This window comes from Bradyrhizobium sp. UFLA01-814, from assembly GCF_046718885.1.
Classification (GTDB): domain Bacteria; phylum Pseudomonadota; class Alphaproteobacteria; order Rhizobiales; family Xanthobacteraceae; genus Bradyrhizobium; species Bradyrhizobium elkanii.
Window position 1 is genome coordinate 1 of sequence record NZ_JAQOSR010000003.1, and the last position, 57,671, is coordinate 57,671.

The 57,671-nt window shown below is 58.9% G+C and carries 56 protein-coding genes; 10 read left to right on the plus strand and 46 right to left on the minus strand.

What is annotated here, in order from left to right; translation table 11 throughout:
* Positions 1–420: 420 nt before the first annotated feature.
* The 7 genes from PMN64_RS01345 to nifH form a co-directional block, all read right to left on the minus strand.
* Positions 421–720 carry a ferredoxin family protein gene (locus PMN64_RS01345; protein WP_411779346.1) on the minus strand — a complete coding sequence of 100 codons (300 nt, stop codon included), beginning with the start codon at positions 718–720 and terminating at the stop codon, positions 421–423.
* A gap of 50 nt (positions 721–770) precedes the next feature.
* Positions 771–2,078, minus strand: a complete 1,308-nt coding sequence (locus tag PMN64_RS01350; protein WP_411779347.1) for an FAD-binding protein — start codon at positions 2,076–2,078, stop codon at positions 771–773.
* A 9-nt stretch (positions 2,079–2,087) separates the two neighbouring features.
* Positions 2,088–3,197 (minus strand): electron transfer flavoprotein subunit alpha/FixB family protein, encoded by a 1,110-nt coding sequence (locus PMN64_RS01355; protein ID WP_411779348.1) that lies wholly within the window; start codon positions 3,195–3,197, stop codon positions 2,088–2,090.
* Positions 3,198–4,240: 1,043 nt separating this feature from the next.
* Positions 4,241–4,597, minus strand: a complete 357-nt coding sequence (gene nifW, locus PMN64_RS01360) for a nitrogenase stabilizing/protective protein NifW (protein WP_411779349.1) — start codon at positions 4,595–4,597, stop codon at positions 4,241–4,243.
* 223 nt (positions 4,598–4,820) lie between these two features.
* Entirely contained in the window at positions 4,821–6,011 is a 1,191-nt protein-coding gene (gene nifV, locus PMN64_RS01365) for a homocitrate synthase (protein ID WP_411779473.1), read from the minus strand.
* Positions 6,012–6,344: 333 nt separating this feature from the next.
* Positions 6,345–7,109 (minus strand): nitrogen fixation protein NifQ, encoded by a 765-nt coding sequence (locus PMN64_RS01370; RefSeq protein WP_411779350.1) that lies wholly within the window; start codon positions 7,107–7,109, stop codon positions 6,345–6,347.
* Positions 7,110–7,260: 151 nt separating this feature from the next.
* Complete coding sequence (nifH, locus tag PMN64_RS01375) at positions 7,261–8,145, minus strand: nitrogenase iron protein (protein WP_411779351.1); 885 nt, start codon at positions 8,143–8,145, stop codon at positions 7,261–7,263.
* 436 nt (positions 8,146–8,581) lie between these two features.
* Between nifH and PMN64_RS01380 the strand changes: the two genes are divergently transcribed.
* The 3 genes from PMN64_RS01380 (at position 8,582) to PMN64_RS01390 (ending at position 10,533) form a co-directional block, all read left to right on the plus strand.
* Positions 8,582–9,001 (plus strand): hypothetical protein, encoded by a 420-nt coding sequence (locus PMN64_RS01380; RefSeq protein ID WP_411779352.1) that lies wholly within the window; start codon positions 8,582–8,584, stop codon positions 8,999–9,001.
* Between the two features lie 7 nt (positions 9,002–9,008).
* Positions 9,009–9,422: an arsenate reductase family protein gene (locus tag PMN64_RS01385; protein ID WP_411779353.1), complete on the plus strand. Its 414-nt coding sequence runs from the start codon at positions 9,009–9,011 to the stop codon at positions 9,420–9,422.
* A 391-nt stretch (positions 9,423–9,813) separates the two neighbouring features.
* Entirely contained in the window at positions 9,814–10,533 is a 720-nt protein-coding gene (locus tag PMN64_RS01390; protein WP_411779354.1) for an OmpW/AlkL family protein, read from the plus strand.
* A gap of 125 nt (positions 10,534–10,658) precedes the next feature.
* On the opposite strand, the gene PMN64_RS01395 is transcribed toward PMN64_RS01390, so the two are convergent.
* The 13 genes from PMN64_RS01395 to PMN64_RS01455 form a co-directional block, all read right to left on the minus strand.
* Entirely contained in the window at positions 10,659–10,880 is a 222-nt protein-coding gene (locus PMN64_RS01395) for a hypothetical protein (protein WP_074124718.1), read from the minus strand.
* A gap of 357 nt (positions 10,881–11,237) precedes the next feature.
* A complete protein-coding gene (locus tag PMN64_RS01400; RefSeq protein ID WP_411779475.1) occupies positions 11,238–12,392 on the minus strand; it encodes a DegT/DnrJ/EryC1/StrS family aminotransferase in 1,155 nt (384 codons plus the stop codon).
* A gap of 44 nt (positions 12,393–12,436) precedes the next feature.
* Complete coding sequence (locus PMN64_RS01405; RefSeq protein WP_074124719.1) at positions 12,437–12,706, minus strand: DUF6129 family protein; 270 nt, start codon at positions 12,704–12,706, stop codon at positions 12,437–12,439.
* Positions 12,707–12,737: 31 nt separating this feature from the next.
* Entirely contained in the window at positions 12,738–13,097 is a 360-nt protein-coding gene (locus PMN64_RS01410) for a DUF3024 domain-containing protein (protein WP_411779355.1), read from the minus strand.
* Between the two features lie 15 nt (positions 13,098–13,112).
* Positions 13,113–13,352 carry a nitrogen fixation protein NifZ gene (locus PMN64_RS01415; RefSeq protein WP_411779356.1) on the minus strand — a complete coding sequence of 80 codons (240 nt, stop codon included), beginning with the start codon at positions 13,350–13,352 and terminating at the stop codon, positions 13,113–13,115.
* Complete coding sequence (locus PMN64_RS01420) at positions 13,349–13,672, minus strand: nitrogen fixation protein NifZ (protein WP_411779357.1); 324 nt, start codon at positions 13,670–13,672, stop codon at positions 13,349–13,351. The genes PMN64_RS01415 and PMN64_RS01420 overlap by 4 nt, the downstream gene beginning before the upstream one ends.
* Before the next feature lie 428 nt (positions 13,673–14,100).
* Entirely contained in the window at positions 14,101–14,325 is a 225-nt protein-coding gene (locus PMN64_RS01425) for a 4Fe-4S binding protein (protein WP_074124723.1), read from the minus strand.
* A gap of 11 nt (positions 14,326–14,336) precedes the next feature.
* On the minus strand, positions 14,337–15,884 hold the full coding sequence (gene nifB, locus PMN64_RS01430) for a nitrogenase cofactor biosynthesis protein NifB (protein ID WP_411779358.1): 1,548 nt from the start codon (positions 15,882–15,884) through the stop codon (positions 14,337–14,339).
* Positions 15,885–16,231: 347 nt separating this feature from the next.
* A complete protein-coding gene (locus PMN64_RS01435) occupies positions 16,232–17,095 on the minus strand; it encodes an SIR2 family NAD-dependent protein deacylase (RefSeq protein ID WP_411779360.1) in 864 nt (287 codons plus the stop codon).
* On the minus strand, positions 17,092–17,316 hold the full coding sequence (gene nifT / locus PMN64_RS01440) for a putative nitrogen fixation protein NifT (protein ID WP_411779361.1): 225 nt from the start codon (positions 17,314–17,316) through the stop codon (positions 17,092–17,094). The genes PMN64_RS01435 and nifT overlap by 4 nt, the downstream gene beginning before the upstream one ends.
* Positions 17,313–18,506, minus strand: a complete 1,194-nt coding sequence (gene nifS / locus PMN64_RS01445; protein WP_411779362.1) for a cysteine desulfurase NifS — start codon at positions 18,504–18,506, stop codon at positions 17,313–17,315. The genes nifT and nifS overlap by 4 nt, the downstream gene beginning before the upstream one ends.
* Positions 18,507–18,518: 12 nt before the next feature.
* On the minus strand, positions 18,519–18,737 hold the full coding sequence (locus tag PMN64_RS01450; protein ID WP_411779363.1) for a hypothetical protein: 219 nt from the start codon (positions 18,735–18,737) through the stop codon (positions 18,519–18,521).
* A gap of 86 nt (positions 18,738–18,823) precedes the next feature.
* The gene (locus tag PMN64_RS01455) at positions 18,824–19,144 is read right to left on the minus strand and encodes a HesB/IscA family protein (protein ID WP_411779477.1); all 321 of its coding nucleotides are present in this window, start codon (positions 19,142–19,144) and stop codon (positions 18,824–18,826) included.
* Positions 19,145–19,417: 273 nt separating this feature from the next.
* Between PMN64_RS01455 and PMN64_RS01460 the strand changes: the two genes are divergently transcribed.
* Both PMN64_RS01460 and PMN64_RS01465 read left to right on the plus strand, forming a co-directional pair.
* On the plus strand, positions 19,418–21,148 hold the full coding sequence (locus PMN64_RS01460; RefSeq protein ID WP_411779364.1) for an ATP-dependent Clp protease adaptor ClpS: 1,731 nt from the start codon (positions 19,418–19,420) through the stop codon (positions 21,146–21,148).
* 397 nt (positions 21,149–21,545) lie between these two features.
* Positions 21,546–22,136, plus strand: coding sequence for a hypothetical protein (locus PMN64_RS01465; protein WP_411779365.1), 591 nt, complete (start codon positions 21,546–21,548; stop codon positions 22,134–22,136).
* A gap of 10 nt (positions 22,137–22,146) precedes the next feature.
* Here PMN64_RS01465 and PMN64_RS01470 read toward each other — a convergent pair whose 3' ends face one another.
* The 15 genes from PMN64_RS01470 to PMN64_RS01540 form a co-directional block, all read right to left on the minus strand.
* On the minus strand, positions 22,147–22,563 hold the full coding sequence (locus PMN64_RS01470) for a Rieske (2Fe-2S) protein (RefSeq protein ID WP_411779366.1): 417 nt from the start codon (positions 22,561–22,563) through the stop codon (positions 22,147–22,149).
* 447 nt (positions 22,564–23,010) lie between these two features.
* Positions 23,011–24,711, minus strand: coding sequence for a carbon-nitrogen hydrolase family protein (locus PMN64_RS01475; RefSeq protein WP_411779368.1), 1,701 nt, complete (start codon positions 24,709–24,711; stop codon positions 23,011–23,013).
* 385 nt (positions 24,712–25,096) lie between these two features.
* Positions 25,097–25,423, minus strand: a complete 327-nt coding sequence (gene fdxB, locus PMN64_RS01480) for a ferredoxin III, nif-specific (protein WP_411779369.1) — start codon at positions 25,421–25,423, stop codon at positions 25,097–25,099.
* 15 nt (positions 25,424–25,438) lie between these two features.
* A complete protein-coding gene (locus PMN64_RS01485; protein WP_411779370.1) occupies positions 25,439–25,639 on the minus strand; it encodes a CCE_0567 family metalloprotein in 201 nt (66 codons plus the stop codon).
* A 9-nt stretch (positions 25,640–25,648) separates the two neighbouring features.
* Positions 25,649–26,119 carry a NifX-associated nitrogen fixation protein gene (locus tag PMN64_RS01490; protein WP_411779371.1) on the minus strand — a complete coding sequence of 157 codons (471 nt, stop codon included), beginning with the start codon at positions 26,117–26,119 and terminating at the stop codon, positions 25,649–25,651.
* A gap of 7 nt (positions 26,120–26,126) precedes the next feature.
* Entirely contained in the window at positions 26,127–26,522 is a 396-nt protein-coding gene (gene nifX, locus PMN64_RS01495; RefSeq protein WP_411779372.1) for a nitrogen fixation protein NifX, read from the minus strand.
* Entirely contained in the window at positions 26,519–27,925 is a 1,407-nt protein-coding gene (gene nifN, locus PMN64_RS01500) for a nitrogenase iron-molybdenum cofactor biosynthesis protein NifN (protein WP_411779373.1), read from the minus strand. Before nifN ends, nifX begins: the two co-directional genes overlap by 4 nt.
* A 9-nt stretch (positions 27,926–27,934) precedes the next feature.
* Positions 27,935–29,608: a nitrogenase iron-molybdenum cofactor biosynthesis protein NifE gene (nifE, locus tag PMN64_RS01505; RefSeq protein ID WP_411779374.1), complete on the minus strand. Its 1,674-nt coding sequence runs from the start codon at positions 29,606–29,608 to the stop codon at positions 27,935–27,937.
* Positions 29,609–29,703: 95 nt separating this feature from the next.
* Positions 29,704–31,260, minus strand: a complete 1,557-nt coding sequence (gene nifK / locus PMN64_RS01510; protein WP_411779375.1) for a nitrogenase molybdenum-iron protein subunit beta — start codon at positions 31,258–31,260, stop codon at positions 29,704–29,706.
* Positions 31,261–31,328: 68 nt separating this feature from the next.
* On the minus strand, positions 31,329–32,831 hold the full coding sequence (gene nifD, locus PMN64_RS01515; protein ID WP_411779376.1) for a nitrogenase molybdenum-iron protein alpha chain: 1,503 nt from the start codon (positions 32,829–32,831) through the stop codon (positions 31,329–31,331).
* 464 nt (positions 32,832–33,295) lie between these two features.
* Positions 33,296–34,543 carry a cysteine desulfurase gene (locus tag PMN64_RS01520; RefSeq protein WP_411779377.1) on the minus strand — a complete coding sequence of 416 codons (1,248 nt, stop codon included), beginning with the start codon at positions 34,541–34,543 and terminating at the stop codon, positions 33,296–33,298.
* A complete protein-coding gene (gene sufD, locus PMN64_RS01525; protein WP_411779378.1) occupies positions 34,540–35,877 on the minus strand; it encodes a Fe-S cluster assembly protein SufD in 1,338 nt (445 codons plus the stop codon). The genes PMN64_RS01520 and sufD overlap by 4 nt, the downstream gene beginning before the upstream one ends.
* A gap of 18 nt (positions 35,878–35,895) precedes the next feature.
* Positions 35,896–36,648, minus strand: a complete 753-nt coding sequence (sufC, locus tag PMN64_RS01530) for a Fe-S cluster assembly ATPase SufC (RefSeq protein WP_411779379.1) — start codon at positions 36,646–36,648, stop codon at positions 35,896–35,898.
* 66 nt (positions 36,649–36,714) lie between these two features.
* Positions 36,715–38,211, minus strand: coding sequence for a Fe-S cluster assembly protein SufB (gene sufB / locus PMN64_RS01535; RefSeq protein WP_411779380.1), 1,497 nt, complete (start codon positions 38,209–38,211; stop codon positions 36,715–36,717).
* Positions 38,212–38,413: 202 nt separating this feature from the next.
* Positions 38,414–38,608 (minus strand): 4Fe-4S dicluster domain-containing protein, encoded by a 195-nt coding sequence (locus PMN64_RS01540; protein ID WP_411779381.1) that lies wholly within the window; start codon positions 38,606–38,608, stop codon positions 38,414–38,416.
* Between the two features lie 485 nt (positions 38,609–39,093).
* Between PMN64_RS01540 and PMN64_RS01545 the strand changes: the two genes are divergently transcribed.
* Entirely contained in the window at positions 39,094–39,390 is a 297-nt protein-coding gene (locus tag PMN64_RS01545) for a hypothetical protein (protein WP_411779479.1), read from the plus strand.
* A 179-nt stretch (positions 39,391–39,569) separates the two neighbouring features.
* On the opposite strand, the gene PMN64_RS01550 is transcribed toward PMN64_RS01545, so the two are convergent.
* The 5 genes from PMN64_RS01550 to PMN64_RS01570 all read right to left on the minus strand — a co-directional run bounded on the left by PMN64_RS01550 (position 39,570) and on the right by PMN64_RS01570 (position 45,480).
* Positions 39,570–40,859, minus strand: coding sequence for a DNA methyltransferase (locus PMN64_RS01550; RefSeq protein WP_411779481.1), 1,290 nt, complete (start codon positions 40,857–40,859; stop codon positions 39,570–39,572).
* Positions 40,860–41,313: 454 nt separating this feature from the next.
* The gene (locus PMN64_RS01555) at positions 41,314–42,471 is read right to left on the minus strand and encodes a DNA methyltransferase (RefSeq protein ID WP_411779382.1); all 1,158 of its coding nucleotides are present in this window, start codon (positions 42,469–42,471) and stop codon (positions 41,314–41,316) included.
* Positions 42,459–43,721: an HD domain-containing protein gene (locus PMN64_RS01560; protein WP_411779384.1), complete on the minus strand. Its 1,263-nt coding sequence runs from the start codon at positions 43,719–43,721 to the stop codon at positions 42,459–42,461. The genes PMN64_RS01555 and PMN64_RS01560 overlap by 13 nt, the downstream gene beginning before the upstream one ends.
* Entirely contained in the window at positions 43,718–44,824 is a 1,107-nt protein-coding gene (locus PMN64_RS01565; RefSeq protein WP_411779385.1) for a hypothetical protein, read from the minus strand. The genes PMN64_RS01560 and PMN64_RS01565 overlap by 4 nt, the downstream gene beginning before the upstream one ends.
* On the minus strand, positions 44,821–45,480 hold the full coding sequence (locus PMN64_RS01570; protein WP_411779386.1) for a hypothetical protein: 660 nt from the start codon (positions 45,478–45,480) through the stop codon (positions 44,821–44,823). Before PMN64_RS01570 ends, PMN64_RS01565 begins: the two co-directional genes overlap by 4 nt.
* 294 nt (positions 45,481–45,774) lie before the next feature.
* Between PMN64_RS01570 and PMN64_RS01575 the strand changes: the two genes are divergently transcribed.
* Together PMN64_RS01575 and PMN64_RS01580 are read left to right on the plus strand one after the other, a co-directional pair.
* Complete coding sequence (locus PMN64_RS01575) at positions 45,775–46,104, plus strand: hypothetical protein (RefSeq protein ID WP_411779387.1); 330 nt, start codon at positions 45,775–45,777, stop codon at positions 46,102–46,104.
* On the plus strand, positions 46,074–46,481 hold the full coding sequence (locus tag PMN64_RS01580; RefSeq protein ID WP_411779388.1) for a hypothetical protein: 408 nt from the start codon (positions 46,074–46,076) through the stop codon (positions 46,479–46,481). Before PMN64_RS01575 ends, PMN64_RS01580 begins: the two co-directional genes overlap by 31 nt.
* A gap of 238 nt (positions 46,482–46,719) precedes the next feature.
* Here PMN64_RS01580 and PMN64_RS01585 read toward each other — a convergent pair whose 3' ends face one another.
* The 5 genes from PMN64_RS01585 to ald all read right to left on the minus strand — a co-directional run bounded on the left by PMN64_RS01585 (position 46,720) and on the right by ald (position 54,116).
* Positions 46,720–49,629 carry an SNF2-related protein gene (locus PMN64_RS01585; protein ID WP_411779483.1) on the minus strand — a complete coding sequence of 970 codons (2,910 nt, stop codon included), beginning with the start codon at positions 49,627–49,629 and terminating at the stop codon, positions 46,720–46,722.
* 5 nt (positions 49,630–49,634) lie between these two features.
* Positions 49,635–50,963 carry a hypothetical protein gene (locus PMN64_RS01590; RefSeq protein WP_411779390.1) on the minus strand — a complete coding sequence of 443 codons (1,329 nt, stop codon included), beginning with the start codon at positions 50,961–50,963 and terminating at the stop codon, positions 49,635–49,637.
* 51 nt (positions 50,964–51,014) lie between these two features.
* Positions 51,015–51,785, minus strand: a complete 771-nt coding sequence (locus PMN64_RS01595; RefSeq protein WP_411779391.1) for a hypothetical protein — start codon at positions 51,783–51,785, stop codon at positions 51,015–51,017.
* Positions 51,782–52,726, minus strand: a complete 945-nt coding sequence (locus tag PMN64_RS01600) for a hypothetical protein (RefSeq protein WP_411779392.1) — start codon at positions 52,724–52,726, stop codon at positions 51,782–51,784. The genes PMN64_RS01595 and PMN64_RS01600 overlap by 4 nt, the downstream gene beginning before the upstream one ends.
* 277 nt (positions 52,727–53,003) lie before the next feature.
* Positions 53,004–54,116, minus strand: coding sequence for an alanine dehydrogenase (ald, locus tag PMN64_RS01605; protein ID WP_411779394.1), 1,113 nt, complete (start codon positions 54,114–54,116; stop codon positions 53,004–53,006).
* Positions 54,117–54,502: 386 nt separating this feature from the next.
* Here ald and PMN64_RS01610 point away from each other — a divergent pair, with 386 nt between their 5' ends.
* Positions 54,503–54,667 carry an XRE family transcriptional regulator gene (locus PMN64_RS01610; protein WP_411779395.1) on the plus strand — a complete coding sequence of 55 codons (165 nt, stop codon included), beginning with the start codon at positions 54,503–54,505 and terminating at the stop codon, positions 54,665–54,667.
* Positions 54,668–54,690: 23 nt separating this feature from the next.
* Positions 54,691–56,004, plus strand: a complete 1,314-nt coding sequence (locus PMN64_RS01615; RefSeq protein WP_411779396.1) for a DUF2130 domain-containing protein — start codon at positions 54,691–54,693, stop codon at positions 56,002–56,004.
* 180 nt (positions 56,005–56,184) lie between these two features.
* On the opposite strand, the gene PMN64_RS01620 is transcribed toward PMN64_RS01615, so the two are convergent.
* Positions 56,185–57,327, minus strand: coding sequence for an MFS transporter (locus PMN64_RS01620; RefSeq protein WP_411779397.1), 1,143 nt, complete (start codon positions 57,325–57,327; stop codon positions 56,185–56,187).
* Between the last annotated feature and the right edge of the window lie 344 nt (positions 57,328–57,671).

Below are 57,671 nucleotides of genomic sequence, written 5' to 3' on the forward strand. Positions count from 1 at the left end.
GCGTGTAACGTTTCTTTAGAATCGTTGTTGAGGAGGTGGACCATCGAAACCGCGCGATGACCACAGATGGATATGGCAGATCACGAGGTTGTCCGCCGCTCTGCGCACCCGAAAACTTTTTATGTCTTGGGATATTGATCAAGAATGCCAGTTCGTTGGTAACCGCTAGGTTTAGGCGACTTTCGTACGGCCCGCGGAAACATTGTTCTGTCCAGCTCGTCTGTGGCCATTGCGGGTCCGAACAGATGAGCGCGCAAGCTCGCGCTGAGAAAATGGCGCTGCCACGCTTTTGCCGTGCCTGATCTTGCAGATTTCGACCTGGAGAAACTATGCCCGGTACCGGCCCCAAGCCAGGGAGAACCGTGTTGGAACCGTGGCGGGATCGTCTCGCTCATTGGCGTCACCCGCGATCATTCAGCCTCACCCAAACTTGAATAGCACGCCATATCCACCTCGCGGATAGCTCCACTCGATGTCGCCGGTTGGCCCGGCAATGATGCGGCAGGTACCACACTCTATGCAACCGTCGACAGTGACCTCGACCTGCCCCTTCTCGTTCAACTCATAGCAGCGAGCGGGGCAGGCTTTCAAAAGTGCAAGGAGCTGCGGCGAAGGCGTCGCGTGCGCGCGAACCTTGACGTGGGGCCGGCCGACGTCGACAAGATAGCGATTGTAGTACAGTTTGTCCTCGACGCGCATTGAGGGCAGCTCGGCATTCATGGGTTAGCCTCCTTTGTTCGGATCGACTTTGTTTGTTCGACTGACTTTGGTCAGCGCCATGCGCGAGCGAAGCGGAATGCATCACCGAACAGACCTGTCCACGACCGCGCTTTTACAAAGGATTTCAATGTCATCTTCTCCTTCTCGGCCTTCGGCATACCATCGACACGCACGAAGTTCTGCATCGCCCTTGAGAACAGTTGCGGATAGGTGAGGAAATAGTTTTGCGAATTGGTGTGCATCAGCGTTGGCAAATCCTTGTATTTCTTCAGATCCTTGATGACGAAGGAATCATCCAGCATCCTCTTGTAAAGCGACAGATTCTTTGCGGTCATGCGATCGCCGCGCGATTTCAGCTGGAAGATTGCTTCGGCGGCGATGCGGCCTGAGGTCATCGCAAGATTAGAACCTTCGCGATGGACGGCGTTGTTGAGCTGCGCCGCGTCGCCTGCCACCACCCAGCCCTCGCCATAGAGCTGCGGGATCGCCTTGTAGCCGCCCTCGGGAATGAGATGTGCGGAGTATTCCTTGACCTCGGAGCCTGCGATCAGTGGCGCCACGGATGGATGCCTCTTGAAGTGATCGAGCAACCCGTAAGGCGTCTCGCCGGTGCGCTGGAAATCGGCAACAAGGCAACCGATACCGAGCGAAATGCACTCCTTGTTGGCATAGATGAAACCCATTCCCGTCATGCCGCGGGATATGGTACCTGCGGCTTCAATCACGAGCCCCTCGTCGCCCTCGAGATTGAAGCGAGCCTCGATGGTCTCGCGCGGCAAGAAGTGCATTTCCTTCACCGCCAATGCCACCTTGTCGGGCTCGGGCCGGGGCCGCAGGCCGGCACGCGTCCCAAGCAGGCCAATAACCCCTTCGGCCAGCACCACGACGTCAGCGTGTATCTCGCCGTCGCGCCGATCTGTACGAACGCCAATCACTTTACCATGGTCGTCTCGTGCCAGATCGGTGACTGTCGTCTCGCATAATACGGTCGCGCCAGCCTCCCGCACTTTTGACGAGAACCATTTATCGAACTGCGCGCGAATGATGGTATAGCGGTTCGGCCGCTCCTCGTTGAAGTCGTCGGAGCGATACTGCATGCCAAGGTGGGAACGATCGTCCATTATCCAGAACCGCTGCTCGACCAGATGACGTTCGAGCGGTGCCTCCTCGCGGAAGTCCGGTATCAGCTTTTCCATCATGTCGGCATAGAGGATCGCACCCTGCACATTCTTCGAGCCGGCATATTCGCCGCGCTCGAGCTGCAGGACTTTCAAACCGCGCTTGGCCATGGTCAGTGTCGCCGCGTTGCCTGCCATCCCGGCGCCGACGACGATTGCGTCGAACCTCTCATCGATCATGACAATCTCCTAGCTCGCGATCTGGGCGCGCGAATGCGGCAAAAGCCGCGCTCGAAATGCGGCCGTCAACGCCGGCAACAACTGCAGGGCGTCGTTGACAATGGCGATATGAGCGAAATCGAATATCGGCGCATTCTTGTCGGTATTGATTGCGACAATCAGATCGGCACCTTCCACGCCAACCCGGTGCTGAATCGCGCCGGATATGCCAGCTGCAATATAAAGCTTTGGCCGAATGGTCTTGCCGGTCTGGCCAATTTGCCGGTCAGTCGAAACCCAGCCCTTCTGCACCAGAGGACGCGAGCAACCATATTCGGCGCCGAGGGCCGTTGCGAGCTCGCGCACCAGGTGGAAGTTGTCCTGCGATCCCAGCCCCAAGCCGCCGGCGACCACGACATCGGCATAGGCAAGATTGGACGTTTCGGAATCGCGGTCCGGAATGAACGACAGCACCTTGGTGACGATATCGTCCTCAACGAGACCAAGCGGGTGGATAATGATCCGGGACGCATCGCGCTCGACACGCTCGGGCATCGGCATGACGCGCGGGCGGACGGTTGCCATCTGCGGCCGGTAATTCAAGGTGTAGATCGTGCAGAGCAGCGAGCCGCCAAAGGTCGGACGTGTGGCCGCAAGCGAACCATCAGCGTCGACATCGAGCTCAGTGCAGTCGGCCGTCAGACCTGTCAGAAGCGTCGTCGCGACGGATCCGGCCAGGTCGCGACCGAGCGTGGTGGCGCCGAGCAGCAGGATCTCTGGCTTGTAGGCATTGACAAGCTCCGTCAGGGCCTTGGTATATGATTCATTGCGATACTCCGACAGAATGTTGTCGGGCACGAGATAGCTCAGATCAGCGCCATAGCAGAACGATTCAAGCGCGGCATTGCGCGTAGCCTCCCCCTCCGGACCGATTACGATTGCGGCGAGATCAACCTTCAGCTTGTCGGCAAGCCTGCGGCCCGCGCCCATCAGCTCCCAGGAAACGGGATGTACCTGCCCGCGCTCCTGCTCGACGAAGACCCAGACGTGCTTGTAGGCCTTGAAGTGCTCCGGCAATTCTCTTTTGGCTGCGGCACGGCCGCCCACGGCCGGCGTGGCAGCTTTGGTGACGTTGCTCATACCATGAATCCCCTCAGAACCAGCGCGCCCGCGCCACAGGATCGCGCTCTAGCTTCGATTGCCCCTTGAAGATGGACTGATCAGTGCCGGAGCGGCTTCGCGGCTGCCGCCGCCGGCTTCGCCTTCCCGGCGCGGCCCCAGCGCAAAAATGAGCGCTCGGCGATGGCCGGTTGCCGCACAGGTCACGTTTCGACAGGTCTGGTTTGAAGATGTCCTTGGCTCCAGCATTCTCCGCGCCCCATATCGCGGCCGGCGCCCGCGGCAGCCTCACCGCGTCGGCCGTACCGGCGCAGCCAGCCCGGCTTATCGCTTCCGGCACCGTTGACCAGGCAGCTCCGATTTGTGCGCAACACTCGCGCGCGGCCTTCGACGTGGCGCTAGGCGCTGATTCTGGCGAGCGCGGTAATCTTGTCGCTGAACCCGTCATGTAATTCGTACGCGTCTTCCAGCGCAAAGAAATCCGACACCAGCATGATGATATGTCCTCCTGACACATGAGGCCGCCGGTCATGGGGTGTTGGAAGATCAGCGCGAACTCGTTGACCTGCTTGATGCAGACGTCAGTATGCATGCCTTCTCCAGATGCTCGCGTGGATGCTTGGGTTAGCTTCGGATCGCCATCTCCGGTCAATCCCTGACCTCAATTGCATCGAACGCGATTTCCGAACGTAGCCCGCGTAAGCATGAGCCATGAAATGATCGCGGCACTGGGAATGAGCAGCAAAGGCAACGTCATTGTTCTTCCTCCAAATCTCATCTGGAACAAGGGCCGGCAGGGACGTCGTCAATGACAGACGTGGCAGCAGAACAGCAAGTGTCGTACCAGTCCCGGTGTCACCGAAATTCGGATGTCAAAGCAATGGCTTGGTGTGATTTGGTGGAGATACGTTTCAACACACGACGACTCCTGACATGGTCGCGAATCCAACAATGCCGCTTTGCGCAATGAGCGCAGCGAGTTGAGCTTAATGAAGACGAAGACCGCGCCTGGCGCCGTAATAACAATGTGGCGCGGAACAAGCCGCACCGAGGCGGCGACGCGGCTACTTCATCAGGACAGTCAATGGCACGAAGGCGGCGGGTCTCCTGGGCTCCGTGTTCTTGGGCTCTGCGACCGCATCCTTCAAAACCTTGAATACTCTCTGGTCGATTGGCGACGACACCACAAAATCGTCATAGGCCTGCTCCAGAATTGCCTTGCACCGTGCCTTAACCTCTGGTTCCGAAACGCCGACGAATTGTTCCTTGGCGAGGTGTTGCCCCATGCGCCCCAAGATATGCAGGCGTGCGACGTGGAGAATCTTGGAGTCGTAGTCGACGCCAAGAAGCGAGAAAAACTCCTCTGCTGAGGCGGCCGCGTTGAGCCGCTCCAAGATGCCTGTCGCCGGTGTGTCGCTCATCGAAAACTCTCCCTTCGTTTAACCCCCGGCGTGCAGCCGGGAACTGGTACAGCCGCACAATCCCGCCAGCACCTTTGCCGCGCAGAACCCAACGTATCGCCCAACCAAGGCTTCAGAAAACGCGGGGCGGTCGAGCAGCACCGCATCGCCTCCTCGAGGCGCCGCGCGCGGTCGGCCACTTGGACGCTGGCAATGGCCGGCGGGGACAATACTGAACATGACCTCACGTGCGATGGCTCAATGAGCGTTCACAGACGTCGCGCCAAATCGCAACCAATGTCTCACGCCCAACCGGCAGTTTGTTCTCAACGGCATATTTCCGCACCCTCGACAGAATCTGTCTTGCCTCATCGGCGCTGGCGGCAAGCTGCAATTCGTCGAGCAGCGTTGTGATCGCCGAAAGTCCAGAATGTTTGCCGATCACAAAACGGTTGGATCTGCCTAGCAAATGCGGGTCAAGCCACTGATAGGTGCGTTGATCCTTCAACAGACCGTCGACATGAATCCCGGATTCGTGGGTGAATACATGCTCGCCGACAATCGCCTTGTTCAGAGGAATCGCACGGGCTGCCGCGGCCGCGACCACCGCAGCGACGTTCTCGAGCTGCGGCAGTATGATGCTGGTCTGCCGTCCGTAGAGCTGTTTTAGCGCGACTGCGACCTCCTCCAGCGGCGCGTTTCCTGCACGCTCGCCGAGCCCAATGACCGTCACCGAGGCATGGCTCGCACCGGCTTTGATGGCAGCGAGCGTGTTGGCGGTCGCGAGCCCGAGATCGTCATGGCCGTGAAACTCGAGCTCGAGATCAGTGGCCGCTCGCAAATGTCCAACCAGCGCGCAAGTTGAATCTGGATCAAGCACGCTGAGCGTATCGGCAATGCGAAAGCGCCGCGCACCTGCCTCTTTTGCGGCTGCGACCAGCGTGATGAGAAACTCGATATCAGCGCGGGAGGAGTCCTCGCCGCCGACAGCGACCTTGAGCCCTCGCTCACAGGCGTAGCCAACCACTCGCTTCATTCGCTCCAGCGCCAATTCGCGGTTGCCGCCAATCTTGGCCGCGATCTGCACGTCGGAGGCGGGGATCGACATGTTGACCATGGATACCTTGGCCTCGATCGCCGCATCGACATCGGCCTCTCGCATCCGGCACCAGCCAATGGTGATGAGCGGGAGACCCGCTTCGACGATGCCGCGGATGGCAGCGATCTCCTCACTGCCCATGGCGGGCGTCCCGGCCTCGACTTCGGTGACCCCCGCCCTCGCCAGCGCCCGTGCTATCGCCAGCTTTTCGTCGGCGGTGAACGCGACGCCGGGAGCCTGTTCGCCGTCGCGCAATGTCGTGTCGTTGAGCACGATCGGTTTGGCCGTTGCCAATTCGGGCCACGACGCTTCGGCGACAGTTGCGGCGGCAGCGATCACGCGAATCTCCTTGCTGAGTTTGACCACGGAGTGCTCCAGCAACCGGCATGCCACGCCGGCAATGACACCAGCCGATTGGTAGATAGTTTTTTGTCCGGATTGGATTGTCGCAAACGCGACGAGGGTGCAGAGCGGACGCGTCAACTTGAATTCCGCCTCGCCGAGCTCTCGTTCATCTCGGCTTGCATTACAAATGGACAGCGATATCTCCGCGGAACACATGGTGGCTTGCCAGCCTGCGCTCGCGTAACAACCTTGCAGCCTATCTGCGACAAAGCCCGTCAGGACAAAGCCCATCAGAATTAAGACGAATTCGGCCGGCTCGCCCGCTCATCGTGAAGCCTCTGGAAAGCTAGCCGACAGACGTCCGGCGCCCGCGTCAGATTGGCCAGTCACCGGCGACGATCTGGCTCTCGCCTGCAACAGAACGTCGCGCCGGCGCTCGGCCATCCGGCTCTCGCCGCTTTCATCGCCAAAGCAGACGTCGAAATCGTTACATTGGGTGCACACCGGCGTTGTACACATCACGAGGCCCTCGTCCTCGCATAGCGTGCGGTAGAAGAACCGCTTCCATCGCATATTGTTGATATTGCACGCCGCGAGCGGCGCGAAATGACGACTTAGAAGCCGAGAGAGTTCGTCTCGGTTACGCAATCCGAGGTCTTCCCATAGGTGATCCGGCTCGATGGCGCGTCGCGCGATCATTGCAGCCAGCCAGCGGCCAATATCCCCTTCCGTCGATCGTCGCGAGAGCAAGAGATCACGCACCATTGCGACCTCGTCGGACACATTGGCCTCAAAACACGCGGCCGACTGTTCGGTTTTGATCTCAATCGACGGGAAGTACTGTTCCAACAGCGCCGCCAGTTCATGGGCTGCCAGGCCGGCTTTCTCGGGAAGTGGACCACCGTCCATCGAGGACGCTGCCAGAATAGCTGCCAGCACGTGGCGATCGAAGTCGCTGTCGGCAACTATCTCGGCATCTGCGGGGGACGCTCCAGTGAGCAGGTGGTAGGTTGCAATACCTTTGTGCACGTTTTCGCGCGCGGCGGTCGCACCACCAATTAATGGCGGAAGCAACTTCGCTTCAAACATGTGGTCCTTTCCACCGCGGGTCCAAGTATGCTGCGCCGCATCCCATCCTGGTGAGGTGTCTTTCGTCGGAATGCCGGTCTCCCGGGATGGGGGGAAATTGGGGAGACCGGCACCCGCTCGCGCGCCCTTACGAGGCCACGAGTCGCCACCTTTACGAGGCAGCGAGCTCGGCGGCGGTCTTGCCGACAATGGATTCGTCAACCGCCTTCATGATGCCGTGCTCCATCAGCATGTCCTCGAGTTCGTCCATGGAGATCGGCGTCGGGATGACGCCTTTGCCGCCGTTGTTGTGGACCTTGGTCGCGAGATTGCGATAGTGATCGGCCTGCTGAGACTCCGGCGCATACTCCAGCACCGTCATCCGGCGCAATTCCGCATGCTGGACGATGTTGTCGCGCGGCACGAAATAGATCAGCGTGGTTCCGAGCTTCTTCGCCAGCGCCTCGGCCAGTTCCAGCTCCTTATCGGTCTGTCGCTCGTTGCAGACCAGGCCGCCCAGCCGCACGCCGCCGGAGTTGGCGTATTTCAGAATGCCCTTGGAGATGTTGTTGGCGGCGTACATCGCCATCATCTCGCCGGACATCACGATATAGATCTCCTGCGCCTTGTTCTCGCGGATTGGCATCGCAAAGCCGCCACAGACAACGTCGCCGAGCACGTCATAAGAGACATAGTCAATGCCCTCGTAAGCGCCATTCTCCTCCAGGAAATTGATCGAGGTGATGACGCCGCGCCCTGCACAGCCGACACCCGGCTCGGGCCCGCCCGATTCCACGCAGCGGATGTCCTTGTAGCCGATCTTCATCACGTCCTCGAGTTCGAGGTCCTCGACGCTGCCGGCGTTCGCCGCCAGACTTAGGATCGTGTCCTGCGCCTTGGCATGCAGGATCAGGCGGGTCGAGTCCGCCTTTGGATCACAGCCCACAATCAGGATCTTTTGACCCATCTCGGCGAGCGCTGCCAGCGTGTTCTGCGAGGTGGTCGATTTGCCGATGCCACCCTTGCCGTAAAATGCGATTTGCCTCAGTGAAGACATGTTGCTCTCCATCAACCGATTTGCCAAACATTGCGCGCTACTCTGCGCGCGATCGTTTCTTCTCAGAAACGGGGTCCACGGGTTCAAGGGAAGGAGCGCATCGCTCGTCTTGTGCGTCTGCGTGCACTCAGCCCTCACTCAGTGTTGCGTCACCCCTATAGCAACAGCCGTGCCAGCACTTGTCCGCGCTCGCTTATGCGTCTGAATACGTTTTGCAAACTCACGCACCCACGGAGGATCCCTGCTTGTCGGGCTGGAGATTCATGCTGTTTTCTACCTGACAAGACTTGAGCCCGCCTGTCGGAAACCGAACAAGCCTCGCAAATGTCAGATGGGTCAAGGCCGTGCTTGCCGCGGGCTCTTTCGATGCGTTCAAGCGTGGAACGGGAATTGCCAATCGACCTTTGCGGTGGACCGTTGGCGGAGGAACGCGACAATGCAGGTCGGGAGTGAAACGTCAAAGGGAATTGCCGAGCGGCCGATGTGCCTGATCGATGACAACATCGCCCACGCGGCCTTGCGACGCATCTCCCATGATGGGATCGAGACGCACCAGCTTGCAACGCGGGAAAAGGTTGTTGCCGCGAGCGTCGATTGGCCGATAGGGGATGTGGTGCCGTTCGGCCGCTGGGAACAGCCGGCGCTGATCAGCGAAATGGCGGCCCAATGTCCTGGCGCTGGAATCCAGATCGTCTGCGACGCATCAGACAGGGCAACGATGGTCGGCCGCATTACGGCTGGCGCCCCTGCCGCGCACGGCAGGCCACCGACCTTGGCAACAGTTCGCAAAAATGTCGATGCCGTTCTCGACTGCGGCGGCGTCGCACCGATCGTTCAGCCAGGCGCGCTCGAATAGGTGCACCATGGCAACGATCATCTTCTATCAAAAGCCCGGTTGCGCCACCAACGCCCGACAAATCAACGCACTGACGACCGCGGGACATCACGTGATTGCCAAGGACATCTCAAAAGAGCCGTGGCGCACGGAGGAACTGCGCTCGTTCTTCGGACAAACGCCGGTCGTGTCCTGGTTCAACCCCTCCGCGCCGCGCATCAAGTCGGGCGAAGTCAATCCCGGCGCGATCGATGGGGCGGGCGCACTTGCGCTGATGCTCCGCGATCGACTCTTGATCCGGCGGCCCCTGATCGACGCCGACGGCGCAAGATGCGCGGGATTTGATCGTGAGCCCGTGCGGTCGCTGCTTGGTCGGATCGCACAAGATGATCTCGACGGATGCTCGCGCGAGGGAACGCTCATGGACTGTCCGTCCGAGTGAGAAGTTGCACAAGCTAAGGCCATGCTGGAGACAAGCCGACGCTCCCTCTCTTCGTTCTTTTCGGGCGCGCGCGACGAGCAACGCCCGCGCTGAGAATAAGATGAGAGGTCTATCAACCGCTGCAGGTCGGTAGAGGCCCCTCGGGGTGGCTCTTTCCGTCGCGCAAAAGCGCACTTTCCGCGCATGCGGCAGGACATGGCAGGAGCGATGCAATCTTGAGAAACTTCAACCGCGCATTACCGATGTGACTTAGCGACTTAATTACGTCGATGACCAACCCGATTTGATCCGCATCAAATCCATCGCCATCCCAATCATGTGACAGAGGGTTCGCGTGACTATCCACGCGAACTTTGGAATGGAGACTTTGATGAGAGCAAGAGCAATTCTGATGAACGCATCCCTGCTCGTACTTGCGGCAATGTTCGACGGAGCTGCCATGACGTCGGTACAGGCTGCGGACCTCGTACCGGCGCGGGTCTACGCTAGACCTCCACTGGTCGAACCATTCAATCCCTGGCTGATCCGCCTGCGCGTGCTCGGCGTATTGCCGGATTCCGAAGGCAGCTCGGTCAATGTCGGCGCCGTACCGCCTCTGTCATCACCGAATTCCGGCCTCTCGATCAGCGATCGGGTCGTACCGGAGCTCGACATCACCTATTTTTTCACTCCCAATATCTCCGCTGAACTCATTCTTGCCGTGACCAGACATCAGATCAGCGGCACTGGGACGCTGAGTGGGCTTGATATCGGCAAAACCTCGCTGTTGCCGCCGACCCTGACCCTTCAATACCACTTCACCGACTTCGGCCCGTTCAAGCCATATATCGGCGCCGGCATCAACTACACCGCGTTCTTCCACCAATCCTCGGCCAAGACGCCGTTTGCCGGCCTGGCGGTGACGGATTTGCATGTCAACAACACAGTTAGCCCCGCGGTTCAATTCGGCTTCGACTACATGCTCGATCGTCATTGGGGCCTGAACTTTGACGTGAAGAAACTGTGGCTGCGGCCGGATTATTCGGCGACCGTAAACGGCGCGATCCCCGTCACGGGCCGCGCTAATATCGACCCATGGCTGGTCAGCGGCGGCGTCACGTATAAGTTCTGACGAACGAGCACGCCCCGAAAATGTAAAGGCCGGCTTGCCAAGGCGAGGTGTCGAGCGAGGTGACACCTCGGGTAAAGGTCATCACACCCAGTGCCGGGAGCCGGGCCCGGCGCCGCATCCATTGACTATCGTGCCGTCACCGCTTCCTGCCTGAAGGCATTAACCGCTGCCCGGGTCAGCCGAAATACGCCACGGCCACCGGCCAGCGGACGATAGGCATGGCCGGCACGCGCATTGAGGACATCAAACCACTGGTGCGGCGTGAGCTTCGCCGGCCGCGCGCTGATCTGGACCACGGTCCCGTTCGGAGCGAACCGGACGTGGATGATGACCTGCTGCGAGTCCATTCAGTTTCCCTTTTTTAAGTTTCAGAATCCGCGCCGAGGCCGAGGAGCTCGATCGTCACGTGCTCGGTTTCGAGCACGTTGGCTTTTGGTGTCAAGCCGCGACGAGGCGCGGTCGTCTACCCTGGTCGCGCGTTTGATTGTCTCCGCTAGCGACTTACGATAGTCGTTTGCGGCTTCCCAAGACGAATAGCTGGCAGACGCTTTTTAGGGTCTGTCCCCGCGTTCAAAACAGTGCTCTTTTCGCCACAGCACCGAGGCAAGCGATGTGCCATCTGGTGACCGCAATCGTCTTGCGCAACAGCAGGCAATCACTATGGCCATTCAATCTTCCCTTTGGGCGCATGGGACGCTGAATGTTCAATAGATCGCGGCGCCAGCGCCAACGTTGATCGACGCATCCTTGATCGTCTCCACGATGAACTCGATCTGGTTGCTCGTGAGATGGGCGTGAAACGGCAGCGCCACGGCGCGATCGGCGATCTTCTCCGTAACCAGGAACTCGCCACGGCGATAGCCGAGATCAAAATAATGGCGCTGCAAATGCAATGGATGGCAATAAGCCGCGGCTTCGATCTGCTCGACGCGCAAATCATCGACAATGGCGTCACGGCTGGATCGCGTGAAGCGGGTCCCGAGATGGACGAGATAGAGGAACCAGTTCACCTCGGTCACATCGGGGCCGATATAGGGCGGCTTGATGCCCTCAAATGATTGCATATGCGCATTGTACAGCTGCTCAATCAGCCGGCGCCGCTCCAAGATGTCATCGAGGCGCTTTAGTTGCGCAAGTCCCAACGCTGCTGTGAGATCGCTCATGCCGGCTTGGTAAGGTGCTGCGCTGCCGACGACAACGGACGAGCGCTCATCCAGCCGGTGCGCGCGATGCCGACGCAAGGTAACGGCCACCTCGATATCGTCGCTCACCACCATGCCGCCTTCGCCACAACTTAAGGCCAGCGGCTGGGCAAAGTCGAACACCGCGATATCGCCAAAGCGGCCGACGAGTTCGCCCTTGTATCTCGATCCGATCGCCTCGGTGGAATCCTCCAAAAGCGGCAGCTGGTGGCGCTGAGCGATCGCGCGCAGTTCCGACCATGGCGCCGGGTGGCCGTTGGGATTGCCGGCGATAATCGCTCCTGTGCTGGAGGTGATACGCTCTTCCACCTTCGCCGGAGCCAAGGCGCCCGACCAATAGTCGACGTCGGCAAATACCGCCCGTGCACCCGCAAGACGGATGGCATGGACTGTTTCACGCATCGAATAGGACGATGCGATCACCTCCTGTCCGGGCCCGATGCCCAGTGCCTTCAAGGCAAGCAGAAGCCCCAGCGTGCCGCTCGGGACGGCAACGGCATATTTGCGGCCAAGATAGCTGGCGAAAGCCTGCTCGAATGCCTCGGTGACCGGCCCATTGGAAATTCGCGGCGAACACAAAAGCGTTTCCACGGCAGAGAGTTCCGCGTAGGTGATATCAGGGTCGGAGAGCGAGATGAAGGATTGATCCGCCTCCACCAAGCGCGTGGCCGCGTCGTGATCCGTTGCTAGTCCAACGCCCGTCACCGTCCAGCATTCCTTTTGGCCAGCACTATGCCGATTGCCCGCGCCGGGTCGGCCGTAATCTGCATGCAGTGGTCGGATCCATCGACCAGATGCAGGTCAAAACTCGGAAAACGGCGAAACGGCTGCTCCGTCACGTCGGACGCATCACAGCGTACGCAGGCGAGCTGCGGAAAGCGGCGCCGCAGTTCAACGACCGGGCCTGTATCGGCCTCAGCCGCCGCAATTAGCCGTTCGATTTCGATCAGTTCGTCGGGGCCGAGCGCCATTATGGCTCCTATAACAGGTCCGAAACGGGCATCATTGCCAGAACAGCCGCTCAGGATCCGCGTTCAATTCGTCGAGTGCTGAGGACAGCCGGTGGTAAATGCTGTAAAATTCCCAGATTCCCTGCGCATGATTTTTGAAGAAAGTCTTCCAGGCCCCGCTCGCGACATCGTAAAGGATCAGCGCGACATCGATCAGGCCACTGTCCCTATCGATATTGCCCGAGCAGCAGGGACTCTCGATGAGATAGCCCCCTCTTACCGGCGTCACATTCGGCGAGACAAAATGATAGCGCGTGCGCGAGCTCAGGGCGCGCTCGATCCGCTTGCGATCGAGCTCGTTCGGGTGTGGAATCGGCCCGGTCACTACCTTTCTCATTACCGCGGCATTCATCGCCAACGCCTCCCTTCAAAGCGCTTTGATTTCGTCCTCAAAACAGCCGATAATCAGCTGCTCACCAAAATCCACGAGGTAGATCGGCACGTTCGCTTCCGTATGCATGCGGACCCGGATGATCTCCCCAATCCGTCCGGCGCGGACTAGGACCCCACCTGGCGGAACGGTGGGAAACGAGTCGTCATTGATGACGTCGACCGCGGTTTTGATGCGCTGGCCTGATCGATAGTTCGGAACGCCCGGCTCAATCATGACACGGCCTCTTCCTCCGGAAACGGCGGATCATCAACTTCTTCGCCTGGGTCAAGCGTATCGAGTTCCTTGCGCTTCATGCCGACGCGATAGCCGCTTTCCAGAAATGCTACGCCGTAGATATAGAATTGCTGCAGGAAGGTGCCGATCGAGACGACGTAGCCAACCTCGCCTTTTCTGACCAGGATCTCGCCGATCTCCTTGCCGGGATAGGTACCATCATTGCGGATCGAGCGGTTGGCGCGCACCTTTTCACCAAAGCTGAAGCAAGGAGGCCCGCTTAGCTCGACCACGTCACTGTCGCGGACGATGTTGCTCATGCAGCCATCCCTTGCGGACTTCTAAGGACGAGCTGCCAGGCGAGCGCAAGCCAAGCGATTGCCCGCTGCGCGAGCTTCATCGGCAGCTTTCCTTTTCTAATGGGCGACTTGTGCGATTGTCGGACACAATGCCTGGTTCAGGGAAAGGCAGGTCGATTACGGGGAGCAGCGCCGGCCAAATCCATGGGGACACCGCCGCGCAGCAAGCAGCGTTCAGCATTGAGAAGTAACGTTCGGCCATTGCGCTCGGCGACTTGCTCGCCGGGCTTGGGGTACCTGCGTAACGTCGATATCGGCGAACAATCCGGAGCGAGCGCCTTCTATGACGGCGAACGAAATTTGGTATTTGGGTGCCAGCAAGGCGCAGCAGCCAACTCGTAAGCTTTTCGGCGCCGGATCCAACCGTGACGTTCATGGGGCTCTCCCATTTAGGCCGACGCCTGGCGGCGCGGCCAAGAGGTGTCGACGACGCAGGTGTCGTCGACCGGACAAACCGCAACACATTGCGGCTCGTCGAAATAGCCGACGCATTCGGTACATTTTTTCGGATCGATCGAAAACGTCCCGCCCTTCTCAGAGATTGCAACATTCGGACATAAGGGCTCGCAGGCTGAGCAGCCCGTACATTGCGAAGCGATGATCTTGAACGGCATTCGCTATCTCCTCACGCCGCCGAGGTCAGTGCTTTCCGGCAGATTGCCGCATCATCGCGCTTGACGTGCAAGATCTCACCGCTTTGCAGCTTGTCGAGATAGCAGCGGAACCAGGCAATCGCCGACTTCTCGATGAACTCATGCGCGTATCGGTCGACCGGCTCGATGCCGGCCTTAAGCAGATTTCTCCTCGGGCAGTCGCCGATCTTGGCTACGAACACAGCATGGCAATCCTTGATGGCGCCGATGATGTTTGAAAGCCTGTCCTCCTCCCCGTGTCCGCCCTGGCAGTAGACCTCGGCTCTGCGGTGGCCGACGAATTTTGCGCCGGAGGTCGAGAGTTCGTAGACTTGGAACTCCTTGGCATGGCCAAAGTGCTCATTGATCAGGCCCGAGCCCTTGGTCGCGACCGCAACCAGAAGCGTGATCTCGCTCTTCTGGCCAGCGAGTTCCGCAAGCTCCTCCCGCCTGGCCGCGATCTTGGCCGCGCGCTCATCCTCGACCTTGGCCTGATAGGCCCGGCGCATTTCAGCGTCATAATTAACGTCCATGGCCATGATCCTTTCGGTAGTGAAGTCCGCGCGGCGATCCTCTCCAAGCAGGCCGACCGCGTCGGCGCGACACTGGCGGCAATGCCGCATCACCCTCGTCTCGCCTTCACAAGCATCTTGCAGCGCTTTCAATTCCTGCGCCGTCGGACCCCGCTGACCGCTCAGGCCGAATACCGTGCCATGCTCGGACGCGGAGATCAGCGGCATGATGTTGTGCAGGAAGGCCCCCCGTGACTTCACCGCTTTGTTGACCTCGACCAGGTGCAGGTCGTTGATTTCAGGAATCATCACCGAATTGACCTTGCACAGGATGCCCCGCTCTGTGAGCATCTGAAGGCCTTGCAACTGGCGATCAATGAGTATGCTGGCGGCTTCGATTCCGGTGTGCCGCTTGTGGTTGAAGAATATCCACGGATAGATCTTGGCGCCGATTTCGGGATCGATCGTGTTAATGGTGATGGTGACATGATCGACATTGGCGCGAGCGATGCTATCGACGTAATCTGGAAGTGCCAGTCCGTTGGTCGATAGACAGAGCTTGAGGTCCGGCGCCGCCTTGGCGACCAGTTCGAACGTCTCGAAGGTCTTTTCCGGGTTGGCCAGGGGATCGCCTGGGCCGGCGATTCCGAGCACGGTCAGCTGCGGAATGCTGGTGGCAACCGCAAGCACTTTCCTCACGGCCTGTTCGGGAGTGAGCTTCTCGCTCACCACGCCCGGACGCGATTCATTGGCACAGTCGTATTTGCGGTTGCAGTAATTGCACTGGACGTTGCAGGCCGGCGCCACGGCGACATGCATGCGCGCGTAGTGATGATGCGCCTCCTCGCTGTAGCAGGGATGGTTCTTCACCTTTTCCCAGATTGTCTGCGGTAGATCACCTTGGCCCGCCTGCGATCCGCAGTTCGTGCTGGGGCCGCCATGCGAGGTGCGGCAACCCTTATGCTCGGCGATCTCACCGATATATTCCGCAATTCCGCTACGTCTGCCGCGCCCCGCGACCGCGTCCATAATCAGTTCTCCCTGTACGACAAATAAGCTTCTCAGGACGAGCCCTGAGCGAACCACAAGGAAAGGAGTTAGCAACCTCCGTGCCATCGCGGCGGACGATGCCATTTCTGAACAGCGCCAATGGCTTGGCGCACGCGATCCGCATCGTTGCGGGTACCGCAATGATGTTGCCACATGTAGGAAAAGCGACACATATCACTGGCCGCGAGAGATGCCATTGACGCGCACCTATTCATTCACGGCCTGACGGCGCGCAGAAACCACTCTCACCCGCCGCCGCATTTGCTGACCATCTTTGTTCACTAACCAGTCGGCGCCGTCGGCCTGAATTTGGCAGCGCCACTACACTAGCTGGCGAGCAATAGCTCCACCGCGCGCGGGAGCTCAATTGCGAGCGGCATCAAGCCTTGCTCGACGAGAAAGCATAGTTCGTTTCGCGAAAGCACTTGCGGATCGACAATCACGTAATGGACGTCGGACGAGCGCTTGGTGATCTGTCGCGCATAGGTGCGCAGCAGTTGGTCATTGAAGCGACAGCCGATGAACAGAAAGCTCCGCCGCGTCCGTCTTTCCTTGATGATGTCGGGAATCGGCGTTTGGATGTCGATCTCCGTCAGCACCTCGACATAATCGGCGTCAGAGATCAGGAAGTTCTTTGCCGGCTCTACGCTGCCATGCGGCTTGTACAGCACTGTCGCCCAATTGCGAGCCGCGGCGCCGTCGACCTCTTGGCCTGCCGAATCATAGAAGCGATAAAAGTGGTCAGTATAGAGGCCGGCGCGGCTGACACCCTGCACCTCGCCCCATCCATCGCGCTCGCCGAGCGCCGCACGCATGGCGCTATCGTACCAGGTGTCGACGATCATCGGTGGCGATAGAGACGCAAGATGATGATGCAGCGCCGTCGGCTCGACCGGTACAGCAAAGGCCTGAGCCATTAACCTCGTCAGGGTGAGACGATGTTTGTTACTCTCGATATACTGCGCCGACGCCCACGCATTGCCCTTGGCCCGTCGCGGCAGTGCAACCTTGGTGGCAAAGAAGGCGGCCAATGTCTCAGGTGTCGTCGGCACATCCGGCCGGGACAATTCGGCAAGGCCAGGTCCGAGGTAGGGAATAACGCTGCCCGCACTCAGTCTGGCCGCGAGTTCAGTGAGAATCGCCTCCGTATCGGCTGGACTGGCAAAATCGATGCGCGGAGGCGCCTTCATCGCTCGCCGCCGCCTTCGCCGCGCTTCCTGGCGTTGATCGTGATTGGCAAGGGAGTGTCGCTTGCCATCTCGGGCAGGTCGAGTACCCAGCCATTGGCGATCCTGATCCAACCGCCCCAAAGCGTCTCATACTCGGACTCCACGATCGGCTCTTCGAGATCCTTCTTCGGCACGTAAATCGACAAACCCGCGTCCGGAGAGCGGCGTATCATGATTTTCATGACGTCAACTCCCTGGACTGCGACGCGTCGCGGGGTGAACTGGAATACTCCCGCGACATGGCGCGCAGCTGAGCCACGATGCCAGACAGTACGTGCGCGACCCGAGCGACCTCTTCGACCGTGGTTTCACGCGACAGAGAGAATCGCACCGCCCCGCGCATGCTGCTTGCCGGCACGTCCATGGCGCGCAGAACATGAGATGGCTCCAATGAGCCGGAGCTACAGGCCGAAGCGACGGAAGCGGCAATGCCGGCACGATTGAGATGATGCACAATGGCTTCGCCCTCGAGATGGTCGAAGGCGACGTTTGTCGTGTTCGGCAGCCGGCTACTGAGATCGCCGAGCACCGAGCAACCGCCATTATGCAAGATGGCCTGTTCCAGGCGATCGCGCAAGGAACCAATGCGAGCGCGCTCCGGCTCGAGCCGTTCCGCCGCAAGTTCTGCAGCTTTGCCGAGACCGACGATGCCGGGGATATTCTCAGTTCCCGCACGGCGCCCTCGCTCCTGAGATCCGCCCCAGATCAGCGGTCTGAATTTTGTGTCTTTGCGCAAATAGAGCGCACCGACGCCTTTGGGGCCGTGCAGCTTGTGAGCGGACAGCGACAGCATGTCGATAGCACTGTCACTCAGGTCGATGGCCAGCTTGCCTATGGCCTGCACCGCGTCGGTGTGAAACAGGGCGCCTGCCGCGCGCGTCAACCCGGCAAGGAACTCGACCGGGAAAATCGTGCCGGTCTCGTTGTTGGCCCACATGACCGACGCAATCGCCGTGCGTGGTCCAAGGGCCCTGCGGAACGCCTCGATGTCGAGCCGGCCCCGCGAATCCACGCCGATCACATGCGTCGTGACGCCGTTTGTCGCCAATTGCTCGACCAGGGCAAGAATAGCCGAATGCTCGACGGAGGTCGTGACGATCTCGTCGCGCCCGTCCTGCGTTGCAAGCGCAGAGAGGATGGCAGCGTTATTTGCCTCGGTTCCGCCGGAGGTGAAAACGATCTCGTGATCGTAGGCACTGCCTAACAATCCCTGCAAGCTGCGGCGCGCCTGTTTCACGGCCTTCGCGACCTCACTGCCAAACGCGTGAGCAGATGATGCATTACCGAATTGCTCGGTCAAGAACGGCAACATGGCTTGCACGACGGCGGGATCCGCTCGCGTGGTGGCATTGTTATCGAGATAAATCGGCATTCAGGGCCTCGCTCAAACCCGTGCCTTGGCTGCGGCGGCAAGTGGGATCAGGCCGACGAATTTGCTGATCCTTTCGATCAGCCGCGCCTGAATGCGTTCGAACGTCCGACCGGACAGCTTGCGGAGCACGGAGGCGCCAGTCGGCTCGACGATGCTCCTTCCGCGGCCAGTCTCGACGAAGCGGCCATTGGTGCCATCGCATCGCAGATGGGGCCTGGTCTTCTCGATCACGGCGCGAATGAGTTGCTCCCGATCCTTTTCGGTAAACAGCGGGTACTTCAGTGGCTCGGGGACAAGCACGCTTTGGTTCCTTGTCATCAGCCGAACGATTTGCCGCAGGAACAAATCGAGCCGGCATTCGGATTATCGAAGATAAATCCCGAGCCCTCCAGCTTCACCACGAAGTCGATCGTCGTGCCGGCGAGATGATCACGACTCATGTCGTCGACAAAGACCTTGATACCGTCGCGCTCGATCACGGTCTCGTTGGGGTTCGCCTGCTCAGCCAGGTCCATTGCATATTTGAACCCGGCACATCCACCGGTTTCAACCATGATCCGCAGGCCGCGCGCCGGCTGCGCCGACTTTCCGAGTACGCTCTTGACCGCATTCAACGCGCTGTCTGTCAGATTGATCATCACTCACCCTCCACTTAACTGAGCTGAGCTTGCGAATGGCAATTCGCATGCCAGCGACACCCGCCTTTGACAATATTGGCCTTTTCGGACCGCGCTGTTTGCTTTGCATCACATGTCGGCTTCCAGACAAAGGGTATGGACGGCGCGGCGACGAGCCTGCTGATTCCTGATGTATTGCGCTGCTCCCGCATGAGGCGCGTCACGGCAACGAATTTGCATCACGCCTTGTGCCGGCGGCCCCGCCCGGCGACCCGTTCGACGAGGACGACTAGCATGCAACATATGCCCGAAGAACCAGAATGCTCACCGCGGGCTTTGATGGACCCGGTCTGCATCGACGCTGAATTCATTCAGCTCGTTTTTCATAATGACGACGACACGCCTGTCGGTTTCGTCGTGCGCCTGCTGCGCGAGGTATTCGGAAAGCAGCAGCGGGATGCTGTTGCACTTGCCGAGTTCGTCTGGCAGCAGGGCAAGGCCGTCTGCGGCCCCTACCCACCCTCAGTTGCGAAAGCGCTGCTCGAGGAAGCACAGAAGCGCATTCGCGCCGCAGGATTTCCCTTGCTGATCACGAGTGAAGCCGCTAGCAAGGCGGATACAGCCGACCTGTCCGATGTGCAATTCGAATATGCCTGTGATGCGCTGGACTGGCATTTTGCAAATTTCTTGCCGGGAGAACTCGCCACCACGGCGCGGCATTTGCCGGCCTACATGCGCGCCGATGTCCAGGTCGCGATCGACAATCTGTTTGCTGACCCAATCCGCTTCTTCGGCGCGTATGAACGGCATTGGGACGAGGCGCTTTCATTCGCTCGAATGAAACGCCGTGGATCTGATGCGATTTCACTGGTGCCGCCGCAATTTGATGAGATCGATACCGGCGAGCTGGCGCCAGCCAAATGTTTGCGTAACGGCTTGTGGCTTTGCCAAGCGAGCGAATTCCCATACGCCGTCGTGCTCTCGCATGATCGCGAATTTGGCCGCGAGACCCGGATCCGCATTGAAATCATCGTTCCTGCGCGCGATACCGGCGACAGCTTCGTGCAATGCTGCCTTGATGAACTGGAAAAGACCATCCACTCTGCATGCTCATATCGCGGCAAGATCATCTCGCTCGTCGAAGGTGCGGATTGCGCCGGCGGCATCAGCGGTGTGACGCTACATCGGCTGCCGAAGGTCAAACGTGAGGACGTCATCTTGCCCGAACGGGCACTCAAGTTGCTCGATCGCAGCGTGTTGGGCTTCGTCGATGCCCGCGATGAACTCCGCCGGCTCCGCCAGTCGACCCGCAAGGGCATTCTGCTCTATGGCCCGCCCGGCACTGGCAAGACCCACACGATCCATTATCTCGCCACTAACCTGCCGGGATACACCACGCTGATCATCACCGCCGAACAGCTCGAGCTGCTCGGCAGCTATATGGCACTGGCACGCCTGCTGCAACCAACAATGGTCGTGATCGACGATGTCGATCGGACCGCCAGCAACAGCAGCATTTTGACAGCATGCGAGGTATCCTTGCTGAGCAAGCTGCTGAGTGAAATAGACGGCTTGAAGGAGGATGCCGATATCCTCTTCGTGCTCACCACCAACCGGCCCGACCAATTCGAGGTCACCCTGGCCGATTGCCACGGCCGCATCGACCAAGCGATCGAAATACCGCTGCCGGACGCAGCCAGCCGCGGCAAGCTGATCAGGCTCCACAGCGGAGGCTTGTCACTTGAGGGGGAGATCATTGCCGAAGCCGTCCGCAGTACCGAAGGGGTCAGTGCCACGTTTATCAAGGAGCTGATGCGGCGCGTCACACAATCAAGCATTGCGCGTGACGGCGGGCATTCCGTGATCACAGCCGATGTCCACGAAGCGCTCGATGATATGTTGTTCGCCAGCGGTCGGCTCAACGCGAAGCTGCTCGGCGGATCCCAGGCGATAGCCGCGGGGGCACGAAGCGGAGCGACTGGCGCAATCGAATCCCCTCGAAAGTCAAGGAGAGCGCGGCATTAAAGCGAGTGTCTATTGGCACCCCCGCAAACTCGAAAGAGGAGGACACCGAGCGCTGTCGCCAGGACTGGATAGGGCTCGCGCTCCGGAGGGCCGTTGACGGACCAAACCACAAAGTGTTGCAATTAGAAAACGACCAGCGTCACGACCGAACCGAACAAAAAAGCAGATCCATTTACGCCGTAGCCCACGCGGTCCGACAATGCTTACATTTTCGAAGCACTGATGCGGCAACGCGCGTCGCGTTTCTGACGCGCTTGTTCGGCGATCACAGCCTCCTTGCGCATTTCTCCAGGAATACCCCGATGAACCGCTGCGCTTGCAACGGCAAGACCTTTGCATTGATGGTCTCGCCGGCCAAAAAGTGTCCGGCAATCAGCTCAGATTGAGGACGATCTTCATGACTGCAATCGAGAACACCCCGCTCGGCCGCCTGGAGAAGGAGGGGCGCCTGCTCAACGCCGTACTCAAAGGCGGGACCACCAGGCCGGGCCGGTTTGGCTTTCGCGGCGATATCGCACTGAAGTTCCAGGTGCAGGTCGCGGACGAGAAGCGGCCGCCGGATTATTCGATCGAGCAGGTTCTGACGGTCGCGCAGGAAGGGGAACGCGCTATTCCGGTGCTGGCCGGCTATCTGCATTCCCTCGCTTATCTTGCTGACGTCGCAAACGTGCTGGACGGCGTGCTCGGCCCGGAGGGTCGCTATTTTATATTCTGCAACAACATTGACCTGTTGGCGAAATACCGAATCAAGCTGGGCAATGTCACCTTCCACGTGCTGCCATGCGATGAATCCACAGTCTGGAAGGAGATGATGGACCTGGTCGGGGTCAACAAGGATGACATCAAAAAGCTGGACGCGGGCGGCAAGCTCGACTACCTGCTCGAAGCGGCAAAGGAGCTCGATGCGTCCTACGATGAGATTTCTTACGAAGACGCACTGAAGAGAATGGCGCCTGCGAAGAACCGCAACGAGAACCGGCCGGTCTGAGCGCGCCGCTTCAGCTCTCGCCGGCGCGATCCTCCTCGACAAGTCGCACGCCGATGACGCATATATCGCCGTCCAGAACCGTCAACGCGACCGGCGTGAGCTCTCTGCCCTTACAAGGGCCGTCGACACAGCGGCCAGTGCCAAGCTCGAAGGTTGAGCCATGCTTGCCGCACATCAGCCGGATTCCGGACGGATCGAGGAATTCATTGCGCTCCCAATCCAGATTGACGTCGTTGTGTGGGCATTTGTTGAGATAACCGAGCACCTTTTTGCCCCAGCGCACCACAATGATGGACCACGGCCTGTGCTTACCGTCGTCTCCAACGATCATGAGATGGAAGCCCATGGCTCGGCGGCTTGGAATGTCATTGAAGCCGCAAATGACGTAGGTGGTATTGGGCTCAACCCCTTGCTTGGTCATAATCATCCGCCTTTCAATGACTACCCTGCGTCAGGCCCGCAACAATCATGGCGGTATCGGATCGCCCACCTTTCTGAGGAGCCCGACTCCCGCAAGTGACGTCCGAAACCAATTGGGGACGGACAACGATCGACGAATCTACGCAACCATTCGAGGCTCTGTAGCGCGCCACAGACGCATCTCAGCGGTTACTGAAATAGTCTTTCTCTTGGCCAGTCGACTGCTCCAACTCCGTGGCTGGGCGAGCTAAATCAGTACTTCGGCATCCAAATACGGTCTTCAATGTTACTGCAAACCAGAGGCGCGTGACTGTCATTTCTCTCCTGCAAGAATGCCTTTCAACTCGTAGATGGGTTGGGGAAGTCAGTAGGGATCAGTGTTGTCGCCGACCAACAATGGGCGGCTCGATGGGCCAGGATGTACGCGACGGCCCTTTCATGCAATCAACGCTGTCTATTGAGTATCGACGCTTGGAAAGGGCTTGTTGACCAATGCGTTGTATGTCCAGGGTCGGCGGTTCGCGAACATGTGCACGTTTACCATAAGGTTCTTTTGCCGTGCACTGCTGATCTCCACGAAGTCGAAAACGACCTTGTGCATATCAGGATAGTTCGGTGTAGCGACGTCGACATCCCAAACTGGGAACTGAGCAGGATGAACGACCAAGCTGCCGCCGCCGAACGGCGCGTCGACGCGATTGGCCATGATGAGGGCACAACGGTTATCCACCGCCCGCGGCACTGCGAGCAATGTACGCTCCTTACGATCCTGTAGGCGGGCCGGCCACAAGATCACATCGGCACCATTTGTCCCGAGGCAGCGCGCTGCTTCGGGAAACATTCCGTCATAACCCATCATGATTCCGATTCGCCCGAACGGCGTATCGCTCACTGGATACTCGAAGCCAGCAGTGGCCCAAGAACGTTCGTCGACGAAAAGGTGGACCTTGCGATAGGAGAACAGCACCTTGCCTTCGGGGCCGACAAGGAATGACGTTGGATAAAGACGACCATCCACCTCCTCGACATTAGGCACCAATATCGCGCACCCGTTGGCCTGGCACAGCAAGCCAAATCTCTCGATAAGCTCTTCATTTTGAGCAGACAGACGTTTAGCCTCAGCGGCATCGACCCGCCAGTTCGATGAAGCGAAGTATTCCGGCAACACCATAAGCTGAATTCCGAAACGCGCAGCATGGCCGACTTGCTCAATGACCCGGTTGAGCGAAGTGACATGCGCCTCGGACACGTGGCTCTGCACGGCCGCCATGTTGAATGCCATCTCGCCAGGGATGATCGATCGTTTGCTGACCTCGGCGACTGCGGTCTCGTCATAGGGTAAAGTCAAAACCTGATAGGTTTCAGGACGGCGATCTGCGAATTTGTCCGAACCGAGCGGGTGCCGCTTGTTGTCGGCAAGGGTCGGATCAATGTCGCTGACGGCCATGCCATGAGTATCGTAAGCAACCTTCGCCCGGAGATTACCGGCAGGATCGACAATCATGCTTCCGCCTGGATAGTAAATCGAGCGTTCCTGGCCGGACTTGGTGGCCGCACAAATCCAGACGCCGTTCTCAAACGCCCGGGCCGGGCGCCACATGTCGGCCTGATCGATCAGGAAGAAGTTGGCCATATCCACAATCACTTGCGCCCCGACGAGCGCCGTGCAACGTGGTATCTCGGGAATGCGTCCATCGAAACAAATCATCAGGCCGATGCGACCAAGTTCGGTCTCCGCGACGGGAAAGCCACGTTCGCCAAACGCGAACCAGTTCTGATCGTGCGTCGTAAGAAACTGCTTATGATAGTGCACGACGAGGTCTCCCCTCCTGTCGAGAAGGACGCCTGCATTGAAGACTTTCTCCGCCGTTGGATCCCACTCCGTCATGCCGCTGGCGATAAACATGTCATACTCACGCGCAAGCTTTGCGAGAGCATTCACGAACCGTCCATTAGCCGGCTCGGCCACTTGCCGCGCATGAGGGATCGAGTCGTACAGGTATCCAACATTCATGCACTCGGGAAACACGATCAATCGCGTCCCCCGAAGTGCCGCCAGCTTGGTGTAGTGGGCGCAAATCTCAAGATTCGCTTCCACATTTTCAAGCACCGCGAGGGTCTGCACGACGGCGGCGCGATATTGATAGGATTTCATACGACGCTCCATCGTGCATCGACAACGACCGTACGGCCGCCTGAATGTTGTATTCTTTTGGTGCCGGAGAACGTAAGTCAGCCGCCCCCACCTAATTTGGCTCGCTGTCTTTAGGTGCGTACTTGAGGGCGCGGCGCGAACAGATAGATGGCTCGATTGGACCAGCCAACCCATGGCAGCATCCAGGCCGTTTGTCGTGTTGCGATCTTCGCGAACGCCCCATTGCAATTATTAAGGGTTGGTCTTGCCGATAAAGCGATTCGACGTGCAAACGCTCCATCGGCCTGCTCCGTTATTCGGCAAATAGGTGAGCTCCATTCGAGCGCGCTGGCCTAGTCTGTGCTAATCACTCCGGCTCCAAAGTTGCGTAGTCCATTCATCTGGTTCACGATGGGCCTAAGAATGGAGAGGCGGACATATGCGCTCCAGCCGCGTTTGCGGAAACGTGGGTCTGACAATTGGTCGGACAAACCCTGGCGCAGGCGCCGCAGCCGATGCAGGCGCCCCGATCATTCATGACCATGATTTTCTTCTCGACCTCATCATCGTCGTCAAGGTCGACAAGTTCGCCCTCCTCATTGATCCCCTTCAATGTCATGACATCACGACCGCAGACCTTAAAGCAGCGGCCACAGCCGATGCACTTCTTGGCATCGATCACGCTCAAGTAATCCGGCGTCCAGTCGCGGCCATCGCGCGTTGCAAATGACATGACAGGGATCCCTCTCTACGCCTTTTCCATTAACTTCAGGTCCCGGCTCCTGCGCTCGAGTTCGGCGTAGGCATCGTGCGCCTTCTGGGCCACCGCCATGATCGAAGTCCAGTTGAGGGGCAATTCTTCCGAAAGGTCGTGCAGATCCATTTTGGCCTGCAGTGCTTTTGACGACAACTTCTTCAATTCTGCTATCAGCATCTCGCGATCGCTCATGCGCGGCCCTCAATAGTTCGCAACTTCGGGGAATTTCCTGATCATCTTGATTCCATCCCGGACATACTTGTTACCTTCACTGGCAAGCTTTGCGAGATTTTCGAATCCGAAGCGATGCACATCCCGAAGCTGCTTGTTCACCGCGATCAATCGCCCCGCGATCAGCACCATGCGACCAAAGCCCTCATGGTGCATCTTCAGCATCGGCTGGATCATCACGTCGGTCGCCTTCTCGATCGAAAGGGCGACGGCGTTGAAGAACAGCTCGAGCCGCCAGACCGTATCCGGATCGGGATCGCCGATGACCGGCAGTGCGCGTCGCTTCTCCTTGTCCAGGATATATGGCTCGAGGAGCTCGAGATCGCTCCTGCCGGCCCAGGCCCCGCTCATGTCCTCAGCCCTCCAAATCCTGACCAGCTCTTTGACGAACGGTGCGTCGAACCCGCCAGCGGATTGCATTACATCTGCAGCCTCGGTCATGTGATCCTCATCCGTCTAAATCGAATGTACGCTTATTGCCCTTGGCCAAGGCTTTTCGCAGCCATGGCGGGGGCGTGCCCTGCAGCACGCGCTCGAGCTTTTCGAGCAGCACCTCGATACTCTCTGGCTTGTTGACCCTGATGGGATGGATGTTTCTGGCCACCACTCGCGCAGCGCCGGAGCCGCCGATGGCACCGACATAGAGGATGGCGCAATCCTTGATCGCTTCGATCTTGGGCGCCAGCTTGTCCTCGTCGCCGTCTTCCTTAAGTTCGCCGTCGAACTGAACCGCTTTCAGAAATACGTGCCCGCCTGGCCCGACATCGTAGACGGCGATATTCTTCGCCCAGCCAAAATGTGCATCGACACGTCTGAGATCTTGGGTAGCGAATGCAACTTTCATGCAATCGACCTCTCTGTTGAGTCGATAGGACTTCGTCGGCCGGGTCCTAACGGCAGCGCCGAGCCCCGCCAGCTATCGGGCGTCGGGGCATGATTTTCCTCGTGGTCGGCGATCACCAAATTGGCGATATCGAAGATTAGTTCGCGCGTGCCCCGATAGCCGACGGATAGCTGGTGTCCTGCCCCGAGCCGGTCGAACCTCGGAAAACCCGCCCGATGGAATGGAATCTTAAGGCGCGTCGCGGCTTGCCGACCATGCGAATGCGTGATCAGCAGATCGCAATTCCTGGTCCTGGCAAGCTCTTCCAGGTCCTCCAGATCGCCGATCTGCACCTCTTCGGTCTTGATCTGCTCCAGCACCGTCGACTGCGTGGTCGTCACGGCCGCCGTTACACGGGCGCCCATCTCGTGCAGCATGCTGGATAGGTCAAGCAACAGGTCAGGTTCCGCGCCGATCGCAAGTCTGCGGCCGCCGATCTGGAAATGCGCGTCCAGCATCGCATCGACGAGCTGCCCGCGCTGGCGCCGATACCTTGCTGGAACAGGGCGGCCACTGATCTCGCTCAAAAAAGCCATGAAGTCATCATTGGGAACCAGGCCGCACAGCCGCTCAAACAGCCGAAAAGGCACCCCGGTCTTCTCTTGCATGGCCTCTGCCGCCCGCCGCATTTGCGCACCGATCGCAATTGTCCAGCCGGCTCGGCCCATGCGCGCGACTTCATCGATCCCAATGCCGCCGGTCGTCGTCGGCGTGAAGCGATCGGGAATATGCCCATCCAGCGAACCCGCCAGGTTGGGCAGGAACGATGGCTGCAGGCCGAAATCCTCAAAGATGATCCTCAGTTCGTCGAGATCACCTGGCGTGAGGTGACATCCGGGAAGCACATTTACCCGCACAGGATTGCGCTCGGCCCCGCTCGCCGGCGCCTCGACCAGCACCTCGACCATACGCACGACCGCTTTCCCCCAGCCGTCCTGAAATGCATCCTTGAAATCGGGCGTCGAGACATAGACCAGAGGAAGCTTGTCGAGCTGCGGATGCTTCTCCCGGATCAGCTTGATGTAGGCGTCGACATCGTCGCCGTTGGTTTCGGTCACGCCGGTCGAACAGATCCCGATGATCTCCGGCTCGGCGCGCTTGTGGATATTGAGTATCGCCTGCTCGACATTTTCATAGCCGCCGAGCACCGTCGTCACCTCGCTCATCGCTGTTGTCTGCAGCGGAACCGGCTCCTTGAAATGCCGCACAAACAGTGTGAGCCCAAAGGACGTGCATCCCTGTGGGCCGTGCAGAAGCGGCATCGCTCCGCGAAGCCCCATGAAGGCGAATGCTGCGCCGATCGGCTGGCTCATCTTGAGTGGGTTGACCGCACAGGCCTTCTTTGACGCGGTGACAAGGACCATGACGCCACCCTATCCCGTGGCCTGCAGCGTGGCCGGCCACCAAGAGATCGGCCTGCCCGCCAGGATGTCCTCGATCCGCCGTCTGCAACAGCCACCGACCGCGGGGGTATGCTGTGTGACCGCTTCGACGCTGGTCAGGTTATGCGAGCGAATCGCATCTTCGATCGTGCCGAGGTCGACCGTATTGCAGAAGCAAATCCTTCTCGCGCGCGGGGTCTTCTGCGGCAGTGCCCGGTCGGCGACAATCTCAATCGGCTGCACGTCGAGCTGCGCCATCACTCGGGTCTGCCTATCGTCGGCCACACGGTCCCACGGCGCCGGTCGACGCAATTGCTCCCACATCGGGTTGAACAGCGCTTTGTCGATCTCCTCGACCAGCTTGACGATGCCGACATAGCCCATATAGGCATGGCAGCGCTCCTGGTTGATATCGAGCCATGGCATCGCCGCTTTCAGCGCGACGAACTGCGATTTGCCGCCCGAGAGCATGATGTCCGCTTTCGCGTCCTTCAGCATCTTGTACATTTCGCGCGGAGTCATGTCCTCGATCATATGGGCGTCCTGCCCCATCAAATGCTTGATTCGCTCCTTGTCCTCTTTTGTGGATTTCTTCACGCTGGTTCCGACCAGTTCGAGCCCGGCTTCCTGCAGCGCGGCAACGATCGACCAGGACTTGACGCCGCCGGTCATCAGCAAGACCTTTTTGCCTTTGAAGCGTGGCCTGTACGGTTCGATTGCGGCCCTGGCCCGCGCTTCCTCGCGCACGATCACCGCCTCGGTGCGTCCGATCAGATCTTCCGGCGCGCCGCGCTTGACCAGGAGCTGCGCAATCTCGCGCAGTGCGTCGCTGGAGTCCTGGATGCCATAGAACGAGCCCTCGAAGAACGGGATGCCGTAACGCTCCTCCATCTTGCGCGCGACATTGATCATCGCCCTTGAGCACACCATCATCGCAGCGCGCGCCCGATGCGATGAGGCGACTTCGTGGTATTTGCCATCACCCGCGATACAGCACAGGATGCGGATTCCGAGTTCGTCAAACAGCGGCTTGACCTGCCAAAGCTCGCCGGACAGATTGTATTCCCCGATCAGGTTGATGTCGTAAGGTGTGGTGTAGTCTGGCTCTTGCGTTCCGATGACATGCTCGAGCAAGGCCTCGCCGGCCAGCTTGTTGCCGAGATTCTTGGAACCGACGAAACCCGGCGAATTGACGGGGATAACCGGCTTGCCGAATTTCTGCGAGGCAGCCTTACAGACCGCGTTGATGTCGTCGCCTATCATGGCGGGAACGCAGGTCTGATAGACGAAAATGGCCGGCGGGTCGCACTTGTCGATAATCTGCTTGATCGCCTTGTAGAGCCGCTTCTCGCCTCCAAACACAATATCGGTCTCGGCCAGATCGGTCGTGAATCCAGTGCGCCACAAGTTCGGTCCCGATGATGCCGAGCCGCGATTGTCCCACGAATTGCCTTCACACGCGATCGGACCATGCACCAGATGGGCAACGTCGGTAAAAGGTTGCAATGCGACCTTGGCGCCATCGAAGGCGCAGCCGCCGGCGGCGCTGCCGGGCTGCAGCTGCTTGGTGCAGCCCTTGTTCCGCTCGGCTAGCGACTTGTTGGCATTCTTGGCGCAGCCCGGCTCGTTGAAGACGTCTTGGACCGTGGCTGGTAGCGAACTCATCCGGCTTTTCCTCTCACGCTATCTGGAAGGCTTGCCCATGCCGCGCTTCTGCCACCGCCGATATTGTCCGGCGATGGCGCGCGCGTTGATCCTCATCAACGAATGATGTCGAAGCTAAAATCGGTCTTGCCTAGGATATTCGTCTTCTTGTCGATCTCATCGAAGATCTTGTCGAGAATCTTCACCAGCACGTTCATGCCGCCCTGATAGCCCCACACCGGCGAGCGGTGATGGTGATGGCGGTCAAAGATCGGGAAGCCGATCCGGATCAACGGAACGCCGGTGTCGCGTTCCAGATACTTGCCATAGGTATTTCCGATCAAAAAATCGACCGGTTCGGTGAATAGCAGCGAGCGCATGTGCCAGAGGTCTCGACCCGGATAGGCGTGGCAGTTTCTCCCGTAAGGCGAGCTCGCAAATAGCGCCTGCATTTTCTCGACCCAGGCCTTGTTGCCGTTGGTGGACAGCACATGCGTTGGTTCGGCGCCGAGTTCGAGCAGGAAAGTAGCTAACCCGTGGCAGAGGTCCGGATCGCCATAGATCGCGAACTTTTTGCCATGGATATGCGCGCTGGAATCAGCCATCGCATCGACGAGGCGACCGCGCTCTCGAGCGAGCTCCTCCGGAATCTCGTTGCCGCTGATGCGCGACAACGCCATGAGGAATTCATCGGTTGCGGATACGCCCACCGGATAGTTGAAAGCCAGGACCTCCTGGCCATGGTCGGCAATGAACGGCAGCGTCTTTTCCGTGCACCACTGCTGCATGGAGATCGTTGCCTTGGCGTGAAGGGCATTCGCGGCGTCTTCGAGCGAAGTACCGCCGTCATACATCCGGAACTCGCCGTCTGTTGGTGTATCGAAAACGTCGGAATTGTCGGCGAGGATGGTGTACTCGATACCGATCAGTTCGAAAATGCGCTTGATCTCGCGAAGGTTGCCGACAGTGTAGCCGTCGAAGCCCCCAATGAGGTTGATCTTGCGGTTCGGCTTGCGCTCAAGCTTGTCTGCTGTTCCGGCCTTGCCGTCCCAAAAGTGCTCCAGGATTCCCTTGAGTGCATTGTCATAGCCGGTGACATGACTGCCGACGAACGCCGGGGTGTGCGCGAACGGAACGTCGAAATCCGCTGGTACCGAGCCTTTTTCCTTCGACGTTTTGATGAAGGCGTTGAGGTCGTCACCGATCACCTCCGCCATGCAGGTGGTGGAGACCGCAATCATCTTGGGCTTGTACATATTATAGCTGTTGGCGAGCCCATCGATCATATTGTTCAGGCCGCCGAATACCGCAGCATCTTCCGTCATTGACGAGGACACGCAGGAGCTCGGCTCCTTGAAGTGCCGCGACAGATGGCTGCGGTAATAGGCCACGCAGCCTTGAGAGCCATGTACGAAAGGAAGCGTACCCTGGAAACCGACGGAGGCGAACACCGCGCCGAGCGGCTGACACGCCTTGGCCGGGTTTATCGTCAGAGCCTCCCGCCCGAAGTTCTTTTCGCGATATTCAGATGTCTTCGTCCACTCCTTGATGCGTTCGACCTCGGCAGGATCGCGCGGATTCTCAAACGTCTTCTTGTTGTCCAGCATCTGCTGGTATTCCGGCCCGCGAAACAGGTCGAAGTGATCGAGCACATGGTCTGCACTCTGCGCCATGGTAATGCCTTTCAGGTATCGTGATTAACGTCGTCCCGTCTCTTGACAGAGAGCAGGGTTGTTTCGCGTCATTCTGCGGCCAAGAGCTTCGGCCTTGGCACATCCTTCCAGGGCGCCTTCAATTTCTTCCAGATGGGCGAATTGACCGCCATGTCCATGTCGCGCGCGAAGATCGCAAACCCGTCATAGCCGTGATATGGGCCCGAATAGTCCCAGGAGTGCATCTGCCGAAACGGCACACCCATCTTCTGGAACACGTATTTTTCCTTGATCCCCGAGCCGACCAGGTCGGGCTGGATCTTCTCGACGAAGCGCTCGAACTCGTAGCCGTTGACGTCGTCGTAGATCAGCGTGCTGTCTTTCACATAGTGCTGGGCGGTGCGCTGGTAGTCATCGTTGTGTCCGAACTCATATCCGGTGCCGACGACTTCCATGCCGAGGTCTTCGTATGCGCCGATCACGTGACGCGGACGCAATCCGCCGACGAACAGCATCACCGTCTTGCCCTCCAGGCGCGGGCGATATTTTGCGATCACGGCGTTCACAAGCGGCTGGTACTTTTCGATCACCCGCTCGGCGCCCTCCTTGATCTTGTCGTCGAAGTAGCCCGCGATCTTGCGCAGTGATTCTGCGATCTTTGCAGGCCCGAAGAAGTTATATTCGCACCAGGGAATACCGAACTTCTCTTCCATGTGGCGCGAGATATAGTTCATCGAGCGGTAGCAATGCAGAATGTTCAGCTTTGCCTTCGGGGTTGCCTCGAGCTCGGCCAGCGAGCCGTCGCCGGACCACTGGGCAATCACGCGCAGGCCGATTTCCTCGAGCAGAATTCGAGACGACCAGGCGTCGCCGCCAATATTGTAATCGCCGATGATAGCGACATCGTAGGGGCTCGGCTCGAACCTCGGCTCGCCCTGTGGGCCCCCCTTGTCGAAGATCCAATCGCGCACCGCGTCATTTGCAATATGATGGCCTAGGGACTGCGATACGCCACGGAAACCTTCGCAGCGGACCGGCACGATGGTCTTGCCGCCGAATTCCTTGGACTTCGCTCTGGAGACCGCCTCGATGTCATCGCCGATCAGGCCGATCGGGCACTCCGACTGGACGGTGATGCCGTTGTTGAGCGGGAACAGCTCCTGGATCTCATCCATGACTTTGACGAGCTTTTTATCGCCGCCGAACACGATATCCTTTTCCTGGAAGTCGGAGGTGAACTGCAACGTCACGAAGCTATCGATGCCCGTCGTACCCACGTAATAGTTACGGCGCGAACCCCACGAATATTGGCCGCAGCCAACCGGGCCGTGGCTGATATGAACCATGTCCTTGATCGGCCCCCAGACCACGCCCTTGGAACCCGCGTAGGCGCAGCCGCGAATTGTCATCACGCCGGGTATGGATTTGATATTGGACTTGACCCCGCAGTCCGACCGGCCGGCCTCGTGAATGTTAAGGTGCTTGGCGCGTCGTTTGGCGGTCTTCTCCGGGTAGACCTTCAGCACCTCCTCGATCAGCTCTTTGTTGCGCGCCCTGATCTGTGCGGTGCTATAGGTCGTGGCGAGACTCATGCTGATGTCCTTTTAAGATGTTGCAACGGCGGCTCTTAGCCACCACTTTTGCAACGTGCATGCCAGCTGAGCGTGAACGCAAAACTCATCCTATTTCCAAGCGCTTAGCGTGCACCATGCGCAGCGAGGAACGGTTGTTGCGAACCCGACATCGCATGGTCCAGATCAGCTGTCCGTTCGGCCGTGTTCGAAACAAAACAAGGCGAGCTCGGCCGTGATATGGGCCACGAAAAGTGCCGATGACTAGCCGGATGTAGTCCGGCATGAGTTGAGCGGAGCCACGGCGAGGCGAGCAAACCGCACGGCAGCTCAGCCCATTCAGCTTGCCAGGACCGGGGCGCCCAAAAGCCCGTAAGTGCTCGGCTTCGCCGATAGCGGAGCTGCGCACATCCTGCGTGGTCATACCGCCGTCGTTCGCAATCTTGTCGGGCCGCGCGGCGGCCAGATCGCAGCAAGTCGGCCGCTCAGGAGAACAGGCGCTCCGCCTTGATCAGCGCGCGTGCCAACAGATCGACCTCTTCATATGTGTTATAAAGAGCAAAGGAAGCGCGGCACGTCGCAGGCAAGCCAAAGCGCGCGAGCAACGGCATCGCGCAATGGGTCCCGGCGCGCACCGCGACCCCGGAGCGGTCAATGACGGTCGCGATATCGTGCGGATGCGCGACCTTCATGTCAAAGGACATGATCGCGCCCTTCTCTGCCGCCGTTCCGATGAGGCGCAGGGAATCGATGCTCTGCAGCTTTTCCTGCGCGTAAGCCAGCAGTGCGCTCTCGTGCTTGCGGATCCGTGCCTTGCCGATCGAATTAATGAAGGCTATAGCCGAGCCCAAACCGATCGCCTGGACGATCGGCGGCGTGCCTGCCTCGAACCGGTGCGGTGGATCACCATAGATCACGCCCTCGCGAGAAACTTGGCGGATCATCTCACCGCCCCCGTTGAACGGTGGCATCGCCGCCAGATTGGCATATTTGCCGTAAAGCACGCCTATGCCGGTTGGCCCATACAATTTGTGGCCCGTCATGACGTAGAAATCGCAATCAATGTCGCGGACATCGACATCCAGATGGACGCACCCTTGTGAGCCGTCGACCAGCACCGGAATGCGGCGGGCATGCGCGAGACGGACCACATCCTTTACCGGAACCAGCGTGCCGAGCGCGTTCGACATCTGGGTGATCGCGACGATTCTGGTGCGCGAGTTAAGGAGCTTTTCGAACTCCTCGATCAGGAAGTTGCCCTCGTCGTCGATCGGCGCCCACTTGATCACGGCACCATGGCGCTCCTTCAGGAAGTGCCACGGTACGATGTTCGAGTGGTGCTCCATGATCGAGAGAACGATCTCGTCACCCGGCATGATGCGCTCGCGGCCAAACGTTTGAGCAACCAGATTAATCGCCTCGGTAGCGCTGCGAGTAAAGATGATTTCTTCGGTTCGATGTGCGTTCACAAACTGCGCTACCTTGGCCCGCGCGCCCTCATAGGCCTCGGTCGCGGCGTTGGCGAGGTAATGCATCCCGCGATGCACATTTGCATATTCGCTGCAGTATGCCTGCATCAGACGGTCGAGTACGGCCCTCGGCTTTTGCGCGGACGCGGCATTGTCGAGATAAACCAGCGGCTGGCCATGGACCGTCGTGGAAAGCGCGGGAAACTCCTTGCGCAGACGATCGACGTCGTAGGCATCATTGCTAACCGCAGGATGCGTGTTCATCGCCGCGCCTTGAGCCAGCGGTCGGTTTGCGCGGTCGCAAAATCGCGCAAATTATCGTTGGCGATCCCCTCAATCGCCTCACCAAGGAACGCCCGAATCAGCAGCGCTTGCGCATCGTTCTCGGACAGACCGCGAGCGCCCAAATAAAACAGGAGACTCTCATCCAACCCGCCTGATGTCGCTCCGTGGCTGCAATTCACGTCGTCGGCGAAGATTTCGAGCTCTGGCTTATTGTCGGCCTCGGCCTGGTCTGACAGCAGCAGCACCCGCATCGTCATTTTGGCGTCGGTCTTCTGCGCGTCGGGACGAGCGATGATTCGCCCCTGGAACACCGAGCGGCCGGCCCCATCAGCGACCGCACGAAAATTCTGACGACTAACGCAATGCGGCGCGGCGTGATCGACCACGAGTGTCGTGTCGGCGTGCTGCTTCTCCATGAGCAAGTTGACGCCGTTCACGGACAACTCGGCCTCCTTGCCCGCCAGCGTGATGAAATCCTGACAGCGGCTGACGGCGCCGCCGCGGGCCATGTCGAACAGATTGAGTTTGGCCCTGGAACCAACTGCGATGATCTGCGAGGAGATATTCGCTGCGTCGGGCGCATCTGCCCTCACGCGAAGATGCGAGAGGCCGGCCTGATTGCCAACCAGCACGATTTTGACATTGTTGGCCTGATAGCCGCATGCGCTTTCGGCCGCGACAAAGCTTTCCAGTACGGTTCCCTGCGCGCGATCATCGAGGTGCAGATATGAGCGTGTAAAGTGAGATGCGGCGGAGGCGGTTGCGACGTGAATGACATGAAGCGGACGCCTCAGCGCCGTGCCTTCCGTGATCGTCACCACGACGCCATCAGTTGCCATCGCAGTATTGAGCGAGATCATCGCATCAGCGGTCGTCGACAGCACCAAGCCGGCCATTGCGTCGCTCGCCGAACTATCCAGAATCTCGCGCAGTGTCCGTACGACGACGCCTTTTCCGAGCTTGGCGACATCAGACAGACTGGGTACGAACACACCATCAACCAGCACCAGCTTGATTGCGCCTTTGAATGCCGCTTGCTCGACCGCAGCCTGCGCCCTCCTTAGCGAGGACGCATCTGGCGTGTCAGCGAGCAGCAGCACATCGCGCATCAATACGCGCAGATCTGTGTACTTCCATTCTTCGACGCGCCGGTGTGGCAGGCCGACCCGCTCGTAAGCCTCAAATGCTCGCGCGCGAATGTCGACGATACGACCCACGCCGGGCAAGCGCCCGCGCGCAGCCGCGAAGACATTGCTCGCCCGCTCCGCATTGGCTTTATCCTCCGGCATAGCCTTAGCCAGAACCAGATCCATCCGAAAATCCCCTGCGCGTCAGGCCGCGTCGTCGAATTGGGCGTAGCCAGAGGCCTCGAGCTCCAGCGCGAGCTGCTTGTCGCCACTCTTTACGACCCGCCCTTTCGACATCACGTTCACAACGTCGGGCACGACATAATTCAAAAGCCGCTGATAATGCGTGATCATAATCATCGATCGGTCATGCGAGCGCATTGCGTTGATGCCCTCGGCCACGATCCGCAGCGCATCGATATCGAGACCAGAATCTATCTCGTCCAGAATGCACAGACTGGGTTCGAACAGCGCCATCTGCAAAATCTCGTTGCGCTTCTTCTCGCCGCCGGAAAAGCCGACATTGACGCCCCGCTTCAGCATGCTCTGCGGAATGTTGAGTTGCTTGGCGACCGTGCGAGCCTTCTTCAGGAAATGCGGCGTCGAATATCCGCTTTGGCCACGCGCCTTGCGCTGCGCGTTGAGCGCGGTACGCAGGAAGTTCATGGTGGTCACGCCTGGAATCTCTACCGGGTATTGGAAGGCAAGAAAGATACCCTTGGCGGCGCGCTGGTCCGGCGCCAGCGCGAGCAGATCTTCGCCCTTGAACAGGATCTGACCTGCGGTGACCTGATAGCCGGGCTTGCCTGTGATGACGTGGCCGAGCGTTGATTTTCCCGAGCCGTTTGGTCCCATGATGGCATGCACCTCGCCCGCATTGACCGTAAGGTCGAGCCCGTGGAGGATCTCGCGCCCCTCGACACAAACGTGCAAATTTCTGACTTCGAGTAACACCATTCAAGCTATCCCTCACGTGTATCATCGGACCGGCGAGCCACTTTGGTGGGCTCGCTAAAGCTGTAATTATCCGACCGATCCCTCGAGCGAGATCGAGATCAGCTTCTGCGCCTCGACTGCGAACTCCATCGGCAGTTTCTGCAGCACCTCTTTGATGAAGCCATTCACGACGAGGCTGACAGCTTCCTCCTGCGACATTCCCCGCTGGATGCAGTAGAACAGCACGTCCTCGGAAATCTTCGACGTCGTCGCCTCATGCTCGAACGTCGCCGAGGAATTCTTGGCTTCGACATAGGGCACGGTAAGCGCGCCGCATTTGTCCCCGATCAGAAGCGAGTCGCAGGTGGTGTGGTTGCGCGCACCAGCGGCGTTCCGATTTGCGCTGACAAGACCGCGATAAGTGTTCCGCGATTTTCCGGCGGCGATGCCTTTGGAGATGACCCAGCTCGACGTGTTCTTGCCGAGATGGAACATCTTGGTGCCAGAATCGACCTGCTGGAAACCGTTTGAGATCGCAATCGAGTAGAACTCGCCGCGCGAATAATCGCCGCGCAAGATGCAGCTCGGATATTTCCAGGTGATCGCCGAACCGGTCTCGACCTGAGTCCAGGAGATCTTGGAATTCCTGCCGCGGCAGTCGCCACGCTTGGTGACGAAATTGTAGATGCCGCCCTTGCCTTCCGAGTTGCCGGGGTACCAGTTCTGCACCGTCGAATATTTGATCTCGGCATCGTCGAGCGCCACGAGCTCGACCACGGCGGCGTGCAGCTGGTTCTCGTCGCGCTGCGGTGCGGTGCAGCCCTCGAGATAGGAGACGTGGGAGCCCTTGTCGGCGATGATCAGTGTACGCTCGAACTGGCCGGTGTTGCGCTCGTTGATACGGAAATAGGTCGACAGCTCCATCGGGCAGCGCACGCCCGGCGGCACGTAGACGAATGAGCCATCGGAGAACACCGCTGAGTTCAGCCTCGCGAAAAAATTGTCGGAAATCGGCACCACCGTTCCAAGATACTTCTGCACCAGCTCGGGATGCTCGCGGATCGCCTCCGAGATCGGCATGAAGATCACGCCGGCCTTCTTCAGTTCCGCCTTGAAGGTGGTCGCAACCGAGACCGAATCGAACACGGCATCGACCGCAACCTTGCGGTTCGCCGTCTGCTCGCCGCCGGGCTGCGGCTCGACGCCCTCGAGAATCGCGACCTCGCGAAGCGGGATGCCGAGCTTCTCGTAGGTCTTGAGGATCTCCGGATCGATCTCGTCGATCGAGGCGAGCTGTTTCTTCGGCTTCGGCGCCGCGTAATAGTAGATGTCTTGGTAGTCGATCTTCGGATAGTGGACGCGGGCCCAGGTCGGTTCAGTCATCGTCAGCCAGCAGCGATACGCCTGAAGGCGCCATTCCAGCATCCAGGCCGGCTCGCTCTTCTTTGCGGAGATGAAGCGGACGGTGTCCTCCGACAGCCCCTTCGGGGCCTTGTCGGACTCGATCAGCGTCTCAAAACCATATCGATACTGATCGACGCCGATGCGAGCGACGCGCTCAGCCGTCTCTTGTGCCGCTACCATTGCCCGCTCCGCTCGCCCTGGGACGATTCCGACAATTTCCAGCGCCAGCTGCGGCGTGCTCTCCTAGCCGCAAACGCGATCGCGTAAGTCGCCAGTTCGGGGCTCAAGACCGGCCGAACGAAGCAACCGATCACATAGTTCGCTAACACCAATAGCGTCTCGACTTTGATGCGCGCCGAGGACCCACTCATCGACCACTCCTCTAGGCCGGCACACAGGTGTCGGGCACCGGGCAGACAGCCGCGCATTGTGGCGCGTCGAAATGCCCATCGCATTGGGTACACTTCGCCGGATTGATCACATAGATGTCGTTCTTGAGACTAATTGCGGCGTTGGGGCATTCGAACTCACAAGCGCCACAGACGGTGCACTGGGACGCGATTATCTTGTAAGCCATGCGGTTCCTTGGACAGGAGATGCGGGACGGCTTCATCCCTTCAAGCCTCATGCCAAACGCCGAGCCTTGATTTGTCTCGGCTATTTTCCGCCGAATGTTGCAGCTTGGACAGCTTGTCGCAAACCCTACAGTACGCAATCCCAAGGCTTGATTTCGATGCTGTCCTTGTTCAACTCGTAGGCGGTCGACCCGCCGTCGTGAGCTGGCGACCCAAGAGGCCGTGTGTTGGCAGTGCGATCACTATCCTCGTCTGCTTCATCACCAGATTGCGGATATCCTCGGTGTCACTCCTCAGCTCGTCTCGAAGTTCACCAAGCTGCGGGCGAAGCAGAAACAGATCCACATCGCTCGCAAGGGCAAGACCAATTCCACCGAAAGACCAGTATGACCGACAAGAGCACGCCAGAGCGGACTCCGCGTAGCGTATCCTCACCGCGTCCGGGGATGGGCCGCATGCAAATCGGCTGACGGTGGGCATCATGGCAATGGTCGCCGATGAAGAGCGACGGGCGATCTCAGACCGCACCATGGCGGCCCTCGCGGCTGCCAAGAGGCGGGGCGTGGCCCTCGGTGGTGATAGAGGTGCCCAGCTGTCGCGTGCCGCACGCAAGGCCGGACGGGAGGCGCAAATGGCCCGCGCTAACGACCGGGCTGCCGACCTTGCGCCCATTATCCGAGACCTTCAGTCCAGCGGAATAACCTCGCTCAGCAGCATCGCGAAAGCGCTCACAGAGCGCCGCGTCCCCACCCCTCGTGGTTCGACAGATTGGTCTGCCGTGTAGCGCGAACGGTGGCCCGACTATAGCGGCCTGCAGAGGGGTTCGGCGACCGCAAACGCCCGCCTTGCTAGGCGTCACCCCGTCGTTTGCGCATATTCAATTTTATGCGCCCTTATCAGTGTTTTTGGCGAGCCCCACGACAGCATCAGGCCGGGTGCCGCCGCAGCGCGACGCCTCCCACGTCAAGCAGAACGTCGCTTAGCACCGCGGACTGAAGTTCGGGCCATCACCACCACGATCTCACTATTCATTGTCGGCACCAACGCAGACGCAGAGTTTTGTCGCGTCGCATCTCGTCCGAAACGATTTATGAGCCGCGGCGTCCGTTTGTGCGACAACGGTCTTTCTTCCTTCGAAAGAAGCGTGAAGCCCCTGCGCGAAAAGCAATCGGCTGTGAACTCGTCCAACTTCAGTCGGTAACCGCCGGTTGACCTCCGTGCGACTACGAAGATGGCTTTTCCAGTGGGACTTAAATGGTCAACCAGGCCGTCGCAAACCGCATCGTAGTCGCAAAGAAATTTGGAAACCGACGCAGCATGCGGGCTGTGATCCGACCCGGACCAATACGATTTTAAGCTAAACCAGGGTTCTCGATCGATCGTCGTCCCGCCTAGACAGCTGCTATCAATCGAGCCGCCGGTAGAGCGCAGGTGGTCGAAGCCTTTCAAGTGACTGACAATAGAAAGGCAAAGAGACGACGCCGCGCCGTACTGCACGGTGGAACGAGAGTCACCGTAGGGAGGGGACGTCAGAACAACGTCAAAGGGTCCGTATTTCGCAACAGGACTCTTTTCGCATCGCGCCAGGCCCCTCGAGTCGCCGAGCTTTACAACTGTTCGACCACCAAACCGCGAACCTTGTTTTGAGAGTTCATTTAGACAGTAGGTTAGGCGCTTCTCTAAACGGTCCCAAGGACAGGGCCTGAACTTTCGCCGCGACGCAGCGTCCAGCCTATGCAACTTCCAACCTTGCTCTCGTGCAAACGACACGTCGCGAACCGTCGCGCTGAGGGCCGCTGCAACCAGCAGAGATTCGTTCTTAGAAAGATCTAAGCTATTTAGCCACAGGACGATCCGGCTCAGTTCCTCGATTACTGGCTTAGAGAACCACTGAACTTTCCTTTCAGTTGGCCCTACGAGGCTCCCGGGTTTAGGAGAGCGCAACTTTGCAGGGGCCATCTCAGCGATGATGGCACGAACCCCTTGGGGATCAGCCTTGGCGAACTTCGCTTGGGTTAGCAGCCAGGCCAGTGGATTGGTATCGATACCCACCCGCAAAGACGCTTCCGTCGCCGCGGCAAGGAGCCGCCCCGAACCGCAGAACGGATCAAGCACGCTCGCGTCGGGTGGAACAAACTTGTTCACAAGCGACATCGCCAGCTCATCCGGCACCATCGCTGGATACGGATGTATTCGGCTTAGTCGCGTCCCCAAGCCTACCAGGGAATCTCCTGGATCAGACGATCTACGCACTCTTGCACCGTACAAGTCGAGGTATCCAAGCTCAAATCGGGCTCCAGCGCCTGCTCGGAGTACATTCGCTCGCGAAACACGGCATCGGCTTGATCCCAGCCTTTGAGTTCCTCAATAGAGACAACATGTCCGGCTCGACTGCAAGCTCTCGACTGCCGAACGGCCAAGGTTGCTCGCAACTCAATGAGAAACGGCTTTACCGAGAGGCCGGCGAGGACCCGATCCAAGAACCTTCCTTCAACGAGACAGGGCCGGCTCCTAAGAGACCAGTCGACAGTCTGCTCGTCGATACTTCGATGAATGGCGTCGGGAACATCCCCAAGGTTGACATTCAGCACCTCTGCGGCCTCGCGGACAGGTGAGCCACAAGAATGGAGCAGCAGGGTGCGGCGCTCGGCTAGCAAGCGTGCAGCACTCGACTTACCAACGCAAGATGTCCCGAAAATGCCTACGATCATTGTTTCTGAAAAATCGCTATGTGTTCAATGGGCTCGCTCGCCCCCCGCTCCGACACTCTACGTCTACTGGGGTTTCGAGCAATCGGACCCCATTGAAGCTCGGCGACCGTGCCAAAATCAGAAAAGACCTGCTGCGCCGCGCCTGGGAAGCGCCGAGACTCTCCTAAGACAAGAGCGCAGAAGCCACCCGGCTTAAGAACGCGGACGATCTCATCTCTGACGTTACGCATATCGGAAAAGTATTCGTCGGCCGCGCTCTTTCGGTTGCGTCGGAATCTAGCACCAATTTCCGCTTGGCGCTCATCTTTCAATGGCCACCCCATCCATGAATACATCAGCCGGTTTGCATGAACATAGTCGATCATGCCGACATAAGGGGGAGAGGTGACCACCAAATCTACAGACGAGGTCTGCAGTGCTAGGGCGCGAGCGTCTTGCTGAACAATTGTAAGACTACCCGAGGCCCGGTGCAGGAGGAATTCTTGCGTTGGTAACGCGAGCAGACGTTCGCGAAACATCCCGATCGCGTCGTGTTCGACCTTCTCTTTGGGAAGAACATTGTCGGCTACCCATCCCCAGTGGTGCCGCCGCTTCTTGCCGGTCCTGGTTACGGAACCCGCAGTCGAAGCACATTGAAAGAGAACGTCCGAAAAGAGCGCGAGCAACACATCTCGCTCGCCAGACGTTTTGCTTTCAACAACCTTCCAAAGGAAACGAAGCTGAGACAGCGTGTCTTCAGAATACCAATCACGCAATGCCTCATCAGAACCTTCGCCCCTGTTGCCAATGGCGCTCGTCCTGCATTGTTGATCAAACGTGAGAGTCACAAGTAGATCGTCAGCGAAGCGAGCACCAATAGCCCCGGATAGCAAAGCCCCTTTCGCCGCCGCGATCATGCTCGAAACGGATATTCGATCAGAGACAATCGCGTTGCGACCTAGTCGCACAGCCTCAATGCCAGTGGTCGCGCTTCCTGCAAACGGATCAAGGACAGTATCGCCCGGAGCCGACAGCACATGTATGAGAGCAGCGGGAATTTGGGCAATGAAGTTTCCGGGAAACCAATGGATTGACTGTACTGAGCCCTTCACGTTCCCAGCGAGAGGGAAGTCCCAGTTGACCCTTTTGAGTTGCGCAGCATCTAGAACAGGCACGCTTGCTCGTTCTCTTCGGCTTTATGAGCAGGCCCGATAATGCTCGTGTCGAATGCCTCGCAAGCGGCATCTAACACTATGCGGATTTCCTTCGCGGTGAAGGCCTTCTTCGTCGACGTCGCCACTCCAAACAACCACTGGTCAGGCCTCGATCCAAACGTCTCTCGGCGACCGTCATCAAAATGCGCAGAAATGACGCGTTCGCGCTTCTCTTTGATGCCGTAAGCGAAGCAATAGCGATCCAATCTAAGTGATAGCCGATCGGAGAACTTGAGCAGCGCTGGATAAGTAGGCCTCGCTCCTTTCAGCCAGTAGATAGGCGTGCACGCCCACAGTTCACCCGCCAGCCAGCGTTGGACCGTGTCGCGGACTTCTCTGTTTTCAGATTCAGTCAAGCGGGAGAGAAGGTCGTGATCGACAATTTTCCAATCCACTTCGAACAGCTCGCGAGCCTGGTAGGCCTGCACCGTTGCGGAAAGCATCATGATCTTTCCTACGAAGTCCCGTTCCGCCAGCATAAGGTGATCGTAGACGTGCCGCCGCACCTCTCTCCACGTGCGTATGTCGCCTTCCGATCCCACCCGGAACACTGGCTCGCCTGCTTCGGGCTCAACATCAACAATCGACTTCGCCAATCGAAGGGGGACTCCTCTGTCAAACTCGAGCCCCATATGGAAAGCCATGCGAAAAACGTTGTCGATATTGTCGATGTCTATGTCGCCCGCGATCACGCGGCCGAAGCGCCCTTTACCATCGATGTGGTCCATGATGTCTTGCAGAAGCCGCTGCTCATCCTGCCCCACCGCGCTACGGGCCCAGGCACGAAGACCTGCCTCCCGCCCAGCAAATACTTGGAGATCGGCTCCCAAGATTTCCGCTTGCCTCAGCGTGACGTCCTTGAGCCGCTTCTCATGATCAAAGCCTGTACCGACGTACTGCAGGGCCTCTTCGACCAAATGTCCGAACGACGTTATGGCCCAATCATGCAGCAACGCAGCCGCTTCAAGCACCAGTAGTTCATGCCTATCAAGCTTATTTCTGAGCGCTAACTGGCCAGCCAAATGAGCGACGCCCAGAACATGCTCAAAGCGCGAGAGATTGGCGATGGAAGGAATATCAATCGAATCAATATTCGACAGGCGTACGTGTCGAAGACGCTGAACCAAAGGCTTCGATACAAGCGCAGCTAGGGTTTGGCCGAGTTGTACCCGACCGTACAGAGGATCGACAAATGAACTCCAATTCGTCACGAGCGCGACCCACTACCATCAAGACTGCCAGTCACTTTTCCAGCAACTGAGGCGTATGCTCGAAGCAGCTCCCAATCAACTGAATTTTGGTGCCCCTCTAGAAATACCGTCAGCATGCCGCCCCACATCTTTTCCGATGGGATCACGTGGCGAATGAAAATTCTGTACTGTTCCGCCGACTCAAGATCCGTAAGCGCGTAGGCGCCTTCGTAGACGACCAGCGTTGGTCGCCGAACATTATCCTCAGAGTCCGTTTTGAAGAGATTGAATGCTTCGGACGATGCACTATGCATGCCCGCGTAAGTCATCTTCGAGGTTACCCGACGCACACCCAGGCCCGCCAGCGTCCGGTCTTTCTTCTCGTAGACTGAGTCAGTAAACGCGAAGTGCGGTGAATAGGCATCGATGACAATCAGGTTTTTGGCCCATCCGCGCCAAGTATTCTCGTCTTGCTGCGATGCCTTCAGATATTCGACAAAGTCGATTGGGTGGCGTGAAGCCGTTAGATACTGAACGCAGAAATTTCTCGTCAAGAATGCCGAACTCAGCCGGGTCAATACTTCATTCGCTTTTCGTTGTTCAACGATTTGCAGCGCAACCGAGTCGAGCGGCACTTCCTTCTTCTCGAAATCTTTCATTTCGAGGCCGGTCATCTGCTGGGTAATTTGAACGACCTCCGCCCTTAGGTCGGCGTTAGTCGACATCGGGCTGTACGCGAAAGTTGGCATTGGGTCGTTCAGCGTCTTCCGCCGTCTGTACTGCCGTACGCCCGGCAAGTGCTTAAAACCGACACTGTCAACGAAATACACAAACCGAACGGCGGTGCGGTAAACAACCATGAACGACATCGCAAATGCGAGCGTCAAGAATGCCACGCTTGCCTTAAGTACCCAGCACGACAGCCACAGCGGTAACAGTAGTGAGCCGAGCGCCAACGTGGCGACAAACAGGCAGAGCAGAAAGACTGGGAATACAGCATTGATTACGTATGGAGACTTACGCTCTCGGCCAACCAGAGTGTAGAGGCCGATGTGGAACGCAATTAGACCGGCTGTGGCCGTCAACACTGACCATGGTGTCAGCAATGTACTTGCTGAGATCATGAGAGCTTTTCCAACTCGATTTCCTCAATCACTTCGATAGCAATATCGTCCAATCGGGCCATAGAGGCCTGTATCGCGCGCTCCCAAAGCTCTATTTGAGATACAAGTCGGTCGCCCGTGAGAGTCACGTTCGAAATCTGTTGAATGCACTTCTGTTCCAAAGATGCAGTGCTGATCCCCAAATCCTTCAAGACCTCAATCGCGCTTTCGCGAGAGTCTAGGTCATACGCGGGAAGATCGAGCGCAATTCTGTGGGTAGCGAGCGCGGCCTTCAGCCGCTCGATCGCAAGCGGCGTTTGTTCTGGCCAGTTGCTCTGATAGCGAGCGTACCCAAAAGCGAGCCGCTTAACCGCGTGCTTCGCCGCGATGACGCACGATGCCACCACATATGAGTGGTGGCACGGCAGACACGTCAGTTCGTAGAAGGATGTATCCGTCTTTAAGTCATTCGGCTGCCGCACCTGCAGCCATTTGGTCGACGGGGGAAGGAGGGGCTTGAGCTCAATCAACCTTCTGCGGACATTCGCGATGCCAAACAAGTGGCCCGAAGTGACTGTGACCAAGTGCAGGGGCACTTCTTGTTGGGCCAGTCGCAATGCGGCAATCGATGAATCTCGGCCGCCTGAAAACATCACGACACAGCTAGTATTGCCCATTCTGCACCCGGCCCACGCTCGGCATAAACGCATGCGCACCCGAGCACACGCTACAATTGCCCCTGGAACCGCGAGTCGCAATCAAACTTTACGACTGATCCCCAATCGGATACACACGGGCCGTTGGCGAGGCCAAAATCCTCAATAATTTCAGTATGTATGCCGTCAGCCGCCACAGTTCAATCCTGCTAACAGCACCACCTCCCCTATTGGATGCATTGATTTTATTGGAAATTCGGTCCTGATTGCCACACAAGAGTGCCACACAGAACCATGGTTTCTTTGAACTGCTCAATGTCCAAACGCGCCCGATCCAACATCCCTCAATTCCGCGTTCGCGTCCCTGCCAAAGCCGTCGTTCCGCTACGCGGCAAGCGCGTGCTGCTCCTTGGCACCGAACGGCCCTTCATCAAGGTGGTGAAGATCGGGAACGATGTTTCGTTCAGCCTAGAAACGGATGATCTGCTCCTTGCCGCGGCGCGGCAGGCCAACGCGCTGGATCATCTGCGCCGGCTGTTCGAATCTGACAGAAGCCGAGCCCGTCACTCTTTCGCGCAAGGCTCTGCTCGCTCTGTCCGGCGAGGCGTATCGGATTGGCGCAGCGGCGCGTCGTCGAGCGCCTGATGACGCAGTCGGACGCAGACAAATACGCCGCCGATCGGCATGACCTGACGTATGCCGACATCCGCCAGATGCGGAAGGCCGTCAACAAGTGGTGCAAGGTCTACATCGCCCGCTATCGCAACATCCGGCACAAGATCTTCGCACACAAGGGCGCGAGCAGCGTCGAAGCCGAGGCGCTGATGGCGAAGACGAACGTCGACGAGATGAAGCAGCTGCTCGGCTTCCTGCACACGCTGCATAACGCGCTTTATCAGCTTTACCTGAATGGTCTGGTCCCGAACCTGACGCCTGCGACTTTCAATCTACCGCAGATCGAAGTCGGCAGAAGTGATGTAAGCGAGAGCGGCAACGTGCTCTATGGGCTGATCGACCCCTGACGATTGCCATAGCTGCGATCGGGACGCCCGTTCGATTTCCGAGCCGACCACATGCATTGTTGTGTCGTAGATAACGCGCCAAGGAAGCGTGCCGCTGGACTGGGTCGTGCGGCACGTTGGCGCGAGCGGTCTGATGCCGGTCGCCAACGACTATGCACGTTCAGGGTCTGTTGCGGACGCGACAAACGCATCAAGTCTCCCACTCGTCGAGAGACCCCTCAACGGTCGGTCGTCGGCTTTACGTCCCCTTCTCGGTGGCCATTTGCGGCGCCCTGGGCGCCAGATCGATTGACAACTCTTTTCCTAGTCGGTCAGGGAGAGGCGGAGGATCTTCATCGCCAAAGGCGAACTCACTAAAATCGGGCGAAGCGCCGAGCAGGAACTCCAACCATTTTTCCCGGGCCTTGACGGTCCGGTACAATCGCTCATCTATCGTGCCGCGGATCACCGGATAGATCACGTCAAGTTTCGTTTTCGGATTGTCCATCCGCAGTCGGCTCGTAAGCGATCCCAGTCTGTCAATTCGTCCGATCCGCTGCTCGATCTGCGCGGGGTTCCAGGTCAGGTCGTGATGGACGACTCTCCTGCAGTGCTTGTGCAGGTCAAGGCCTTCCTGCATGACTTCATTCGCGATGAGGATCATCGGGTAGAGCGGCGTATTGAACGCCTCGCGCAACCGATCCCGGTGCTCTCCGTCGCGGGTATGCCGCGCGAAATCGGCACTTCTGATTGGTCCGTCGAGGATGTCCGATTGCTGCTGTTCTGTCCGCTCGACGAAGTACGCAAGGAAAGTCCGAATGAGGCTTGACCAACGAATGCCTAAGTCGGACTCCCAGAACTGCGGAAGATATTCGAGCAGAGAGGCCGATTCCACGGGATCCGTTGCGATTCCGGCCGCTGCCGCAGCTACCAGAAGGTCAGCGAAGAAGGGCACCTGCTTATAGGTCAAGTACCTTGCGAGCTGCTCTACCACTGCGATCCTTAGAGGCAATTGCAACTGCTCAAGCAGGTCGGACAGCGCAGCCCAAAGCGAGCCTGCGCGACTGAGCACGGTTGCCGCGGTACGCTCCGAGATGCTCCAGCGGGGCCGTTCACCTGTGCCATCCTGCAAAAAAGCCTCTTCGCCCGGATCTGTTCCGCGGCGATTCTGCGTCGCTTTTAGAAGGGTTTCGACGCGCTTTCGCTTGTCGATATCGGGGCCGCCTCCCGGATTGCGGAGCCGGAGCACGGCAAGCTCCACGCAATATTTCGCCAATTGATAGTCGATCCGGTCCGCAATTGTCTTTCCGGTCGTCTGCGTCTGCAGGATGGCGTTGGCTTCCTCCACAACGCGGCCAAGGTCGTCGGATCTCGATCGGCCGAAGGGTGCGTTTCCCAGGTACGACTCGCGCAGAGCGAGATAGAGCACGTCCTGCGACCGTCGAAAGCGCGCCTGCAACAGCGAATGGCGGCCAACATGCCGTTTTTCGTCCCCCTCGCGCGTGTCGAAGATCTCGGCGGCCGCGGCACCCGGATAGACACGACGCCAGCGCTCCAGGATACGGCTCTCCCAAATGGCCTCGAGATCCTTGCGCAGTTGCGCCAGGGTTGCGACCCGCGAACAGAAGATCAGCGTCTTCTCGCCCCTGTCTGCGGCGTCGAGTGCGTCCTTCACCGTAGCCATGAGTTTGGGATGTTCATGCTCGTCGTCGTTCACTTCACCGAGTATCTCGCCCAAAAGGGTTTTGTAGGGCATGGCCTCCGCAGGAACGCGTTCCGGCTCCTCCGCAAGCAGGCTTCCCTGACGCGCCGCCGCAAAGGAAGAAACCATGTTGATCTCGACGGCGGCCTTATGCGTCGTGCGACCTCTCCGGAAAAGTTCGGCGATGTAGCGCTCATAGATCAAAAAAGGGAGGGCGTTCGCGCCCGCCGGGGCCACAAGCATCCGTTGATGCCGCCGGTAGATGCGCTTATCTTCACGCAGGCTCCGTATCATCCATTCCCGAAAACCGGGTTCGATGGCTTTGGCTTTTAGCTTCATCAGCGCGGCCACTTGCTTGATCACGATTTCCAGGGCGGGATCGTCGGTCGCGGTGAGGACGTCGGCTCCACCATCGTAGGCAGCGCAGAAACGTGCAGCCGCTTCCCGATCGAGCGCGGACCAGCTTCGTTGGAACTCGTTGTATTGCCGTTGATAATCGCTTACTGCTGCGAGGAGCGTCTCGATGCGAGCTGCCAGGTCTTCCGGAGCGTCCTTCGCACCAGAAAACAAGGAAAAGATCTCTCGTAGTTCGGTGACGTCCAATTGAAACGGGGTCGCGGTTAGGAATAAGGCCTTCCGAAAGCGACGGTCAAACACGCTCCGCATCGCCCTGGTCCGCAGAGATCCGGGATTCTTGAGCTTATGGGCTTCATCGACGATCAGGAGGTCGATGCTAGGAAGCAGCTTTCCGCTCAGTACGAAACGTGCGCGGTAAAGCGCTTGTTGCACGGCGTATCGGTCTTCGAATGCCGAAAGCTTCCCGCTCTCGAACAGGTCATCGAGACCGGCCACGCCTATCGACTTGCCTTTGCGGAAGGCGGCGCGCAGATGCGGCTCCAGACGCTTAAGGTCGAATATGCCGAGAAACTTCTCATCGGTCACGTCGACCCGGTCGTGGTCGCCATCCCGGAACCGTGAGAGGATCGCATTTGCGGTGTGGCCATGGAGCTCCTTCCACCAGAAATAGAGCGACAAGAGGTAGGTCTGGTCGCCTGTCCCGCGGCCGCTCTGGAAGACCGTCACGGGTGCGACGACGATTGAATGCTTCCGGATTCCCTCGATGAGTTCGGTGAGCGTGCCCGCCTTGCACGCTGCGCCGCGGAAGTCGAACATTTCGCTGAACCGTTCGATCTCCGAAAACCATTTCTGATTTAGGTCCGGTCCAGGAGTGACGATCACGACCTTGCTGCGCGGTTCGCGATGCTTGAACGCCGCGATTATTCCCAGCGCCTCGAACGTCTTTCCCATTCCAACCTCATCGGCCAACAGGACTCCGGGGCGGTCATCGAGCATGCCGAGCGCACGGATGACCGTGTCTTCTTGCCGTTCGATTTCGGAAGCCGTGATCCCGTCGCGCTGCGCTCGCGCTCCCAGCAGGAGGAATGCTCGCAGATCTTCACGTGTCATCGTATTCACGCCATCGTCTCCCCGTAGAAGCGGAGGACGAGATCCTTCAAGGATCGCCTTCCCACCGACAGGCGGATAGCCTCCATATCCGACCTAACGCGGCCCTTGAAAGCGGCCATTATCCGCAGCTTCGCATCGAGCTCTCGCGACTGCGACAAGTTGAATTCGGACAGGCTCCGGAGAAGTTCTGCTCCAAAAAACCACGCCTCCTCACGCGCCATCGTCGATTGCTCTACCGCCTCCAGCATGCATGACCATGCGGCGCCGATCCCGAGCGCACCTTCCAAACGCAGACGGAACGCTTGTACGGAGAGGTCGGCATCCGCAAGATCTTCGACTGCACACCACCAGGCCTTGAAGACATCTGTAGGGCTAAAGCCTTCCCCGAAAAGGGATGTCAGACCGTCGTCGCTCTTGGAGTTCCGGCGCTCGGCAATCAGCAAGGTCTTTTCGGTGCCTATGCGGCGGGACAGAAGCATCAGAAGTTCATTGAGCCCGACGCCGGCCCCTGAAGCGGTAACGGGCAGTCCGACGAGATCGGTCACGAGTATGGGCGCGGGATACTCCTTCTCGTTCACGTGGAGCACGACTTCGGCTGTCGAGGGATAGAGCGTGAAATCGTCGACATGGACGGTTGCAGATGGCGGCTCGACGGAGGAAGCGATGTCGCGGCCGTCATAAGATAGGCGCCACGACGGAAGTTCCGTTGCCGGGGGTGCCCATGAAACACGAAGCGTTTTGGCGCCCGGATCATGGCTGGCTTCGTCGATCGCGAGCGCGAAGTTGCGGTCCTTCTTCGGGAACTCCCGTTCTGCCGGAGTGTAAGCTGCAGGCGGCGCGTGGACGAGGTCCGGAACGAAGTCGCGCAATTCAAAACGGCCGTCGATCGAGAAGGCGAGCCCGGCTTCGACGTTACCGAGCCCCTTGCCCGATTGCAGTAGAAGCGCTCGTCGCGACATGTTGGGCGACCCAATCAAGAAGAGAGTCGCCTCATCCGTACCGGACCGATAAGCCACCGCCAACATCTTGGCATGCAGCGGCCGATGGGCGGCCCGCCCGTTGGCGATCCGGCTCGCGGGATGGAGCCAATGGCGCACCTTCGAAAATCGCTTTGCTGCGTTCGCGATCGCTTGGCGCGGAGCGAAAGCGAGCGGATCGGGCTGCATCCAGAATGTCCGATCCTCGACTGACGCGATCGCCTCATCGAGAGGCATGCGCCTGCGCTGTCCCGCTCCATCGAGATAAACCATCGTGTTCCGCGTCAATTCGGTCGGAATGCGATATGCGAGAGCCGCATCTTTTTCATTGCTCTTAAACGCCCAAATGCGATTCAAGCCTTTATTCAGATCTGTAGGCGTGGTGGGTTGGATTTGTGGGTTTTCCCATCAAAGGCCGACATCGAGCGTCGACTCAGAGGCGATGCGTCTCGCGAACGCACCGAAGACCGAACTCTCGTCCGGAACGCCAGCGTCGTCCACATCATCCGTCTCATAAAACGGAGCCAACATTCCGACGGAGGTAATGAGAGCGTCAGCGGGGATGAGTGCGGCGAACTGATCCATGATGGGACCGGTCGTGGAATCAAGGAATGCCAATCCGGCCGCTGGAATCGGGGAAGCCGAGCGCGACTTTCTCTGTATTTCATTCCTGATCTGGTGGAGCTGCGTACCGGTCCGGCGGACAAGCGCCTCTATTCTTCCGAGATGCTGATCGAAGCCGTCCAGTAACGACATGTCTGCGTCGTTCGCGTAGATGAGGTCGGTACTCACGAAGAGCTCCGTGTTCTCGCCGAAGCCCGGTCGCGTTAGGTTGCCCGATCCGATGAGTAGCCGGGCGAAGTCGCGATAGAGGAGTAGGACGGATTTAGGATGGAAGACGACGTCGGAGACCTCAAGAAGGTCGTACGGGAGCCGGCGGCCGGCTCTACGCTCGCCGGCATCCACGACGACGGCGACGGGCGTCTCCTGTAGTGCACGCCGCGCTTCGTTATGGTAGCGCTCGACCTGTTCGACGGGATCCGATGTCAACCGGAGCACCGCGCGTAGGACGTTTTCCTCGAAGAAGGCCGGATCGAAACTATAGGACGTGAACACCGCGCCTCGGCATCGTTCTTCGGCCGGAAGCCGATCGAGCACGCGACCGCTTTCGATCTTCAAGCGATTCTCCCTAGGTCGGAGAGCAATCTTCGGACGACCCCGAACTTCAGGTCCGGAAACACGGTCTCATGTCTGTACCCGCCGTAATCTACGATCTGAAGGAGAAGCTTTCCCTGTTGGTCTCGCAGCCAAGCACCGCCGCCTCTACGGGTCCGCTGTACCGCGCGATGGTAGGCAAGGAGGTGATCGAGCGCTCTGGACGGATCCGACGCGGCAGCCAGCTTTCCGATCAATGTGACGAACTCCGGTCCGTGGAATTGCAGCCTTCTGAAGCGTGCGATATCCGCGACCGAAAGCATGTCTGCGCACAAGAGACGTAGACTTTGCATCTCGCCGCTCGGAAACGCCTCGAGCGCGACATCCGACGCGTCGGCTGTCCAGCCGCGTTCGTGCACGTATCCGTAAGCCCGGTTGAATCTCCCGAGCACCTCTTTTGCCAATCGTCCGAATGCACGTGCGGCCTGCAGCTTGACCGACACGCCGGCGGGCACAGAACCCCAGCGTTCAGCGAGCATGCCTTCGATCAACGCTTCGGCGCTCAGATCATCGTGCTTGCTCGCGGCTATAAGTTGTTTCGCAAGCGGGAGTGTCGTTCCGTCCCTCGCTTGTTCAAATATGGCGTCCCACAGCCGGTCCTGTTGTTGCGTGCGGCCGGACTCGCCGAGCGCCGACAGCCGGGACCGACGACCCAGTCCCTCCAGCGTGATGGAGCCGCCTGCACTTGCGCGGCCAATGACGGTCTGGTTGAGATCCAGGGCTTCCAGTGCGTAGGCTTCGTAGGGCCTCGCGGAATCCCGCCTGCCCTGTTCGGACCAAAAGTTGTCGAGGATAGCCCGCGCCCTGTCCGTGACTCGCAGAGATCCCTCGCGGCCATGCTTTTGCAGTCTGATGGGCTCGCAATTGGCAGCTCCATCAGCGGTTGCAATCACTTGATATGACAAGGGTCAAGTTTTGGACATTGGCTCTCGGTCGAATCTTGAAATCGCCAGCGATCGAAAAAAGCAGGCCTTTAAGGAAGCCGTTATGCAATCATACCTCTCCGCAGAAAGCAGGTGATTTCAATCAGTTTGTCTGCAATTAAGCAATTGAAATTAAACAAGTTATTTTTTCATCAGGAAGTTCAATCCGCGCTCAAAAGATCGATGGGGTCCAAAAAAAGGGCCACTCCAAACGAGTGGCCCAAGTCAGGGAGGAAACGCCCCTTAAGGGCCTCTGGGATCAGGCCGCAGCCTGTTCGATCGGTGAAAATGGCAGGCCGAGGCTCTCGGCCACAGCCTTGTAAGTCAGCCGGCCCCGATGGACATTGAGGCCCGCGCGCAGGTGCGGGTTTTCGAGCACGGCAGCAAATCCCTTTTTCGCGAGCGCCAAGCCGAATGGCAGCGTGGCGTTGTTCAAGGCCTGGCTCGATGTCAGTGGGACAGCTCCAGGCATATTGGCCACGCAATAATGAATGATGCCGTCCACCTCGTAAGTTGGATCATCGTGGGTTGTCGGGTGCGACGTTTCAAAACAGCCGCCCTGATCGATAGCGACATCCACGATCACCGCACCCTTCCGCATCGAGCTCAACATGCCGCGGCTAACAAGTTTTGGTGCGCTGGCGCCCGGAACAAGCACCGCGCCAATGACGACGTCCGCCGCAAAGACCTCCTGCTCCACGGCGTCGATTGTCGAGAACCTGGTACGTACGCGCCCCTCGAAGAGTTCATCCAGCTCACGAAGCCGCGGTATCGAGCGGTCGATGATTGTAACCTCACCACCCAAACCCACCGCCATGCGTGCCGCATGCGTCCCGACGACGCCTCCGCCGATCACCACGATGCGAGCCGGCGGAACACCGGGCACGCCACCGATCAACAGCCCCCGGCCGCCGGCATACCGCTTCAGGGCGCTACCTGCCGCTTCGATCGCCAGCCTGCCCGCGACCTCGCTCATTGGCGCCAGCAGTGGAAGGCCGCCATGCGAGTCAGTCACGGTCTCATAGGCGATTGCGGTGCAGCCGGATTTGAGTAGTCCTTTGGCCTGCTCGGGATCGGGAGCTAAATGCAGATAGGTGAAGAGGATCTGGCCCTCTCGCAGCTGAACCCATTCGGACGGCTGGGGCTCCTTGACCTTTACGATCATCTCGCTCGAAGCGAATACTTCGCGCGCGGACTCCAGAACGGTTGCGCCAGCGTTGCGATAATTGTCGTCGGTTGCACCAATCCCCGCGCCGGCGTTGGTCTCGACCATCACGCTGTGGCCGGCTGCCACATATTCGCGGACGGCTCCCGGGGTCAGGCCCACGCGATATTCGTGCGCTTTGATTTCCTTGGGAACACCGAGCTTCATTTGCAATCCTCCCTGCCTCAAGGTCTCTTCTAGTCGGAAGGACGCTGCAATACTGATGAGGAGGCGGCCAGATAGCGCAGAAATTCTGCAACATTTATGCCGTTACGCAGGATCTCGGACAAACGGATCCCGGCTGGATGGATATGACATCTTTGCGGAGCTTGCCACGGTCCAGCAACTGTCGAAATTTTTGAATGATCCACAGGGTAAAGTCCGATGAGAGCACAAGGAAGACGTTTCCGGCCATAGCTTGAGGGTTCGGTAATCTTTTCGTTGATCCCGTCTGCCGAACGCCAGGAGCGCCATCTCAAAGCCGCTGTCGTTGTTCGGCTGAAGCGGCTGATGGGGAGCGAACGACCCAGATCGAAGCTGCTGGGCTGGTCGACATGAAGCAACCCGACCTGTCCAGGCTTCGTCGTGGGCATTTCGAGCCGGTTTCGGTGGAAAAGCTGCTGCGCGTGCTTACGGCATTCGACCAAGCCGCTGAAATAGCGGTAAAGCCACATCGAAAGCGGGGCGAAGCCGGCTGGATCACGTTTATCCTGGCCTAGCCGCAGACCGGGACGGAGGGTTCATGACATTTAGTGCGACCGCGGCCACCAGCGTCCATGAGCCCACCCTTCACTGTCCGAATTGCAACCACGAGATCCGGCTAACCGAATCGCTCGCCGCCCCCCTCCTCGCGGAGACCCGCCAGCGCTTCCAAGAACAGCTCGCCAGCAAGGACGCGGAGGTCGCGCGCAAGACCGAAGCGCTGCGGCAGGAGCGCGAGCAGCTGCAAAAGGATCGCGAACTGATCGAAGACCAGGTGGCCCGACGGCTGGCGGCCGAGCGCAACCAACTTGTCGCGATGGAGGCCAAGAAAGCGCGCGATGCGGCCGCGGCTGAACTGCAGGAACGTACAACGGAATTGGCCGAACTCCGGCAGATTCTCGAAGCGAACAACACCAAGCTGGCGGAGGCGCAGCAGGCGCAGGCCGCACTTATCCGCAAGCAACGAGCACTCGATGACGAGAAGCGCGAACTTGACCTGACCGTCGAGAAACGTGTCCAGGCTTCAGCTGAACAGATCCAGGCAAAGGCAAGGCAGGAAGCTGACGAAGCCGCTCGACTGCGAGTCGCGGAAAAAGACCAGACAATCGAGTCGATGGCCCGCACAATCGAGGAGCTCAAGCGTAAGGCTGAGCAAGGGTCACAACAATCGCAGGGCGAGGTCCTGGAGCTTGAGCTGGAAGGTGTACTTCGCGGCCGCTTTCCAACTGACTTGATTGAGCCAGTGGGCAAAGGCGAACTTGGCGCAGACGTCGTGCAGCAAGTCAATGGCTCTATCGGGCAGGCCGCGGGCATTATCCTCTGGGAATCCAAGCGCACCAAGGCTTGGAGCGACGGGTGGCTTGGCAAGCTCCGGGATGATCAGCGCCGCTGCGGAGCCGATGTTGCGCTCATTGTATCACAGGCGCTTCCAAAACATGTCGAACATTTCGACCTGATTGACGGGATATGGGTGACGCACCCCCGATGCGCTCTGCCGGTTGCGGTGGCCCTCCGTCAGGCACTTATTGACGTCACCGGCTCGCGCCTTGTGCAGCAAGGCCAGCAAACGAAGATGGAGCAGGTCTACCATTACCTGACGGGGACTAAATTCCGGCAGCGGGTGGAAGCGGTAGTTGAGAAGTTCAACGACATGCGTGATGACCTCGACAAAGAACGAAAATTCATGGGGCGGCAGTGGGCCAAGCGGGAAACGCAAATTTTGGCCGTCGTCGACTCGACGGTCGGGATGGTCGGAGATCTTCAAGCCATCGCGGGCAAGGCCATGCCGGAGATCTCAAGTTTGGACATCCAGCTGCTGGAGAATGGCGTCGAACCGGAGCGAAAGGCAGGATGAATGATTGTCGGCAAGCCGGACGCATATTCGAACCTGCGGCGGCAGACCGCCCCCATGCCGCCTGAACGGCCAGTCACGCCGCGGCCTTGTGGAATGTCGCCTCTTGGAAAGATGGCAGCTTGCGCAGACCGCGGATGAACCTATCAAAAACCGAATTTGCAAGGGCAGCCACACCACAGCTCAGTGCCGGTCCGCCATCACGATCGGCGCCACGAGCGTGACGGAGCACAGGAGCACGCCTAGCATTGCGAATGCCCATGGAAGGCTAGCCATGTTTGAGATAAGGCCGACGATAGCAGGACCGACGAAGAGACCAGTGTAGCCGGCCGTCGTGGTGACTGCGATTGCAAGGCGGGCCGGCATGGTTTTCTGTTTGCCGGCCCGGCGGCACAGCACCGGCACGATATTCGCAGCACCCAATCCGATAAGCAGGCATCCCGCCATGGCAATCGCCCCAACAGGCGCCGCTAGCAGCGCAGCAAAACCCGCCATGATCGGCAGAGTTCCGAGCATCAATGTGGTGCGATCGCCGAGCCGCGTCACGACGGCATCTCCGCCAAGGCGGCCTGCTGTCATGGCAATGGAAAACAACATGTAACCGAAGCCGCCATGCGCCTTCGAGACAAGACCTTGATCAACGAGAAACAAGGCGCTCCAGTCGAGCATTGCGCCTTCGACAAGAAAGGTCATGGCCGCAAGCGTTGCTATGAGCAACACGCCGCGATCGGGCAGGACGAACCCTAGCCGTTGCTCGGTCCGACCCGTTGCGAGAAACCGCGGCCATGCCAATACAAGTGCAACCGTCATCAGCGCCGAACAGATCAATGTTGGAACAAGCGCGACAGTCCCGAGCGAGAGGGAGGCGGTCATAATAGCGCAGCCGGCAACTTCGCCAATGCAGAACTGGGCGTGGAAGCCGGACATCAACGGACGGCCGGCGGCGCGCTCTACTTCGGTTGCGTGAACGTTCATGGCTATGTCGATCGAGCCAAGCGAAACTCCGAAAGCAAACAGCACGGCGCCGAGCCAAAGAGGTGTGCTGGCCACAGCAAGCCACGGCAGGATGAGCGCAAGGCCAAGACCACCACCAAGAATGATGGTCTGGCTGCCGTAACGCGCATTCGCCGCGCCGGTGACGAGCATAGCAACGGCGGATCCAACGCCAAGCCAGAGCAACACCAGGCCAAGCACGCCATCATCGATCGCAAGCCGCTCCTTGGCGAGCGGCACCAGAGGTGCCCATGAAGCAAAGCCGAATCCGGCAACGAAAAATGCTAATCGGGTCGCGAGCGAGCCGGCTGGCCGATCGGTAGACGAAAACACAGGGCACTCCGGCGAAAAAAGCCCGCAAGCGTGGCGCCGACCACCTTTGGGCGCTCGCCTACGAGCGATGCGCGGCTAGACGATCATACGTCGGGCTGAACGCTCCACTCGTAGCAAGTGTGATGCCAAAGATGACGCGCGACGTCCCGTGGTGTGAGCCTCAGAGCGGCGCTGAGGCCTCGATAGTCCATTGCCGCTTGCATGTCGGATCGGTCCGAGCGGCCCAATTGGCCGTGCTGCGTTTGCACATCATTTCATGACTGTCGCAGGCACAACAACGCTGGTCGGCCATGTCGCAAAGCAGACAACGACCATGCCGCAGTTCCCAGGTCGAAGTCGCGCGA

Bases quoted from the DNA above. Each gene is read 5' to 3' on its own strand.
- sufB (WP_411779380.1), bottom strand. From the start codon at position 38,211: ATGGTAGCGGCACAAGAGACGGCTGAGCGCGTCGCTCGCATCGGCGTC.
- PMN64_RS01395 (WP_074124718.1), bottom strand. From the start codon at position 10,880: ATGGACTCGCAGCAGGTCATCATCCACGTCCGGTTCGCTCCGAACGGG.
- PMN64_RS01475 (WP_411779368.1), bottom strand. From the start codon at position 24,711: ATGAAATCCTATCAATATCGCGCCGCCGTCGTGCAGACCCTCGCGGTG.
- nifN (WP_411779373.1), bottom strand. From the start codon at position 27,925: ATGGTCCTTGTCACCGCGTCAAAGAAGGCCTGTGCGGTCAACCCACTC.
- PMN64_RS01410 (WP_411779355.1), bottom strand. From the start codon at position 13,097: ATGAATGCCGCGGTAATGAGAAAGGTAGTGACCGGGCCGATTCCACAC.
- ald (WP_411779394.1), bottom strand. From the start codon at position 54,116: ATGAAGCTCGGTGTTCCCAAGGAAATCAAAGCGCACGAATATCGCGTG.
- nifX (WP_411779372.1), bottom strand. From the start codon at position 26,522: ATGAAAGTTGCATTCGCTACCCAAGATCTCAGACGTGTCGATGCACAT.
- PMN64_RS01420 (WP_411779357.1), bottom strand. From the start codon at position 13,672: ATGAGCAACATCGTCCGCGACAGTGACGTGGTCGAGCTAAGCGGGCCT.
- PMN64_RS01485 (WP_411779370.1), bottom strand. From the start codon at position 25,639: ATGAGCGATCGCGAGATGCTGATAGCAGAATTGAAGAAGTTGTCGTCA.
- PMN64_RS01540 (WP_411779381.1), bottom strand. From the start codon at position 38,608: ATGGCTTACAAGATAATCGCGTCCCAGTGCACCGTCTGTGGCGCTTGT.
- PMN64_RS01370 (WP_411779350.1), bottom strand. From the start codon at position 7,109: ATGTTTGAAGCGAAGTTGCTTCCGCCATTAATTGGTGGTGCGACCGCC.
- PMN64_RS01380 (WP_411779352.1), top strand. From the start codon at position 8,582: ATGCAGGTCGGGAGTGAAACGTCAAAGGGAATTGCCGAGCGGCCGATG.
- PMN64_RS01565 (WP_411779385.1), bottom strand. From the start codon at position 44,824: ATGATCTCAGCAAGTACATTGCTGACACCATGGTCAGTGTTGACGGCC.
- PMN64_RS01385 (WP_411779353.1), top strand. From the start codon at position 9,009: ATGGCAACGATCATCTTCTATCAAAAGCCCGGTTGCGCCACCAACGCC.
- PMN64_RS01415 (WP_411779356.1), bottom strand. From the start codon at position 13,352: ATGATTGAGCCGGGCGTTCCGAACTATCGATCAGGCCAGCGCATCAAA.
- PMN64_RS01460 (WP_411779364.1), top strand. From the start codon at position 19,418: ATGCAACATATGCCCGAAGAACCAGAATGCTCACCGCGGGCTTTGATG.
- nifT (WP_411779361.1), bottom strand. From the start codon at position 17,316: ATGAAAATCATGATACGCCGCTCTCCGGACGCGGGTTTGTCGATTTAC.
- PMN64_RS01490 (WP_411779371.1), bottom strand. From the start codon at position 26,119: ATGACCGAGGCTGCAGATGTAATGCAATCCGCTGGCGGGTTCGACGCA.
- fdxB (WP_411779369.1), bottom strand. From the start codon at position 25,423: ATGTCATTTGCAACGCGCGATGGCCGCGACTGGACGCCGGATTACTTG.
- PMN64_RS01585 (WP_411779483.1), bottom strand. From the start codon at position 49,629: ATGACACGTGAAGATCTGCGAGCATTCCTCCTGCTGGGAGCGCGAGCG.
- PMN64_RS01470 (WP_411779366.1), bottom strand. From the start codon at position 22,563: ATGATTATGACCAAGCAAGGGGTTGAGCCCAATACCACCTACGTCATT.
- nifS (WP_411779362.1), bottom strand. From the start codon at position 18,506: ATGCCGATTTATCTCGATAACAATGCCACCACGCGAGCGGATCCCGCC.
- PMN64_RS01610 (WP_411779395.1), top strand. From the start codon at position 54,503: ATGAAGCAACCCGACCTGTCCAGGCTTCGTCGTGGGCATTTCGAGCCG.
- nifW (WP_411779349.1), bottom strand. From the start codon at position 4,597: ATGAGCGACACACCGGCGACAGGCATCTTGGAGCGGCTCAACGCGGCC.
- PMN64_RS01615 (WP_411779396.1), top strand. From the start codon at position 54,691: ATGACATTTAGTGCGACCGCGGCCACCAGCGTCCATGAGCCCACCCTT.
- sufC (WP_411779379.1), bottom strand. From the start codon at position 36,648: ATGGTGTTACTCGAAGTCAGAAATTTGCACGTTTGTGTCGAGGGGCGC.
- PMN64_RS01405 (WP_074124719.1), bottom strand. From the start codon at position 12,706: ATGGCGCTCGGCCCCGACGAACTGATCGAAATCGAACGGCTAATTGCG.
- PMN64_RS01345 (WP_411779346.1), bottom strand. From the start codon at position 720: ATGAATGCCGAGCTGCCCTCAATGCGCGTCGAGGACAAACTGTACTAC.
- nifH (WP_411779351.1), bottom strand. From the start codon at position 8,145: ATGTCTTCACTGAGGCAAATCGCATTTTACGGCAAGGGTGGCATCGGC.
- PMN64_RS01570 (WP_411779386.1), bottom strand. From the start codon at position 45,480: ATGGGCAATACTAGCTGTGTCGTGATGTTTTCAGGCGGCCGAGATTCA.
- PMN64_RS01350 (WP_411779347.1), bottom strand. From the start codon at position 2,078: ATGATCGATGAGAGGTTCGACGCAATCGTCGTCGGCGCCGGGATGGCA.
- PMN64_RS01390 (WP_411779354.1), top strand. From the start codon at position 9,814: ATGAACGCATCCCTGCTCGTACTTGCGGCAATGTTCGACGGAGCTGCC.
- nifD (WP_411779376.1), bottom strand. From the start codon at position 32,831: ATGAGTCTCGCCACGACCTATAGCACCGCACAGATCAGGGCGCGCAAC.
- PMN64_RS01435 (WP_411779360.1), bottom strand. From the start codon at position 17,095: ATGAAGGCGCCTCCGCGCATCGATTTTGCCAGTCCAGCCGATACGGAG.
- PMN64_RS01455 (WP_411779477.1), bottom strand. From the start codon at position 19,144: ATGATCAATCTGACAGACAGCGCGTTGAATGCGGTCAAGAGCGTACTC.
- nifB (WP_411779358.1), bottom strand. From the start codon at position 15,884: ATGGACGCGGTCGCGGGGCGCGGCAGACGTAGCGGAATTGCGGAATAT.
- PMN64_RS01575 (WP_411779387.1), top strand. From the start codon at position 45,775: ATGTCCAAACGCGCCCGATCCAACATCCCTCAATTCCGCGTTCGCGTC.
- nifE (WP_411779374.1), bottom strand. From the start codon at position 29,608: ATGAGTTCGCTACCAGCCACGGTCCAAGACGTCTTCAACGAGCCGGGC.
- PMN64_RS01545 (WP_411779479.1), top strand. From the start codon at position 39,094: ATGGTCGCCGATGAAGAGCGACGGGCGATCTCAGACCGCACCATGGCG.
- PMN64_RS01355 (WP_411779348.1), bottom strand. From the start codon at position 3,197: ATGAGCAACGTCACCAAAGCTGCCACGCCGGCCGTGGGCGGCCGTGCC.
- PMN64_RS01425 (WP_074124723.1), bottom strand. From the start codon at position 14,325: ATGCCGTTCAAGATCATCGCTTCGCAATGTACGGGCTGCTCAGCCTGC.
- nifK (WP_411779375.1), bottom strand. From the start codon at position 31,260: ATGGCGCAGAGTGCAGACCATGTGCTCGATCACTTCGACCTGTTTCGC.
- sufD (WP_411779378.1), bottom strand. From the start codon at position 35,877: ATGGATCTGGTTCTGGCTAAGGCTATGCCGGAGGATAAAGCCAATGCG.
- PMN64_RS01465 (WP_411779365.1), top strand. From the start codon at position 21,546: ATGACTGCAATCGAGAACACCCCGCTCGGCCGCCTGGAGAAGGAGGGG.
- PMN64_RS01520 (WP_411779377.1), bottom strand. From the start codon at position 34,543: ATGAACACGCATCCTGCGGTTAGCAATGATGCCTACGACGTCGATCGT.